Origin of the sequence: Aurantimonas litoralis (genome assembly GCF_026153195.1) — a bacterium.
Classification (GTDB): domain Bacteria; phylum Pseudomonadota; class Alphaproteobacteria; order Rhizobiales; family Rhizobiaceae; genus Aurantimonas; species Aurantimonas coralicida.
The window spans coordinates 226087-281344 of sequence record NZ_JAPFBM010000005.1 but is presented as its reverse complement, the minus strand read 5'-3'; the positions used below and the strand labels follow the sequence as shown (position 1 = coordinate 281344).

The 55258-nt window shown below is 67.8% G+C and carries 55 protein-coding genes (2 of these 55 running past the window's edge); 27 read left to right on the top strand and 28 right to left on the bottom strand.

Going from position 1 to position 55258, the window contains the following annotated elements:
• From olsB to N7I30_RS13245, 5 genes are all read right to left on the bottom strand, one after another.
• Positions 1–324 carry the beginning of a l-ornithine N(alpha)-acyltransferase gene (olsB, locus tag N7I30_RS13265; RefSeq protein ID WP_498639429.1) on the bottom strand. Its footprint begins 603 nt before the window's first position, so the window shows 324 of its 927 coding nt (coding positions 1–324); its start codon is at positions 322–324; the stop codon falls past the left edge of the window.
• Between the two features lie 220 nt (positions 325–544).
• Positions 545–1537, bottom strand: coding sequence for an acrylyl-CoA reductase (NADPH) (gene acuI / locus N7I30_RS13260; protein ID WP_498639426.1), 993 nt, complete (start codon positions 1535–1537; stop codon positions 545–547).
• A gap of 69 nt (positions 1538–1606) precedes the next feature.
• Entirely contained in the window at positions 1607–2113 is a 507-nt protein-coding gene (gene lspA, locus N7I30_RS13255) for a signal peptidase II (protein WP_024349488.1), read from the bottom strand.
• Complete coding sequence (locus N7I30_RS13250) at positions 2110–2985, bottom strand: TrmH family RNA methyltransferase (protein WP_491373437.1); 876 nt, start codon at positions 2983–2985, stop codon at positions 2110–2112. The genes lspA and N7I30_RS13250 overlap by 4 nt, the downstream gene beginning before the upstream one ends.
• Positions 2978–4063: an RsmD family RNA methyltransferase gene (locus N7I30_RS13245; protein ID WP_498639529.1), complete on the bottom strand. Its 1086-nt coding sequence runs from the start codon at positions 4061–4063 to the stop codon at positions 2978–2980. Before N7I30_RS13245 ends, N7I30_RS13250 begins: the two co-directional genes overlap by 8 nt.
• A gap of 162 nt (positions 4064–4225) precedes the next feature.
• Between N7I30_RS13245 and N7I30_RS13240 the strand changes: the two genes are divergently transcribed.
• A complete protein-coding gene (locus N7I30_RS13240; protein WP_009211061.1) occupies positions 4226–4702 on the top strand; it encodes an SRPBCC family protein in 477 nt (158 codons plus the stop codon).
• 83 nt (positions 4703–4785) lie between these two features.
• Here the strand turns inward: N7I30_RS13240 and N7I30_RS13235 are convergent, their stop codons facing one another.
• The 3 genes from N7I30_RS13235 to sppA all read right to left on the bottom strand — a co-directional run bounded on the left by N7I30_RS13235 (position 4786) and on the right by sppA (position 6772).
• Positions 4786–5154, bottom strand: a complete 369-nt coding sequence (locus N7I30_RS13235; RefSeq protein ID WP_050767583.1) for a lipopolysaccharide assembly protein LapA domain-containing protein — start codon at positions 5152–5154, stop codon at positions 4786–4788.
• 261 nt (positions 5155–5415) lie between these two features.
• Positions 5416–5697 carry an integration host factor subunit beta gene (locus tag N7I30_RS13230; protein ID WP_009211062.1) on the bottom strand — a complete coding sequence of 94 codons (282 nt, stop codon included), beginning with the start codon at positions 5695–5697 and terminating at the stop codon, positions 5416–5418.
• A 97-nt stretch (positions 5698–5794) separates the two neighbouring features.
• Positions 5795–6772, bottom strand: a complete 978-nt coding sequence (sppA, locus tag N7I30_RS13225; RefSeq protein ID WP_498639422.1) for a signal peptide peptidase SppA — start codon at positions 6770–6772, stop codon at positions 5795–5797.
• A gap of 112 nt (positions 6773–6884) precedes the next feature.
• Here sppA and lptC point away from each other — a divergent pair, with 112 nt between their 5' ends.
• From lptC to ptsN, 6 genes are all read left to right on the top strand, one after another.
• Positions 6885–7793 (top strand): LPS export ABC transporter periplasmic protein LptC, encoded by a 909-nt coding sequence (gene lptC / locus N7I30_RS13220; RefSeq protein WP_498639420.1) that lies wholly within the window; start codon positions 6885–6887, stop codon positions 7791–7793.
• A gap of 3 nt (positions 7794–7796) precedes the next feature.
• Complete coding sequence (locus N7I30_RS13215; protein WP_498639418.1) at positions 7797–8414, top strand: LptA/OstA family protein; 618 nt, start codon at positions 7797–7799, stop codon at positions 8412–8414.
• Between the two features lie 95 nt (positions 8415–8509).
• Entirely contained in the window at positions 8510–9268 is a 759-nt protein-coding gene (gene lptB, locus N7I30_RS13210) for an LPS export ABC transporter ATP-binding protein (RefSeq protein WP_024349481.1), read from the top strand.
• 262 nt (positions 9269–9530) lie between these two features.
• On the top strand, positions 9531–11042 hold the full coding sequence (gene rpoN / locus N7I30_RS13205; protein ID WP_498639416.1) for an RNA polymerase factor sigma-54: 1512 nt from the start codon (positions 9531–9533) through the stop codon (positions 11040–11042).
• 250 nt (positions 11043–11292) lie between these two features.
• The gene (gene hpf / locus N7I30_RS13200) at positions 11293–11868 is read left to right on the top strand and encodes a ribosome hibernation-promoting factor, HPF/YfiA family (protein WP_024349479.1); all 576 of its coding nucleotides are present in this window, start codon (positions 11293–11295) and stop codon (positions 11866–11868) included.
• A 59-nt stretch (positions 11869–11927) separates the two neighbouring features.
• A complete protein-coding gene (ptsN, locus tag N7I30_RS13195) occupies positions 11928–12392 on the top strand; it encodes a PTS IIA-like nitrogen regulatory protein PtsN (RefSeq protein ID WP_009211069.1) in 465 nt (154 codons plus the stop codon).
• A gap of 92 nt (positions 12393–12484) precedes the next feature.
• Here the strand turns inward: ptsN and N7I30_RS13190 are convergent, their stop codons facing one another.
• The 6 genes from N7I30_RS13190 to N7I30_RS13165 form a co-directional block, all read right to left on the bottom strand.
• Entirely contained in the window at positions 12485–12739 is a 255-nt protein-coding gene (locus N7I30_RS13190) for a BQ00720 family protein (protein WP_024349478.1), read from the bottom strand.
• Positions 12740–12777: 38 nt separating this feature from the next.
• Positions 12778–13212 carry an Hsp20 family protein gene (locus N7I30_RS13185; protein ID WP_024349477.1) on the bottom strand — a complete coding sequence of 145 codons (435 nt, stop codon included), beginning with the start codon at positions 13210–13212 and terminating at the stop codon, positions 12778–12780.
• A gap of 224 nt (positions 13213–13436) precedes the next feature.
• Positions 13437–13943 carry a peptide-methionine (R)-S-oxide reductase MsrB gene (gene msrB / locus N7I30_RS13180; protein ID WP_024349476.1) on the bottom strand — a complete coding sequence of 169 codons (507 nt, stop codon included), beginning with the start codon at positions 13941–13943 and terminating at the stop codon, positions 13437–13439.
• A gap of 226 nt (positions 13944–14169) precedes the next feature.
• The gene (locus tag N7I30_RS13175) at positions 14170–14742 is read right to left on the bottom strand and encodes a fasciclin domain-containing protein (protein WP_009211072.1); all 573 of its coding nucleotides are present in this window, start codon (positions 14740–14742) and stop codon (positions 14170–14172) included.
• A 172-nt stretch (positions 14743–14914) separates the two neighbouring features.
• The gene (arfB, locus tag N7I30_RS13170; protein ID WP_009211073.1) at positions 14915–15349 is read right to left on the bottom strand and encodes an alternative ribosome rescue aminoacyl-tRNA hydrolase ArfB; all 435 of its coding nucleotides are present in this window, start codon (positions 15347–15349) and stop codon (positions 14915–14917) included.
• A gap of 160 nt (positions 15350–15509) precedes the next feature.
• Positions 15510–17120 (bottom strand): phosphoenolpyruvate carboxykinase, encoded by a 1611-nt coding sequence (locus N7I30_RS13165; protein WP_498639412.1) that lies wholly within the window; start codon positions 17118–17120, stop codon positions 15510–15512.
• 363 nt (positions 17121–17483) lie between these two features.
• Here N7I30_RS13165 and N7I30_RS13160 point away from each other — a divergent pair, with 363 nt between their 5' ends.
• The 6 genes from N7I30_RS13160 (at position 17484) to N7I30_RS13135 (ending at position 22204) form a co-directional block, all read left to right on the top strand.
• Entirely contained in the window at positions 17484–17963 is a 480-nt protein-coding gene (locus tag N7I30_RS13160; RefSeq protein ID WP_498639410.1) for a pyridoxamine 5'-phosphate oxidase family protein, read from the top strand.
• A 296-nt stretch (positions 17964–18259) separates the two neighbouring features.
• Positions 18260–18961, top strand: coding sequence for a response regulator (locus N7I30_RS13155; protein WP_498639408.1), 702 nt, complete (start codon positions 18260–18262; stop codon positions 18959–18961).
• A gap of 19 nt (positions 18962–18980) precedes the next feature.
• The gene (locus tag N7I30_RS13150; protein WP_187389935.1) at positions 18981–20804 is read left to right on the top strand and encodes a sensor histidine kinase; all 1824 of its coding nucleotides are present in this window, start codon (positions 18981–18983) and stop codon (positions 20802–20804) included.
• Entirely contained in the window at positions 20801–21259 is a 459-nt protein-coding gene (locus tag N7I30_RS13145) for an HPr kinase/phosphorylase (RefSeq protein WP_498639406.1), read from the top strand. Before N7I30_RS13150 ends, N7I30_RS13145 begins: the two co-directional genes overlap by 4 nt.
• A 187-nt stretch (positions 21260–21446) precedes the next feature.
• The gene (locus N7I30_RS13140) at positions 21447–21848 is read left to right on the top strand and encodes a PTS sugar transporter subunit IIA (protein WP_009211079.1); all 402 of its coding nucleotides are present in this window, start codon (positions 21447–21449) and stop codon (positions 21846–21848) included.
• 68 nt (positions 21849–21916) lie between these two features.
• Positions 21917–22204 carry an HPr family phosphocarrier protein gene (locus N7I30_RS13135; protein ID WP_277022052.1) on the top strand — a complete coding sequence of 96 codons (288 nt, stop codon included), beginning with the start codon at positions 21917–21919 and terminating at the stop codon, positions 22202–22204.
• A 21-nt stretch (positions 22205–22225) separates the two neighbouring features.
• On the opposite strand, the gene N7I30_RS13130 is transcribed toward N7I30_RS13135, so the two are convergent.
• On the bottom strand, positions 22226–24049 hold the full coding sequence (locus N7I30_RS13130) for an aq_1923 C-terminal domain (protein WP_498639404.1): 1824 nt from the start codon (positions 24047–24049) through the stop codon (positions 22226–22228).
• A gap of 201 nt (positions 24050–24250) precedes the next feature.
• Here N7I30_RS13130 and ahcY point away from each other — a divergent pair, with 201 nt between their 5' ends.
• From ahcY to trxA, 8 genes are all read left to right on the top strand, one after another.
• Positions 24251–25651: an adenosylhomocysteinase gene (gene ahcY / locus N7I30_RS13125; protein WP_024349467.1), complete on the top strand. Its 1401-nt coding sequence runs from the start codon at positions 24251–24253 to the stop codon at positions 25649–25651.
• Positions 25652–26044: 393 nt separating this feature from the next.
• The gene (locus N7I30_RS13120) at positions 26045–28639 is read left to right on the top strand and encodes a PAS domain-containing sensor histidine kinase (RefSeq protein ID WP_498639401.1); all 2595 of its coding nucleotides are present in this window, start codon (positions 26045–26047) and stop codon (positions 28637–28639) included.
• Positions 28636–30204, top strand: a complete 1569-nt coding sequence (gene tsaE, locus N7I30_RS13115) for a tRNA (adenosine(37)-N6)-threonylcarbamoyltransferase complex ATPase subunit type 1 TsaE (protein WP_498639398.1) — start codon at positions 28636–28638, stop codon at positions 30202–30204. Before N7I30_RS13120 ends, tsaE begins: the two co-directional genes overlap by 4 nt.
• A 17-nt stretch (positions 30205–30221) precedes the next feature.
• Positions 30222–30965, top strand: coding sequence for a nucleotidyltransferase family protein (locus N7I30_RS13110; protein WP_230788885.1), 744 nt, complete (start codon positions 30222–30224; stop codon positions 30963–30965).
• Positions 30966–31118: 153 nt separating this feature from the next.
• A complete protein-coding gene (locus N7I30_RS13105) occupies positions 31119–32984 on the top strand; it encodes a putative bifunctional diguanylate cyclase/phosphodiesterase (protein WP_498639396.1) in 1866 nt (621 codons plus the stop codon).
• Positions 32985–33090: 106 nt separating this feature from the next.
• A complete protein-coding gene (addB, locus tag N7I30_RS13100) occupies positions 33091–36222 on the top strand; it encodes a double-strand break repair protein AddB (RefSeq protein WP_498639394.1) in 3132 nt (1043 codons plus the stop codon).
• Entirely contained in the window at positions 36219–39848 is a 3630-nt protein-coding gene (addA, locus tag N7I30_RS13095) for a double-strand break repair helicase AddA (protein ID WP_498639392.1), read from the top strand. Before addB ends, addA begins: the two co-directional genes overlap by 4 nt.
• A 54-nt stretch (positions 39849–39902) precedes the next feature.
• Positions 39903–40223, top strand: coding sequence for a thioredoxin (gene trxA, locus N7I30_RS13090; protein ID WP_483213939.1), 321 nt, complete (start codon positions 39903–39905; stop codon positions 40221–40223).
• A gap of 96 nt (positions 40224–40319) precedes the next feature.
• Here trxA and N7I30_RS13085 read toward each other — a convergent pair whose 3' ends face one another.
• The 8 genes from N7I30_RS13085 to N7I30_RS13050 form a co-directional block, all read right to left on the bottom strand.
• Positions 40320–41654: a bifunctional folylpolyglutamate synthase/dihydrofolate synthase gene (locus N7I30_RS13085; RefSeq protein WP_187389944.1), complete on the bottom strand. Its 1335-nt coding sequence runs from the start codon at positions 41652–41654 to the stop codon at positions 40320–40322.
• Positions 41655–41698: 44 nt separating this feature from the next.
• The gene (gene accD / locus N7I30_RS13080; protein ID WP_498639389.1) at positions 41699–42643 is read right to left on the bottom strand and encodes an acetyl-CoA carboxylase, carboxyltransferase subunit beta; all 945 of its coding nucleotides are present in this window, start codon (positions 42641–42643) and stop codon (positions 41699–41701) included.
• Between the two features lie 135 nt (positions 42644–42778).
• Entirely contained in the window at positions 42779–43612 is an 834-nt protein-coding gene (gene trpA / locus N7I30_RS13075) for a tryptophan synthase subunit alpha (RefSeq protein WP_498639387.1), read from the bottom strand.
• A 1-nt stretch (position 43613) separates the two neighbouring features.
• On the bottom strand, positions 43614–43934 hold the full coding sequence (cutA, locus tag N7I30_RS13070) for a divalent-cation tolerance protein CutA (RefSeq protein WP_498639385.1): 321 nt from the start codon (positions 43932–43934) through the stop codon (positions 43614–43616).
• Positions 43935–44032: 98 nt separating this feature from the next.
• The gene (gene trpB / locus N7I30_RS13065) at positions 44033–45253 is read right to left on the bottom strand and encodes a tryptophan synthase subunit beta (RefSeq protein WP_024349456.1); all 1221 of its coding nucleotides are present in this window, start codon (positions 45251–45253) and stop codon (positions 44033–44035) included.
• A complete protein-coding gene (locus N7I30_RS13060) occupies positions 45250–45936 on the bottom strand; it encodes a phosphoribosylanthranilate isomerase (RefSeq protein ID WP_498639382.1) in 687 nt (228 codons plus the stop codon). Before N7I30_RS13060 ends, trpB begins: the two co-directional genes overlap by 4 nt.
• An 89-nt stretch (positions 45937–46025) precedes the next feature.
• Positions 46026–46808, bottom strand: a complete 783-nt coding sequence (locus N7I30_RS13055; protein WP_498639380.1) for a M48 family metallopeptidase — start codon at positions 46806–46808, stop codon at positions 46026–46028.
• Positions 46809–46920: 112 nt separating this feature from the next.
• Entirely contained in the window at positions 46921–47352 is a 432-nt protein-coding gene (locus N7I30_RS13050) for a DUF2852 domain-containing protein (RefSeq protein WP_009211096.1), read from the bottom strand.
• 63 nt (positions 47353–47415) lie between these two features.
• On the opposite strand from N7I30_RS13050, the gene N7I30_RS13045 reads away from it, so the two are divergent.
• The 3 genes from N7I30_RS13045 (at position 47416) to N7I30_RS13035 (ending at position 49184) form a co-directional block, all read left to right on the top strand.
• On the top strand, positions 47416–47964 hold the full coding sequence (locus tag N7I30_RS13045; protein WP_498639378.1) for a YqaA family protein: 549 nt from the start codon (positions 47416–47418) through the stop codon (positions 47962–47964).
• Positions 47965–48076: 112 nt separating this feature from the next.
• Entirely contained in the window at positions 48077–48487 is a 411-nt protein-coding gene (locus tag N7I30_RS13040; RefSeq protein WP_498639376.1) for a VOC family protein, read from the top strand.
• Between the two features lie 22 nt (positions 48488–48509).
• Complete coding sequence (locus N7I30_RS13035) at positions 48510–49184, top strand: ceramidase domain-containing protein (RefSeq protein ID WP_498639374.1); 675 nt, start codon at positions 48510–48512, stop codon at positions 49182–49184.
• 140 nt (positions 49185–49324) lie between these two features.
• On the opposite strand, the gene N7I30_RS13030 is transcribed toward N7I30_RS13035, so the two are convergent.
• Positions 49325–50050 carry a L,D-transpeptidase gene (locus N7I30_RS13030; RefSeq protein ID WP_420804757.1) on the bottom strand — a complete coding sequence of 242 codons (726 nt, stop codon included), beginning with the start codon at positions 50048–50050 and terminating at the stop codon, positions 49325–49327.
• A gap of 246 nt (positions 50051–50296) precedes the next feature.
• Between N7I30_RS13030 and cueR the strand changes: the two genes are divergently transcribed.
• Positions 50297–50695 carry a Cu(I)-responsive transcriptional regulator gene (gene cueR / locus N7I30_RS13025; protein WP_009211101.1) on the top strand — a complete coding sequence of 133 codons (399 nt, stop codon included), beginning with the start codon at positions 50297–50299 and terminating at the stop codon, positions 50693–50695.
• A 122-nt stretch (positions 50696–50817) separates the two neighbouring features.
• Positions 50818–51327 (top strand): MmcB family DNA repair protein, encoded by a 510-nt coding sequence (locus N7I30_RS13020; RefSeq protein ID WP_009211102.1) that lies wholly within the window; start codon positions 50818–50820, stop codon positions 51325–51327.
• Positions 51328–51349: 22 nt separating this feature from the next.
• Here the strand turns inward: N7I30_RS13020 and N7I30_RS13015 are convergent, their stop codons facing one another.
• Together N7I30_RS13015 and N7I30_RS13010 are read right to left on the bottom strand one after the other, a co-directional pair.
• Positions 51350–51925 (bottom strand): ActR/PrrA/RegA family redox response regulator transcription factor, encoded by a 576-nt coding sequence (locus N7I30_RS13015; RefSeq protein ID WP_188075200.1) that lies wholly within the window; start codon positions 51923–51925, stop codon positions 51350–51352.
• A gap of 134 nt (positions 51926–52059) precedes the next feature.
• Positions 52060–53415 carry an ActS/PrrB/RegB family redox-sensitive histidine kinase gene (locus tag N7I30_RS13010; RefSeq protein ID WP_498639371.1) on the bottom strand — a complete coding sequence of 452 codons (1356 nt, stop codon included), beginning with the start codon at positions 53413–53415 and terminating at the stop codon, positions 52060–52062.
• A gap of 210 nt (positions 53416–53625) precedes the next feature.
• Between N7I30_RS13010 and N7I30_RS13005 the strand changes: the two genes are divergently transcribed.
• Positions 53626–54120, top strand: a complete 495-nt coding sequence (locus tag N7I30_RS13005; protein WP_498639368.1) for a YciE/YciF ferroxidase family protein — start codon at positions 53626–53628, stop codon at positions 54118–54120.
• Positions 54121–54192: 72 nt separating this feature from the next.
• Here the strand turns inward: N7I30_RS13005 and N7I30_RS13000 are convergent, their stop codons facing one another.
• Together N7I30_RS13000 and N7I30_RS12995 are read right to left on the bottom strand one after the other, a co-directional pair.
• Positions 54193–55194 (bottom strand): 4-hydroxyproline epimerase, encoded by a 1002-nt coding sequence (locus N7I30_RS13000; RefSeq protein ID WP_498639366.1) that lies wholly within the window; start codon positions 55192–55194, stop codon positions 54193–54195.
• A gap of 19 nt (positions 55195–55213) precedes the next feature.
• Positions 55214–55258 carry the 3' portion of an NAD(P)/FAD-dependent oxidoreductase gene (locus N7I30_RS12995; protein WP_498639364.1) on the bottom strand. The gene runs 1224 nt beyond the window's last position, so only the last 45 of its 1269 coding nucleotides appear in the window; its start codon lies off the right edge, out of view — the gene reads right to left on this strand; its stop codon occupies positions 55214–55216.

Here is a 55258-nt window from a genome sequence, read left to right as displayed (position 1 = left end):
ATCGATCACCAGGAGATGGTCGCAATAGCGATCGAAGCCGTCGCTGTCGCGGCGCGTCATCTTCTGGAATTTCGACGGCTGGGCGCTCATCTCCTCGTAGAAAACGCGATAGCGCAGCTGCTGGGCCGCCTTGACCTCGGCCGAGCTGCGCGCGAGCCGCACCTCGAGCTCGCCGATGCGGCCGAGGATCGGGGTCGCGGGGTCGAAGCTGATCGGCACCCGGCGCATCTTGGCGGGTACGAAGCGAAGGGCGACATTGCCGAAATCGAACGCCGCAGGACGCGGGGTCACGGCGGATACATGTCGGGTCCCGTCCACGGTCATCGCAACTCTCCCTCGATCCCCATGCCATCCACGCGGTACAAAGCTTCGGCGACGTTTTGATGACCGGCGCCCTCGCCCGTCACCTCTTTCGCGCCTGGAGAAGACACCCGAAGGCACCCTCCCGGGACAAACCGCGCGGGTTTTGACCACCCGTCGCCTCTGCCGTCGGACCGTCCAACGGCGCGGCGATCCGCGAAAATGGCGTCGCCGCGGCCCCTTATCAACTCATGTCGACGACGACACGCCCGCGGATCTGGCCGTCGACGATCTTTGCGGCGGCATCCACGATACCATCAAAGTCGATGTCGGTCGCGATCGCTCGCAGTTTGGCCGGATCGAGATCCTCGGCCAGCCGCTTCCAGGCCTGCATCCGCCGCGGTTTCGGCGCCATGACGGAATCGATGCCAAGCAGCGAAACCCCACGCAGGATGAAGGGCGCCACCGATGCCGGCAGATCCATTCCCTGGGCGAGGCCGCAACAGGTGACAACACCGCCGTAACGGGTCGCCGCCAGGACGTTGGCGAGGGTGTGGCTGCCGACCGCATCGACGCCGCCAGCCCAGCGCTCCTTGGCAAGCGGCTTGCCCGGCTCCGACAGTTCGGCGCGGTCGATGATCTCGCTCGCGCCCAGATCACGCAACCAGCCGGCTTCCGCGGGGCGACCGGTCGAGGCGATGACGGTCCAGCCGAGCTTCGACAGCAGCGCGACCGCGACCGAGCCGACACCCCCGGAGGCGCCGGTGACGACCACCGGCCCCGCCTCGGGGCGCGGGCCCGCATCCTCCAGCGCCATCACCGACAGCATGGCGGTGTAGCCGGCGGTGCCGATGGCCATGGCGTCCTTGGCCGAGAAGTTCTCCGGCAGCGGCACCAGCCAGTCGCCGTTCAGCCGTGCGCGCCCGGCAAAGGCGCCGTCATGGGTTTCGCCGACACCCCAGCCGTTGAGGACGACCTTGTCGCCCTCCTTCCAGTCGGCATGGGTGGAGCGCAGCACGGTCCCGGCGAGGTCGATCCCGGGGATCAGGGGCCAGCGGCGGACCACCGGGCCCCGGCCGGTGATTGCCAGCCCGTCCTTGTAGTTGACCGTCGTGGCCTCGACCGCGACGTCCACGTCGCCGTCCATCAGCTCGTCCATCGACATCTCGACGATATCGACCGACTGCTTCTTTGCCTCGTCCCGCGATACGCGGATCGCCCGGAATGTCTCGCTCATCCTGCGCTCTTTCCGTTCCCTGTGATCGCCCGCCTTGCCTTATCTGACAAAGGGCGCACGTCGGGGTTGTCAATCGGCGGCGCCATCCGTCCCGGCCTTCGCCCGATCGCGGCGCGGCTGCAGCACGAACTCGTCGAAGAGGATCACCATCGCCCCGACGGTGATGCAGGCATCGGCCAGGTTGAAGATGGCGAAGGCCCAAACCGGCGTGTGGAAATAGACGTAGTCGACCACATAGCCGAGCAGGACGCGGTCGATGAGATTGCCGATCGCGCCGCCGACGATGATGGCGAGGCCGAAATGGGTCAGCCGCCGGTCCGCCGGAGTCTTGATCCAGAGGATCATCACCACGACCAGAACCACGCCGGCCAGAGCGGCGAGCCCGACATCGCCCACCCCGGAGAACATCGAGAAGGCGATGCCGTCGTTGCGGGCGTGGTAGATCGCCAGGAAGGGCAGCAGCTCGATCGCCTCGCCGAGGGCCATATTGGCGACCACGAGCGCCTTGATCATCTGGTCCGCCATGACGGCCAGCACGACGATCAGGATGTTGAACAGAACGAGATTGCGGCTCACAGGGTCAGCGCTCCACGCCGTGCCTCGAACAGCATCACGCCCGTCGCGACCGCCAGATTGAGGCTGTCGGCGCGGCCGGACTGGGGAATGCGCACCAGCACGTCGCAGCTGCGCGCGAGCGACGGCGTCAGGCCGGCCTGCTCGTTGCCCATCAGCAGGATCGTCGGCTGGGCGCCGTATTCGGGTTTGCGGTAGTCGACGGCGCCCTCCATGTGGGTGCCGGCGACGAGGCCGGAAAAGCCCTTGCGCCATTCCAGGAACTCGGCCTCGCTCGCCCTGGCCAGCGGCACGGCGAAGATCGAGCCCATGGTCGCCCGCACGGTTTCCAGCGAGAACGGATCGACCGTCTCGCCGATCAGGACGACGCCCGACGCACCCGCGGCATCGGCGGTTCTGAGGACCGTGCCGAGATTGCCCGGATCGCGGACGCGGTCGAGCGCGACGATGACATTGCGGCCCGACACGTCGAGCTTGGCCAGCGGCGTCAGCCGGCGACGGAACACGCCGACGGCATTCTGCGGGTTGTCGCGCCGGGTGATCGCCTCCAGCACCTTGGCGTTGGCTTCGAGGACGTCGCCGCCCAGCGATACGGTCCGCGCGGCGGTCTTCTCCAGGAATTCGTGCCCGGCGGCGGCACGGGCGATGACCAGCGTCTGGATCTCCCAGCCCGCGTCGAGCGCGTCGCCGACGAGCTTCAGCCCTTCGGCGAGGAACAGGCCGGTCTCGTCGCGATGGCGCTTCTGGGCCAGCGCTCGGATGTCCTTGACGATGGGGTTGGAGACGCTGGACACCTCCTTGACCCGGCCGGGGGCGCGGGTCGGGGCAAAATGCCGGCCGGCACCGGTCTCGGGCGGGCGCGAGCGGTCAGACATCGGGGGCACTCCAGCGGGAAAACAGGGATGTGGACAGGACCCGCGGCTCGGCGCCGTCCTCGCGAATGACGAGTTCGCCGGATGCGAGGTCGCCGCCGAGACCGCGCATGGTCTCCCCCATCAACGCCGACAGGGAATAGAACGAGGCGCGGATGGAATAAGCGGTGAGGATCACGAAGAGCGGCTTGTCGGACAGCAGCGCCCGGGTCAGCGACAACAGATACGGCAGATCCTCGAAGAGCTGCCAGACCTCGCCCTTGGGACCGCGGCCGAATTTCGGCGGATCGAGCAGGATCGCGTCGTACTGGCTGCCGCGCTTGATCTCGCGCTCGGCATAGCGGACGGCGTCCTCGCAGATCCAGCGGACCGGCTTGTCGCCGAGCCCGGCCATCTCCTGGTTCTCGCGCGCCCAGCCGATCGCCTTCTTGGAGGCGTCGACATGGGTCACATCGGCTCCGGCCCGGGCCGCCACCAGCGAGGCGACGCCGGTATAACCGAACATGTTGAGCAGCCGGACGGGGGTCTGGCGCGCGCGATTGGCCTTGCGGATCGCGTCCTCGGCGAAGGACCAGTGGGCCGCCTGCTCGGGAAACACGCCGACATGGCGGAACGAGGTGAAGCGACCCTGATAGGACAGCCCGTCATAGGTCAGCGGCCATGTCTCGCCGAGCGGCTCCTTGGGGAAACGCCAGCGGCCGGTGCCTTCCTCGTCCGTGTCGCCGGTGAACTCGGCGTCGGCATCCTGCCAGCGGGCCGGGTCGCGCGGCTCCCAGATCGCCTGGTTCTCCGGACGGCGCACCAGCAGCGGCCCGTAGCGCTCAAGCTTCTCGCCGCGCCCCGAATCCAGCAGCGCATAGTCCGGCGTCGCCGCCACCGTCAGGATCAGCGGGCCGGATTCCGGCGGCCGTTCGCCCGTCGGTGCCGGCAGGTCCAGCCGGGTCACCGCAGGCGGCTCGACGCGCGGGGCCTTCGTCTCGGCTGTCTGACCGGCGGGCGATGGCGCGCGCGTGCGCTGCCGTCCGGCGCCGGTGTCCTTGACCTGCGCGGAGCCCGATTTTGCCGCGGCCTTGCGGCCCATCCGCCGTGCTCGCGCCAAGACGAGCCTCCCTGCCTGTTTGTGTAAACGCGCTCCTTAGCGGTTCCGCCCCATCTTGGCAAAGCGATGCAAAACGTGGTCGTTAAGGACGGCATCAAGCTGACGGGGCCTTCGCACGCCCCACCCACCAGGGAGGAACTGTCGATGGATCTCAAGGGCGAATACCGGCTCCCGGCCCGGCGCGAAGCGGTGTGGGCGGCGCTGAACGACACCGACGTTCTGCGCGACTGCATTCCCGGCTGCCAGAGCCTGGAGATGACCGGCGAGAACGAAATGGCCGCGACGGTGGTGACCAAGATCGGCCCGGTGAAGGCGAAGTTCGAGGGTCAAGTCCGGCTGGAGAACATCGAGGCCCCGCAAAGCTATTCGATCGTCGGCGAAGGCAAGGGCGGGATCGCCGGCTTCGCCAAGGGGGGCGCCGACGTACATCTTGCCGAAGACGGCGACGAGACGATCCTGACCTACGACGTCAAGGCGCAGGTGGGCGGCAAGATCGCCCAGCTCGGTGGCCGGCTGATCGATTCCACCGCCAAGAAGCTGGCCGGGCAGTTCTTCGACTGCTTCGCCGAGAAGGTGTCAGGTGGCGCCAGTTCCGCGGAAGGCACGACCGAGGCCGTCTGAGGGCGGACCGGGCCCGTCTTCGCACGGGACAATGGCGAGGCTGATCTCGATCGGCCTCGCAAGCGCTGGCGGTCGCCGCCCGATCAGGCGGCGCGGGAGGTGACCAGCGAGGTCGACGTGCCGGAGGCCTTGGCGCGCTCTTCCTGAAGATGACGCAGCTTGGCCTCGTTCTCGCTCGCCTCGCGGCGCAGCCGCTCGACCTCGTATTTCCGCTTCCAAGATTTGCGCCGGTAATGGGACTGGGTCAGCCAGGTGCCGATGCCGCCGAGCACCACGCCGAGGATCACCGCGCCCAGAAGCAGGATGAAGAGCGGCGCCGAGAAGGCGAGCTGCGGCAGCGTGCCGATGGGGTCGAGCGAGACCGGGACAGCCTGCCGGTTGGCCACGCAGAAGACGATCAGCACGATCGCGATCGGCACGAGAATGATGAAGGACAGGATTTTCGAGATCATCAGACGTCGCCCCAGATGCTGTTTTGTCGTGCGCCCGGATCGAACGGAATCGCTGTCCCGTCCGACGCAGGCCATTGCCAGTGACTGAAGATGGGCCACCGCCGGTTCGCGTCAATCACCGGGAGGCTCGGCCCATGCCGACAGGGGCCCTGCTCGGCCAGTCGCAGCAGCGAGACACGGATCGCCCCGGCCTGACCTCCAACGGTTTCGGCCCGGCGGATCGCCCTCGCCCCCACGAGGCTCCGCCGGCCGAACGCCGCATCAGTCGGCGTTGAGGCGCTCGCGCAGTTCCTTGCCGGCCTTGAAGAACGGCACCCATTTCTCTTCGACGGCGACCGCCTCGCCGGTGCGCGGATTGCGGCCCGAGCGCGGCGGGCGATGCTTGACCGAGAAGGCGCCGAAGCCGCGCAGCTCGACCCGGTTGGATTCGCACAGCGCGCCGGTGATCTCGTCGAAGATCGCGTTGACGATCGTTTCCACGTCGCGCTGGTAGAGATGTGGATTACGCGTGGCGATGGCCTGCACGAGTTCCGACTTGATCAAGCGACTGCTCCCCCTGAGCACGGTTTGAGATGCCCGTCTCCGCTCGACCCCAATCGGAACGGTGGGCAGTGCGCGACAATCCAGTTGTTTCCGCCACTTAACGCAGCGAGGACGCACCGCCCAAAGGCTGCCAGAGCGACACGAGACCGTCAAGGTGACCGGCCTTGCGAAGCACGGCGGTGGTCAGCGAGCCCGACCGGGGATCGAGGCCGAAAACGCCGTAGATCGCCGCCCGGGCACCGGCGAACATCGAGAAGTCGAAACCGTCATCCTTGGGCTCGCGGTCGACGATCACCAGATCCTTGGCAATGCCGCGATCCTCTTCGAACCAGCGGCGCACCTCGTTCTCGCCGCCCAGCGCGTCGACCAGCCGGTTCTTCAGGCCCTGCTGGCCGCTGAAGATCGAACCGTCGGCAAGGGCCTTCGCCTCCGCCATGCTCATGTCGCGACGTTCGGCGACCAGCGCGACGAACCACTCATAGGTGTCCATCACCAGCCGATTGATCATCTCCTTGGCCGCCTCCGGGGCAGGTGCGAAGGGCGACGGCTCCGCCTTCAGTGGCGCCGACTTGATGGCGTTGACCTCGACCCCGACCGTCTCGAGCAGCTGCGAGGCATCGACATACTGGAAGATGACGCCGATCGAGCCGACGATGGAGGTGCGACGGGCCACGATGTGATCGGCACCCGACGCGATCATATAGCCCGCCGAGGCCGCCAGCGTGCCGACTTCGGCCGCCACGGGCTTCACCTCGGCAATGGCCCGCACCGCCTCGTAGATGGATTCGCCGCCGACCGTCGTGCCGCCCGGGGAATCGATGCGCAGGACCACCGCCTTCACGGCGTCCTCGTCCTTCAGCCGATCGAGAAGGTCGAGCAGCTTCTGGTCCTCGAGGATCATTCCCTCGATCGAGACGCGGGCAATCTGGTCCTTGGAAGTCGCCATGCGGTCGGCCGACAGGGCGTAGGCGCCCACAGCGATGGCAATGGCGACGATCACGATGGCGGCGACGCGCCAGAAACTGAGCTTGCGGCGCAGCCGGCGACGGTCGATCAGATCCTCGATCGCGGACATGGTGCTCTCCGTGCGAGCGGACGCCCAGTCGCCCGCGCCGCGAGGGTTACAGCATCACTTGTGAAGATGGAATCGGTTTTCCGGGCGCAAAGCCGCCGTCCGGCGGCCAGGTATGCCTCGACGGCCCGCCGGACCGTCCCCATATGACGGCGACCGGCGTCCCGGCATACGAACAATTCACATTTTACGGATACTGCTGGACGCGTATCTCGGCCGGACGCAAAAACCCCGTATTGCTGTGCAGGATGCGCGAACCGCCCTTGCGGCGCCGCAACGGCAGGCAGGGAGCGATGGCACGCAGAGGACGAAATCGATGGTAGACAGCGACCATCCCCAGTTGCGTGCGGCCCAGATCGGGGATCGCGCCCGCACACCTCCCGCGTCACGGGCCTCGCACGAATTCGCGCGGGCCCGGCGGCATTCGCGGCTCGTGCGCATTCTGAAGATCGGTTTGCCGGCCCTCGCCGCGATCATCGTCGTCGGCGGCATTGCCGTGACCTGGGTGGCGCGCAGCCTGCCGGAGGATTTCTCCGTCACCGGCACCTCCATCGAGGACGGTCGCATCGTCATGCAGGATCCCCGCATGTCCGGAATCGACGGCAAGAACCGCCCCTATGAACTGGTCGCAGAACGGGCGATCCAGGCACTGGGTGGCGGCGGCGTCGACCTGGAGACGATCGCGGCCAATATCGCCATCGACGACGAGACGTCGGCCAATATCGAGGCCGCCTCCGGCAAATACGATCCGAACGCGGAAACCCTCGCCCTCGACGGCGGTGTGCGGGTCGAGACCACCAACGGGATCACCATCAGCCTGGCGGCGGCCGACATCGACATTGCCAGCGGTGCCTTGCAAGGCAAGGGCCCGGTCCGGATCGAAACCCCGGAACAGACCATCGAGGCGAGTTCCCTGAACCTGACAAATGGCGGCGACGTCATTACCTTCGGCGGACGGGTGAAGATGTTGCTGCGCCCGGACAAGTCGTCGCAAGCCCTGCAACAAGCGTCAACCAGCGAGTAGTTCATGCCAAGCATCATTCCCCGCAGCGCGAACATCGCCGGCGCCGTCCTCCTCGTCGGGCTTGCGCTCGGTGCGCTGGCGCCTGCCCAGGCGCAGCAGACCGAACCCGGCCTCGGCAAGAGTTTCGGTGGCCTGCAGGTCGACGGCGACCAGCCGATCTCCATCGAATCCAACCAGCTGGTCGTCGACGACGCGAAGGCGGTCGCAACCTTCACCGGCAATGTCCAGGTCGAACAGGGCGAGACGGAGCTGCGCACCGGCCGCCTCGTCGTCACCTACAAGAAGGACGAGACCGGCGGCAGCCAGCCGGCCGGTGGCGGCGGCCTGCCGGGCGGCTCGAACCAGATCGAGCGGCTGGAAGCCAGCGAGAAGGTCTATGTGAAGTCGGCCGATCAGGTCGCCACGGCCGACCAGGCCGATTTCGACATGGGAACCCAGGTCGTGGTGATGCGCGGCAATGTCGTCCTCACCCAGGGCCAGAACGTCGCCGAGGGTTGCCGGCTCACCATCCAGATGGACACCGGGCTCGCCCGGCTGGAAAGCGCCTGCGACGGCAGTGCCGAGACCGGCGGCCGCGTGCGGCTGATGCTGACGCCCGGCGCCGGGCAGGCAACGAATTGAGGCTGGCGTTGAAACGTCAGCCCGCCACCGCGGCCATGGCCCATGCCGAGCCGGGCCCGCACCCGGCCGCGCCGACCTATGGCCTGCCGCACGGGATGGGCGACCTTGAAGGTCTCCATCCGGATGCGGCCGAGGGCACGCTGGCGGCCGCCGGCCTGACCAAGAGCTATCGCGGCCGACGGGTCGTCGACGATGTCGGCCTGCTGGTCCGGCGCGGCGAGGCGGTCGGCCTGCTCGGCCCGAACGGCGCGGGCAAGACCACCTGCTTCTACATGATCACCGGGCTCGTGCCCGTCGATCAGGGCCGCATCATGCTCGACGGCCACGACATCACGACCGTGCCGATGTATCGGCGCTCGCGGCTCGGCATCGGCTATCTGCCCCAGGAAGCGTCGATCTTTCGCGGCCTGTCGGTCGAGGACAACATCCGCGCCGTGCTCGAGGTGGTGGAGCCGGATCGCGACGTGCGCGAAGAGGAACTGACGGCGCTGCTCAGCGAGTTCCACATCGACCATCTGCGCAAGCAGGCCTCGACCTCGCTGTCGGGCGGCGAGCGGCGGCGCTGCGAGATTGCCCGGGCCCTCGCCTCGAAACCCACCTTCATGCTGCTGGACGAGCCTTTCGCCGGCGTCGATCCGATCGCCGTCTCCGACATTCAGCAACTGGTCCGGCATCTGACCAAACGCGGCATCGGCGTGCTGGTCACCGACCACAATGTACGCGAAACGCTGGGCCTGATCGACCGCGCCTACATCATGCATGCCGGCGCGGTGCTGACCCATGGCAAGCCGCAGGAAATCGTCGACAATCCGGATGTACGCCGGTTCTATCTCGGCGACGAATTCAGCTTCTAGCCGGTCCCTGCACAATCTCTGCGCAACCGCCTCCCGGCGATTGCGCCGGTTGGCGGGCCGTCGATTCCGGAACCACCGGGACGCGCGCAATCGCAGGCCGCAACCGCGCCGCGCGACGCCGTGGCGCGATCGAACTCACATTGACAACGAATGCGGCAAGCCGCTTTGATGGCCGGTAACGGGCCGCGTGATCGATGCGGTCCCGACCGGGGATGGCAATCGTCCCCACCAGCAGTCCGCACTGGGGAGTGTCTCGGCGTCCATGGCTCTTTCCGCCAAACTGCAGATGCGGCAATCGCAATCGCTGGTGATGACGCCCCAGCTGCTGCAATCGATTCGGCTGCTGCAGTACTCCAATGTCGAGCTGGCGGCCTATGTCGACGGCGAGATGGAGCGCAATCCGCTGCTCGCCGCGGGCACTTCGGAGGCTACCGGGCGCCCGGCGGCGGAGATGGACGCACCGGCCGATTCGCCCGTGCTGCTTCAGCCCCGCGAGGAAGCGGCCGCCGGCACGCAGATCACCGGTTCGGAAAGCGACAGCGCGGCCTTCGAGAGCGGCTTTGCCGGGCGCGAGGACGCCGGCGACCGGCCGGAGCGAACCGCCCCGATTGCCCGCGGCGAAGGCCGCATCGCGGCCTCCGATCATGATTTCAGCGTCGAGGATCTGGCCGAGCGGCGGCCGTCGCTCAACGCCCATGCCCTTTCGGAGGTGCGCGACGCGGTGTCGGCCGGCCCCGCCCAGAAGATCGGCGAGGCGATGGTCGAGCATCTCGACGAGAGCGGCTATCTGTGCCTGTCCTGCGACCAGCTTGCCGCCGATCTCGGCGTGACGGTCGCCGAGGTCGAGGCGGTGCTGACGACCATCCAGAGCGAGGCGACGCCGGCGGGCCTGTTCGCCCGCGACCTTGCCGAATGCCTTGCCATCCAGCTGCGTCGCCGCAACCGCTTCGATCCGGTCATCGCCGCCGTGATCGACAATCTCGACCTTCTCGCGCGGCGGGACTTCGCGGCGCTGAGGCGGCTGACCGGCGAGGACGAATCCGGCCTGATGGACATCCTGGCCGAAATCCGGGAGCTCGACCCCAAGCCCGGCCACGCCTTCGACCATGAGGGCTTCGAGGCGATCGTGCCAGACGTCCTCGTCACCGAAGCGCCGGATGGCGGCTGGCAGGTGGAGCTCAATCCCGACGCCCTGCCCCGGGTGCTCGTCGACAACAATTATCTGCGCACGGTGCGCAGCGGTGGCCTGTCCGACGACGACCGCGCCTTCATCGGCGAATGCCAGCAATCGGCCAACTGGCTGGTGCGGGCGCTCGACCAGCGGGCCAAGACCATCGTCAAGGTCGCCAGCGAGATCGTGCGGCGGCAGGACGGCTTCCTGACCCACGGCATCGGCGGATTGAAGCCGATGACGCTGATGGCCGTCGCCGAGGCGATCGGCATGCACGAATCGACCGTCAGCCGGGTGACGGCGACCAAGTTCATCGCCACGCCCCGCGGCACCTTCGAGATGCGCTTCTTCTTCACGGTGGCGATCGCCTCGGCCAATGGCGGCGACGCCCATTCGGCCGAAAGCGTGAAGCACCGCATCAAGCTGCTGATCGATGCCGAGAGCCAGGGCAAGGTGATGTCCGACGACGACATCGCCGCCATCCTGAAGAAGGAAGGCATCGATCTGGCACGCCGCACCGTGGCGAAGTATCGCGAGGCGCTCGGCATTCCCTCTTCGATCCAGCGTCGACGCGAGATGAACGCACGGCGGCTGGCCTCCTGATGGCGGTTCGCCCCCCGGACTCACCGGCCCGACGAGACCCCTGCGCAGGTGCCTGCGACGGGGCCATCGAGGCTGCGTTGACACTCCAGGCGATCCTCCCTAGAAGGCGCCACTTCTCGAGCCCGGAGGGCAAGATGCCCGCTCATCCCGCAATTGCGACGACCGGACGGCATCCAACTCCGGCCCGGCGCGTTTCTGTCGACCGGTTCACGAAACCGGGTCAACTGTCATTGCAAGGGAGTTTCCAGCCATGACACTGCGTATTTCGGGAAAGCACATGGACATCGGCGACGCGTTCCGCACGCGGATCGGTGATCGTCTGAACGAAGCGGTCGACAAATATTTCGACGGAAATTTTTCCGGCACGGTCGTCGTGTCGAAGAACGGTTCGCGTTTCTCGACCGACTGCGTGGTGCATCTCGATACCGGTGTCGTCTTCCAGGCGGCGGGCCAGGCCCACGAGCCGGATGTGAGCTTCGCCGAGGCCGCCGAGCGGATCGAGAAGCGGCTGCGCCGCTACAAGCGGCGCCTGAAGGACCACAAGGCGTCCTCGACCGAGCATCGCGACATGGCCTATTCGGTCATGGCGGCGATCCCGGAAGAGGAAGAGGAACTTCCCGAGGATTTCTCCCCGGCGATCATCGCCGAAACCACGCTGAAGGTCGGCACCCTGTCGGTCGCCGGCGCGGTGATGGAACTCGACCGCCAGGACAGCCCGGTGGTGGTGTTCCGCAATGCCAAGTCCGGCGACCTGAATCTCGTGTTCAGGCGTGCGGACGGCAATTACGGCTGGGTTGATCCGTCGACCTACGCAGAGCGGGCGTGAGCGCCACACAAGGTTCGGCGCTCACATTCACGCGCTACGCAGGATAAGGCATCGCAGCGATGGACTTCGAAACGCTCATCGAACCGGCGGCGATTCTGCCCGGCTTGCGAGCCAATTCCAAGAAGCAGGTGCTTCAGGAATTGGCCGAGAAGGCCGCGGAGATCACCGGACTCACCGAGCGCGAGATCTTCGAGACGATCCTGCAGCGCGAGAAGCTGGGCTCGACGGGCGTCGGCAACGGCATCGCCATCCCGCATGGCAAGCTGCCGACGCTCGACCGGATCGTGGGGGTGTTCGCGCGCCTCAGCCGTCCGGTGGAGTTCGATGCTCTCGACGATCAGCCGGTGGACCTCGTCTTCCTGCTTCTGGCGCCCGAAGGTTCGGGCGCCGACCATCTGAAGGCCCTGTCCAAGGTGGCCCGGCTGCTGCGCAATCCGGACACCGTGGCCAATATCCGCGGCTCGCGGGACGCCGGATCGATCTATTCGCTGATGACGGCGGCCGCCACCCAGAACGCCGCCTGAACCGGACAGGCCCGGCTTTCATCCTCAACAACGAAAAGGCGGGCCTGCATATGCAGACCCGCCTTTTTGGTTTTCAGCGTGACGCGCTGCTGTCAGTGGGTGCTGACGGTCTGCAGCTCGTTCTCGTCGGCGCTCGCCAGGATGCTGCCGCGGTCGTCGGAGACTGCCAGCGGCGTGCCGTCGGCGGAGAACAGCGCCCACAGGTTCAGGCCCGGCTCGATCGACTTGGCAGCCGGGAAACGGGCGCGCATGTCGTCGGAGGACATGCGGCGCAGATAGGCGAGGTGTCCCTCGCCAACGGCCGCGAGGTCGGTCTCGCTCATGGTCGAAGCGATGTCATGGGTCATGGGACGTCTCCTTTCTAGGCAAACGTAGGCAGTTCGGGTCAGTCGGCGACCGCGATCTGGATCTTCTTGACGACTCGCTCGGGTTCCGGCTTGGCCAGATCCACGAGCAGGAGGCCGTTCTTCAGGGTTGCGCCGGTGATCCGCATGCCGTCCGCGAGCAGGAAGCATTTCTGGAACTGCCGCGCCGCAATGCCGCGATGCAGATATTCACGCTCCGCATCGTCGGTCTGGCGACCGCGGATCATCAACTGGTTCTCTTCCGTCGTGACCTCCAGATCCTCGGGACTGAACCCCGCCACCGCCAGGGTGATACGGATCAGGTCCTCGCTCTTGGCGTCGGTCGGCTTCGGACGGATGCGTTCGATGTTGTAGGGCGGATATCCGTCGCCGCCCTTGGCGATCCTCTCCAGCGTCTTTTCGACACTGTCGAAGCCAAGCAGCAACGGGCTGGAAAACGGCGTCATTCGGCTCATCGGTCGTGAAGTCCTTCGGAAAGCGACTTTCGGTGGCAGCGGCCCTGACAGGCACCGCTCCGGCCAATGCACTCCATATGGCGTCGCCCCCCGCTCCATTCAATCGTTCGCCGTTCCGCATCCGGTTCGCCGGTTGATCCGCATCGTCGCACCGCTTCCTTGCCAAACGAAAAACGGCGGCCCGCTCGCGCGAACCGCCGTTCCATCAATCCGCCACGAACCGGTCAGGAGGCCGTGGTCGGACCGGGTCGGAAGTTCAGCGCCACTCCGTTCAGGCAATGGCGCTTGCCGGTCGGTGCGGGGCCATCGTCGAAGATATGGCCGAAATGGCCGCCGCAGGTGGCGCAATGGACTTCGGTCCGGGTGTAGATCAGCCGGAAATCCTCGCGGGTGCCGATCACGTCGTCCGACAGCGGGGCCCAGAAACTCGGCCAGCCGGTACCGGAATCGAACTTGGTCTCGGACGAATAGGCCGGCGTGTCGCAGCCGGCGCAGGCGTAGAGACCGGATTTCTTGTTGTCGTTGAGCTGGCTGGAGAAGGGCCGCTCGGTCGCCTCCTCGCGCAGCACCGCGAACTGGTCCGGGGTCAGGAGCTTGCGCCACTCCTCCTCGGTCCTGGTAACCGGGAAGGTTTCGTCCTTGGCGTGGGCGCCGGCGCGAAAGAACAGGCTTCCGCCGATCGCCGTCACTGCCAGGGCGGCCGTGCTTGCCAGGAAGTTTCGTCTGCGCATGGGACATCTCCTTCTGTGGGGCCGGCTGATGTGATCCGCGCGGCTGGCGCGCCGCAGCGATCCCTTGCCGATCGCCGCCATTCACCGGATATGGCTTGCTTCGCTGCCGCATGCCAGCTTGTTACGCAGAAGTGACAAACGACGTATCCCGCGCCGGTGACGGCGCGGGAGATCGGTTGGCGGGACCGCCGCAATCGGGGGAAGGTCGGCGGCCCGCCGGAGCCGATTACATGGACGGCATCAGGACCGTGTCGATGACGTGCACGACACCGTTCGACTGCATGACGTCGGCCTGGATCACCGTTGCGGTGTTGCCGGCGGCGTCCATGACGACGATGTTATCGCCGTCCATGCCGAGGGTGATGTTCTCGCCGGCGACGGTCGGTGCCGGGTGCTTGCCGCCATCATCCTCGATCATCTTCATCGCCGCTTCCGACGACGCCTTGGCCGGGACCACGTGATAGGTCAGGATCTTGGCCAGCTTTTCCTTGTTCTCCGGCTTCAGGAGATCGTCGACGGTGCCGTCGGGCAGCTTCTCGAAAGCCTCGTTGGTCGGCGCGAAGACGGTGAACGGGCCTTCGCCGGAGAGCGTCTCGGCCAGACCGGCGGCCTTCACGGCGGCGACCAGCGTCGTCAGGTTGGAGGCGGCGGAAGCGTTCTCGACGATGGTCTTTTCCGGGCTCATCTCGGCGCCGCCGACCATCGGCATGTCCTGCGCGAAGCTGCCGGCGCTGAAGCCGACGGTGCCTGCTGCAACGAGCGAAGCGATGGCGGCCGAACGGATAAGGGTCTTGATCATATCAATAGTCTCCCAGTGAAACTTTGGATTTCCGTGGAAATCTCGGTTCCTCCCGGTCAGGAGGATACGGGAGATACGAAGGGTCGGGCCGCGCGGCTTCGAAAGATGCGATCACGGCTGCGTCAGTCGAACTTGACCGGCAAAGCGCCGGCCCGCCCCGGGTTTCGCCGGTTCAGTCGTCGACCCGTCCGCGCAGGTTCTTGATCTGGGAGCGGCCCTTCTTGGCCTTCAGACGCCGCTCGACCGAGCCCTTGGTGGGGCGGGTCTTGCGCCGCGGCGGCAGGGGCGGCTTCAGCGCTTCGCGGATGAGGGCGGCCAGACGCTCGCGCGCATCCTCGCGGTTGCGCTCCTGGCTGCGGAAGCGTGACGCCTCGATCAAAACGTCGCCGTCCTTGGTCGCCCGTTGTCCGGCAAGCCGCAGCAACCGGCGCAACGTATCGGGATAGAGCGCGGCCGACTGGGCGGCGGCAAAGCGCAGCTGGACCGCGGTCGAGACCTTGTTGACGTTCTGTCCGCCCGGTCCGCCGGCACGGATGAACTGCTCCTGCAGGTCCCCGCCGGAGATCGTCACGCGCTCGTTGATGATCAGATCGTGATCGCCGGCCATGCCCTGCCCCGTCTGCGACCGGCGGCCGCGTCCCGATGGGCATCGATAGCGCTGCCGGCTCCGGGCGGCAATGCGGCGGCGCGCGAATGGGTTCCGGAAGGTCGCCGGAGACCCCGCCGGCACCGCGCAGTCTGGCGGCGCCGGCGGGAGAACTACGGTGCTATTCGGCAGCGAGCGCCTGAGCCGGGGCCGCCTGCATCACCTCGACATCGACGTGATCCTCGAACTTGGCGAAGTTCGACCGGAACATCGACACCAGCCGTGCGGCCTGCGCGTCGTAGGCGGCCTTGTCCGTCCAGGTGGCGCGCGGATCGAGAATGGTCGTGTCGACCCCCTCCACCGCGACCGGCACCTGGAAGCCGAAATTCGGATCGGCGCGGAACTCGGCATCCTTCAGGCTGCCGTCGAGCGCAGCCGAGAGCAGTGCGCGGGTCACCTTGATCGGCATGCGGTGGCCGGTGCCGTAGGCGCCGCCGGTCCAGCCGGTGTTGACCAGCCAGCAATCGACCTGATGCTGGGCGATGAGGTCGCGAAGCAAATTGCCGTATTCGGCCGGATGGCGCGGCATGAACGGCGCACCGAAGCATGTCGAGAAGGTCGCCTCCGGCTCGGTCACACCCTTTTCGGTGCCCGCCACCTTGGCGGTGTAGCCCGACAGGAAGTGGTACATGGCCTCGGCCGGGGTCAGCCGGGCGATCGGCGGCAGCACGCCGAAGGCATCGGCCGTCAGCATGATGATGTTGCGCGGATGGCCGTCGACGCCGGTGTCGCTGGCATTGGGGATGAAGTGCAGCGGATAGGCGGCGCGGGTGTTCTCGGTCAGCGATCCGTCGTCGAAATCGGGTACGCGGTTCTCGTCGAGAACGACGTTCTCCAGGACGGTGCCGAAGCGACGGGTGGTCGCGAAGATTTCCGGCTCGGCCTCGGGCGACAGGCGGATGGTCTTGGCGTAGCAGCCGCCCTCGAAGTTGAAGATGCCGTTTTCGCCCCAGCCATGCTCGTCGTCGCCGATCAGCGTGCGACGCGGGTCGGCGGAGAGCGTGGTCTTGCCCGTGCCCGACAGGCCGAAGAACACGGCGCCGTCGCCGTCCGGCCCGACATTGGCCGAGCAGTGCATCGGCATCACGCCCTTCTCGGGCAGGATGAAGTTCAGCGCGGTGAACACCGACTTCTTCATCTCGCCGGCATAGGAGGTGCCGCCGATCAACACGATCTTGCGGGACAGGTCGACGCCGATGACGGTCTCGGTGCGGCAGCCGTGGCGCTCGGGATCGGCGCGGAAGGACGGCAGGTCGATGATCGTCATCTCCGGCACGAAGTCGCGCAGCTCGTCCTGCGACGGCCGGATCAGGAGATTGCGGATGAACAGCGAGTGCCAGGCATATTCCGTGACGACGCGCACGCGGATGGCGTTCTCAGGGTCCGCGCCGCCGATCAGATCCTGCACGAAGAGATCACGGCCGGCGGCCGCGGCCTGAAAATCCTCGCGCAGCCGTTCGAAGGCCTCGGGCTCCATGGCGGCATTGTTGTCCCACCAGACGGCCGGGTCGGTCGTCTCGTCGCGGACGATGAACTTGTCCTTGGCCGAGCGGCCCGTGTGCTTGCCAGTGGTCGCCACGAAGGCGCCATGCGCCGTAAGCCGGCCTTCGCCCCGGCGGATGGCGGTTTCGATCAGTTCCGCTTCGCCGAGGTTCCAGCGCACAGAGGACAGGCCATCGAGGCCGGTCGTCTCGATTCCGCAATCAGGATTTCTCGTGCCGATCTCGTCCACTGTCGTCTCCTTGTCGGAAGCCCGCGTCTGCCAGGCCAGCGCCCACCATGTTTGCCGCGCGTCCACTAACTACCCAGCGACTTCCAACAAGCAAGCCCTCCGGGCGGAAAATCGACAATCAGAACAGTCACTTAATCGATTAAATCCCGACGCCTCCCGATATGATCGATTTAAATCGCGGCGGGAGAGCGGCGAGATGGCGCGGTCGCGGCGGCATGGCGGACCTGTCCGTCCGGACGCCTCTTCCGGGCTCGCATGATCAGCGCGACAGCCGCGATCGCGCTGGCACCTTTCCCGGTCCGCTGCATTGTCCCATTCGAGAGCACCGGTTCCGGTGCAGGACGAATGCGACAGGAGAACCCCATGACCACCAGCGACATCGACAAGTTCTGGGAGACGATCGGCAATTTCGACACCTGCATGGTGGTGACCCGCGACGGCGGCCGGATGCGGGCGCGCCCCATGGCGCTGCGCCTGCGCGGCGACGACCGGAAGCTCTACTTCCTCACCGAGCGCATGACCCACAAGGTCGAGGAGATCGCTCTCGACGACGACGTCGCCTGCACCTTCTCCAAGCACGGCCAGTACATGTCGCTGTCGGGACGCGCGGAAGTGGTGGGCGACCGGTCGCTCGTCGCCGATCTCTGGGATGCCTCGGCCGAAGCATGGCTGCCGGAGGGCAAGGACGATCCCGACGTGGTCGTTCTCGTCGTCGATCCGGACTCGGCGGAAATCTGGGACGTGAAAGCCAGCAAGATCACCCAGGCCTGGGAGTTCGCCCGCGCCTATGTCGGCGGCAAGGAGCGGCCGCAGATCGGCGAGCAGCGCAAGGTCGATCTCTAGAGCCGCCGAGCCACCACCCCGCGACCCGCAGGTCCGCGGGGTGGTGCCGGACACAGGACAAAGCCGCCGCGCGGGATGCCGGCCGGCCGAAAACTTCCGCTACGTCTTTGTAATTTTCCAATCCCGCCACATTTATCGCTGATTGGCGCTGCCGATGGCGCGTTCCCTGTTGCGGAACGCATCAGCAGAAGGGACATCTGCCTCGACGGCCGCGACCAGTGATCCTGCCGGGCGCGGCCGAGCCCCTCTCGCGACACGCACGTCGCTGCGAGGGACGGAAACTGGAGAAGATCGCAATGCCAACCATCGCCCTTGTCGACGACGACAGGAACATTCTCGCGTCGGTCTCGATCGCGCTGGAGAATGAGGGCTACCGGGTCGAGACCTACACCGACGGCGCGTCCGCGCTGGAGGGCCTGCAGTCCCGACCGCCGAATCTCGCCATCTTCGACATCAAGATGCCGCGCATGGACGGGATGGAGCTGCTGCGGCGCCTGCGCCAGAAATCCGATATCCCGGTCATCTTCCTCACCTCCAAGGACGAGGAAATTGACGAATTGTTCGGCCTGAAGATGGGCGCCGACGATTATATCCGCAAACCGTTCTCGCAACGCCTGCTGGTCGAGCGCGTGCGGGCCATCCTGCGGCGCGGCGCGCCGCGCGAGGCGGCCAAGCCCGGCGGCTCGGTGCCCGAATCCTCGCTGGAGCGGGGCCAGCTGGTGATGGACCAGGAACGCCACACCTGCACCTGGACCGGCCATCCGGTGACGCTGACCGTCACCGAGTTCCTCATCCTGCACTCCCTCGCCCAGCGGCCCGGCGTTGTGAAGAGCCGCGACGCCCTGATGGACGCGGCCTATGACGAGCAGGTCTATGTCGACGACCGCACCATCGACAGCCACATCAAGCGGCTCCGCAAAAAGTTCAAGGCGATCGACGACGACTTCGACATGATCGAGACCCTCTACGGGGTCGGCTACCGCTTCCGGGAAGCGTGAGCGGGCCCTAGAAAGGTCGATGGTGTCCATCAGCGAAACAGAAGCCGGCGATGGCGGTTCGGAGCGGCGCAACCGACGGCGGCGCGAGGCGATCGTGCGCGGCCGCCTGCGGCGGCTGCCGTTCATCCGCCGGGTGCTCTACCGCACGCGCTGGCTGCTCGGGCACACGATCTTCTCGTCGCTGACGCGGCGCATCGTCTTCCTCAATCTCGTCGCGCTAATCGTCCTCGTTTCGGGCATCCTGTATCTCAACCAGTTCCGCGCCGGGCTGATCGACGCCCGGGTCGAGAGCCTCCTGACCCAGGGCGAGATCATCGCCAGCGCCATCGCCTCGTCGGCGACGGTGGAGACCAACTCGATCACCCTCGATCCCGAGCGTCTCCTGGAGCTCCAGGCCGGCGACACGCTGGCGCCGAGTGCCGATTCCACCGACAGCCTCGACTTTCCGATCAATCCGGAGCGGGTCGCGCCGCTGCTCAGACGGCTGATCTCGCCGACCCGCACCCGGGCGCGTCTCTACGACCGCGACGCCAATCTGATCCTCGATTCCCGGCATCTGTATTCGCGCGGGCAGATCCTGCGCTACGACCTGCCGCCGGTCGCGGTGGACGAGGAGCCCGGCTTCGGCGAGATGCTGGCCGACTGGTTCCAGCAATTGTTCCAGCGCCGCGACCTGCCGGTCTATCGCGAGACGCCGGGCGGCTCGGGCGCCGCCTATCCGGAGGTGATGAACGCCCTGACCGGCGGCCCGGCCACGGTGGTGCGGGCGACCGAGGGCGGCGAGCTCATCGTCTCCGTCGCCGTGCCGATCCAGCGCTTCCGGGCGGTGCTCGGCGTTCTGATGCTGTCCACCCAGGGCGGCGACATCGACAAGATCGTGCAGGCCGAGCGGACCGCCATCGTGCGGACCTTCGCCGTCGCCTCGCTGGTGACCATCGTCCTGTCGATCCTGCTCGCCTCGACCATCGCGACACCATTGCGGCGTCTTTCGGCGGCCGCGATCCGGGTGCGGCGGGGTGTCAACGAACGCACCGCGATCCCCGATTTCGGCGACCGTGCCGACGAGGTCGGCAATCTGGCCACCGCGCTGCGCGACATGACCAATTCGCTCTATGCCCGGATGGACGCGATCGAGACCTTCGCCGCCGACGTCAGCCACGAGCTCAAGAACCCGCTGACCTCTCTGCGCAGCGCCGTCGAGACGCTGCCGCTGGCGCGCACCGACGCCTCGCGCGAGCGCCTGCTCGACATCATCCAGCACGATGTGCGTCGGCTCGACCGGCTGATCACCGACATTTCGGACGCCTCGCGTCTCGATGCGGAGCTGGCCCGCCAGATCGCCAGCAAGGTCGATCTCGCCCAGCTCCTGCGCGCCGTGGTGGAGGGCGCACGCAGCCAGTCCAAGCCCGACCGGCAGGTCTCGATCACATTCGACAAGCAGGCGCTGCCCGGCTCGATCAAGGACGGCTACGTGGTCACCGGCCACGATCTGCGGCTGAGCCAGGTCTTTACCAACCTGATCGAGAACGCCCGCTCCTTCGTGCCCGAAGCCAACGGCCGCATCGACGTCCTCCTGCGCCGTCGCAACAGCCGCGTCGTCATCGTGGTCGAGGACAACGGTCCCGGCATCCAGGCCGAGATCATCGACCGGATCTTCGAGCGCTTCTACACGGACCGGCCCTCGGCCGAGGCCTTCGGCCAGAATTCCGGCCTCGGCCTGTCGATCAGCCGGCAGATCGTCGAAGCCCATGGCGGCACGATCCGGGCGGAGAACATCGCCGACAGCGACGCGCCGAACGGCGTTGCGGGCGCGCGGTTCATCGTGTCCTTCCCGGCCGAATGAGCGAGCCGGCCAATCTCCACGGCTGCGCCATCCGGATCGGCGATCTCGGCATTCTGATCCGCGGCCCGGCGCGCAGCGGGAAATCCTCCCTGGCGCTGTCGACGCTGCGTCGCTGCAGTGCGTTGAACCTCGAAGCACTGCTGGTGGCCGACGACCGCGTCGTCGTCGCCCAGGATGGCGGCAACGCCGTCTCGATGTCGGCGCCGGCAACGCTGGCCGGGCTGATCGAGGTCTCCGGCATCGGTATCCTGCGGGAGCCCTTCGCGGCCTCCGCCCGCCTCGGCCTCGTCGTCGATCTGGTCGATCCGGCCGGCATCGAACGGTTGCCGGAGCCCCGGACGGCGGAGATTCTCGGGCGGGTGATCCGGCGGGTGGAACTGCCCGCACGCGAGGCCGGCTTCGGCGCCGACATCCTTGCCTCGCTGGTGCTTTCACCGCCCGTCAACGACGTCTGAGACAATGGTGACCGGCAAGTACGCAGCGCGTGATCATTTAACTTGCGTATCCGCCGAAGGATGGCGAGGATGCGCGCCCGTGGAGGTCGGCTTTGCCGCATCTCCCGCAGCAGATATGCGGCCGAACGGCCCAGCAGTTCAGGGAGGCCGCCGCGATGCCGGGCCAGACTAGCGTGAGGGACGGCGTATGATCGGTCTGGTACTCGTGACCCATGGCCGGCTTGCCGATGAATTCCGTCACGCGGTCGAGCATGTCGTCGGCCCGCAGGACGCCTTCGAGACGATCTCGATCGGCCCCGAGGACGACATGGAGCAGCGACGCGTCGATATCGTCGAGGCCGTCGCCCGGGCGGAACGCGGCGCCGGCGTGATCATTCTTACCGACATGTTCGGCGGAACGCCCTCCAACCTCGCCATCTCCGTCATGGACGGCAATCGCGTCGACGTCCTGGCCGGCGTCAACCTGCCGATGCTGATCAAGCTGGCCAGCGTGCGCGAGGAAAAACCGCTGGCGGTCGCCCTCGTCGAGGCGCAGGAAGCCGGCCGCAAATACATCAACGTCGCCAGCCGGGTCCTGAGCGGCAAGTGAGCACCAATGCCGGCACTCCGAGCGATACCAATTGCCCTGCCCCGGCCGATGCCGGCAGTCCCAGCCCGATGACCCGGCTTGACAGCCCACCGCCCCGCACCCTGACCATCGTCAACAAGCGCGGCCTGCATGCCCGCGCTTCGGCGCGCTTCGTGCAGACGGCTGAGGCATTCGATGCCGAGCTGACGATCTCGCGGGACGGCATGACCGTCGGCGGACAGTCGATCATGGGGCTGATGATGCTGGCCGCCAGCAAGGGCACGACCATCGAGGTCGCCGCCACCGGCAATGACGCGGACGCGGCGCTCGATGCGATCGAGAACCTCGTTGCCAACCGTTTCGGCGAGGACAGCTAGCCGCGCTGCCCCTACGCCCGGTCAGTCGGCAGGCGGCACCGCGTCGCCGGGCTCGCTTGCGGCTGCGTCTTCCTCGCGGGTGTCCGGTGCCGGTACGGCCTGCGTGCGCTCTTCGCCAAAGCTGCCTTCTCCAGCGTCTTCGTTTCCGGCCTGACCCGCCTCCGAGGGAGCATCTGGCATGTCCGCGCCCTCCGTCGCGGTCGCCTCGTCGCCGTCCGGTTCCGGTTCGGCGCCGGGGGCATCCGGCGCCTCGGCGATCAGCAGCTTCCACAGATCGGCGGTGGCGGCCTTGGCCCGCTCCATCGGCAGGATGAAGCGGCCGCTATTCACCGCCGCCACCAGATCGTCGCGCAGGCCCGCGGCAATGCGGTCGCCGCCGGCCGCCGCAATCGCCGCCCAGCCATAGGCACGCATGCCGTTGCGTGGCGTCTCGATGCCTTCGTAATAGCCGAAGGCCAGCCGCCGGATCGCCGCCCAGTCGCGCTGGCCGAAGGCGGCGACTTCCGCCGCGTGACGGGCTTCGCCGGCGGGCGTCCTGCGCCAGCGCAGCTGCGCATCGTCCTCGGCGGCCGCCACCTCTTCCGGGCTGAGACGCCCCTGGACCGCCGCGAGACTGTCGTCGGCGATGGCGATCCCGTCGGCCCGCGCCAGCAGCAGCGCCACATAGGCGCCGCGCAGTCCGTCCTGCGGGATCGCGACGCGCGGGTTCAGCGCCAGCGCACGGGCCAGTAGCCCGATGGCCGCCCGGTTGTCCTTTTCCACCGCCGGCAGGAGGATCGTCACCGCCCGCACGATGTCCTGCGGCACGCCGCGGCCGGCGATCAGGGCGTCAGCCGTCGTCAGCACCGCGGCAAGGTCCGCGTCCGGACCCGACACGAGGGTATCGGGATCGAGGAGCGCGATGGCCGGCGCCGGCCCGGCGGCAACCGACGGAGCGAGCGCCACGATCTCGGCGGCGCCCACCGGTGCATCCGCGGTCAGGCGGGCGAGATCGAAGGGTGCGGCGGGCTGCAGCCGCAGGCTCAGCCGGTCCGGCTTTGCCAGGAACGCCTGCACGCTTGCCGACCACTCGCGGGCCATGGCCTGCAATCGCGGATCGGGCCCGCCCGGCATGTCGGCAAACACCGCCGCGACGCCGATGCCGGCCATCATGCCGGCGGTGCCGCGGGCCTGATCGGCGGTCATGCCCTGCATCGCGCCGACGACATGGTAGAGCGCCTCCACCAGCCCGGCGTCGGTAAAGCTCGCCTCCGCCGATTGCAGCCGGCCTGCCAGCATCGGATCGTCGCTTCCCGCGCCACCCTCGAACTCGTCCAGCGGTAGAAGGATGTGGAAGCCGCGAAGGTCGGCAGACAGGTCGAGGGTTCCCACGCCATCGATCGCGACCGAGGCCTGCAGGTCGTAGTCGGCTGCCGCGACGTCGGTGCGGCCGGCCATGACGATGTCGCCGGTCAGGACTTCCCGGTCGAGCTGCTTAAGGACGGCCCGCACGGGCGGGTCGAGGGGCAGCGCGCGTGTGTCCACGGCGACGGATTCATAGACCGCCTGCTCGGCGGACAGGCGCATCTGGCCGATCTCCGCGGTGAAATCGTCACGGCGGATCTTCAGACCGGTCACGATCAGCGCCTGTGTCACATCGTCGTAACGGCGCGCGTCGTAGGTGATCTCGGCGACACCACGGCCCGCATAGAGGGCGAGGTCGAACAGATAGGGCGAATAGGGCAGCGCGAACTCGAACAGGCTGCCCGCAAGCGCGCCCTCGCTGCCGCCGGCCGCCTCGGCGGGGCCGTTCGCGACAAGGAGCCCGCACAGGCCCGCAGCCAGCATGCCAGACCTCAGGCCCATCACCGTCTCCTCCTCCCGCGCATTGCCGCGGCAGGCTATCCCCAAAACCGGCGCGGGCAAAGCGCGGCGCATCCAATCAAGACATAAGCAAATGTTTATGTCCCCTTGTCCGGAAGGCTCAAGACTGGTAGATCGCTGCCAATGCGACCGGGGGAGACCCCGGCCGACCACCCGATTTCCCACCGTACGAATGGATTGCACATGGCCAACGCACAGGATTACGTCGTCAAGGATATCTCCCTCGCCGCCTACGGCCGCAAGGAACTCGACATCGCCGAGACCGAGATGCCGGGCCTGATGGCCTGCCGCGAGGAGTTCGGCAACGACAAGCCGCTCAAGGGCGCGCGCATCACCGGCTCGCTCCACATGACGATCCAGACCGCCGTCCTCATCGAGACGCTGCGCGATCTCGGCGCCGACCTGCGCTGGGCCTCCTGCAACATCTTCTCGACCCAGGACCATGCCGCCGCGGCGATCGCCGAGGCCGGCATTCCGGTCTTCGCCATCAAGGGCGAGAGCCTCGAGGAATACTGGACCTACACGGACGCCATCTTCCAGTGGCCGGATGGTGAGCCGTCCAACATGATCCTCGACGATGGCGGCGACGCCACGATGTACATCCTGCTCGGCGCCCGCGCCGAAGCCGGCGAGGACGTGCTGTCCAACCCGGGCAACGAGGAGGAGCAGATCCTCTTCGCGCAGATCAAGAAGCGCATGGCCGCCACCCCGGGCTTCTTCACCAAGCAGCGCGACGCCATCAAGGGCGTGACCGAAGAGACCACCACGGGCGTCAACCGCCTGTACCAGCTGCAGAAGAAGGGCCTGCTGCCCTTCCCGGCGATCAACGTCAACGACTCGGTCACCAAGTCGAAGTTCGACAACAAGTATGGCTGCAAGGAATCGCTGGTCGACGGCATCCGTCGCGCCACCGACGTGATGATGGCTGGCAAGGTCGCCGTCGTCTGCGGTTACGGTGACGTCGGCAAGGGCTCGGCCGCCTCGCTGCAGGGCGCCGGCGCCCGCGTGAAGGTCACGGAAGTCGACCCGATCTGCGCGCTGCAGGCCGCTATGGACGGCTTCGAGGTCGTTCAGCTCGAGGACGTCGTCTCCAGCGCCGACATCTTCATCACGACGACCGGCAACAAGGACGTCATCCGCATCGAGCACATGCGCGAGATGAAGGACATGGCGATCGTCGGCAACATCGGCCACTTCGACAACGAGATTCAGATCGACGCGCTGAAGAATCTCAAGTGGACGAACATCAAGCCGCAGGTCGACATGATCGAGTTCGCCAAGGGCAACCGCATGCTGCTGCTGTCGGAAGGCCGTCTGCTGAACCTCGGCAACGCCACCGGCCACCCGTCCTTCGTAATGTCGGCGTCCTTCACCAACCAGGTGCTGGCGCAGATCGAGCTGTTCACCAAGGGCGAGAAGTACGGCAACGAGGTCTATGTCCTGCCGAAGCATCTCGACGAGCGTGTTGCCCGTCTGCATCTCGCCAAGCTTGGCGCAAGGCTGAGCGAGCTGTCCGCCGAGCAGGCCTCCTACATCGGCGTGGAACAGCAGGGCCCATACAAGCCCGAGCATTACCGCTACTGATCCCACCCGGACACCGGGCCCGAATCAGACGAACCGCCGGGGCGCAAGCCGTCCCGGCGGTTTTTTCTTTTCCGCCGGCCGCGTTGTTGTGGATTGCGCAGGATTCCGCAGTGGCTACTATGTCCGAATCGCGGCTGCCGGTGGGTGGACCGGTCGCTGCGTCAGCGTTTCTTTGCGTCTCGTCAGGGCACTTCCGGTGTTCTGGCTTCGGCCCCGGCTGACTGCGAATCCGACATTCGCATCGCCATTCCGGGCCTCCGGCAGCGGCGGTGCGTGCGGTATGGCGCCTGCGGCCGGGACAAGGACGCCGGGATACGCTGGCTGACACGAACGGGGACTGACGGAATGAACGAGGGGTGTGGATCCGGGCGCGGCGGCGCTTTCCGGACACGAATGGATTCTTGCGACGGGCGCCGTACCGCAACGGCAGACCGGCACGCGCACACACCCGCATCGCCAGCCCGGCGACGGGCCATCGGCTCCGGCCTCGCGATCCTGGCACTGGCTCCCACACCGGTCTCGGCCCAGCTCCTGTCGCTGGCGGGCGGCGTCGATACCATGCTGGGACCGGCCGACATTCTCTATTTGGCCCTCGTCGCCATGCTGATCGGCGCCTCGATGCTGAGCGTGGTCTTCCTCATCCGCCAGCGCGCCGCGACCGCCACCGAGAACGACATGCTGCGCGCCAGCCTCGCGGAAAGCCGGGCCGAGGCCGAAGCCCGCACCATGCTCCTGACCGCCGGCGAAGAGCGGCTGCTGGTCTATTCCGGCCCCGGCGCGCCGGAAATCCTCGGTGCCCTGCCCGGTCCTGCCGGCGCCCCGGTCGAGGAAAAGCGCTTCCTGTCCTTCGGCGACTGGATGGCCGCCGACGTCGCGCTGCGGCTGCAGACCGCCATCACCGCGCTGCGCCATGACGCAGAGCCCTTCAGCATCGAGATCGACCTGCCCCATGGGCGCCTGATCGAAGCCTCCGGCAAGACCATCGGCGGCCTCGCCGTCGTCCGCTTCGTCGCCCTGGAAGGCCTGCGCGAGCGCGTCCGCGAGGCCGAGATCGCCAGCGCCGATGCGCTCGCGATGATCGAGACGATGCAGAACCTGTTCAACGCCGCGCCGATCCCGGTCTGGCTGCGCGACCGCAACGGCCGCCTCGGCTGGGTGAACAACGCCTATGCCGCCTCGGTCGACGCAAAGGAAGCTGCCGACACGCTGGAGCGGCAGGTGGAGTTCCTGTCGGAGCAGGATCGCCTGACGATCGCCGCGCGCCTGTCCGAACAGGCCGTCTTCTCCGACAAGCTCTCGACCGTGGTCGCGGCCGACCGCCGCAATTTCGCGGTGGTGGAAGCCACCGGCCCGCTCGGCTCGGCCGGCCTTGCCATCGACGTGTCGGAAACCGAGCAGGTCCGCATGGAGCTGCGCCAGACCATCAACAGCCAGTCCGAGACCCTCGACCAGCTCACCACGGCGGTCGCCCGCTTCGACGACAAGACGCGCCTGACCTATCACAACGCCGCCTTCCAGCGCCTGTTCGACCTGACCAATTCCTATCTGGAATCGGAGCCCGACCATCTGGCGCTGCTCGACCATCTGCGCACCCGCGGCATCCTGCCGGTGGAGAAGCTGTTCCGCAGCGAGATCCAGGACCAGGACCTCGCCGCCTACCGGGCGACCGAGCCGACCGAGACGATGTGGCACCTCGCCGATGCGCGCACGCTGCGCGTCATCGCCACGCCGCAGCCCCAGGGCGGCGCTACCTGGATCTTCGAGGATATCACCGAGAAGCTCGACCTGGAAAGCCAGGTGAAGGCCACGGTTCAGCTGCAGCGCGAGACCATCGACTATCTGTCGGAGGCCGTCGCCGTGTTCGGCAGCGACGGCCGCCTGCGGCTGTCCAACCCGTCCTTCGCCGAGCTGTTCGGGCTCAAGCCGGACTACCTCCTGTCGCGGCCGCGCATCCACACCCTGTCCGATCTCGCCAGCGTCGCGATCCGCCGCACGATCTCCTCCGCCGACACCGATGGCGCGGCGTCCGCCGTCGGCGGCTGGCCGCTGTTCTGCCAGTCGGTCACCGCTTTCGACGAAACCCGCCGCGACACCGAGACCGGCGAGATGACCCTGTCCTCCGGCCGCACCATCGCCTTCGCCATCGTGCCGCTGCCGAATGGCCAGACCATGCTGACCTTCTCCGACATCTCCGACGCGCGTCAGGCCGAACGGATGCTGCGCGAGAAGAACGAGGCCCTGGAACAGGCCAACCAGATCAAGAACGACTTCGTCCAGCACGTGAACTACGAGCTGCGTTCGCCGCTGACCAACATCATCGGCTTCTCGGCGCTGCTGCGCTCCACCGAGACCGGACCGCTCAACGAACGCCAGAGCGAGTATCTCGACTACATCGCCGTCTCCACCAGCTCGCTCCTGACCATCGTCAACGACATTCTGGACCTCGCGACGGTCGATGCCGGCATCATGGAGCTCGACCTGTCCGAAGTGGACATCGTCAGCACCGTCGAACATGCGGCCGACGGCATCAGGGAGCGGCTGGAGGAAGCCGAGGTCACGCTGCGGATCGATCTAGACAAGGCTGGCGATACCTTCATGGCCGACAGCCACCGGCTCACCCAGATCCTCTTCAACCTCCTCTCGAACGCGGCGAATTTTGCGCCGGCCGGCACCGCCGTCGACGTCGTCGCCACACGCGGCCCGCGGGCCATCTCCTTTGCCGTCACCGATCGCGGCCCCGGCATTCCGGCGGACCAGATCGACCGGGTCTTCGAGCGCTTCGAATCCAATCCGGCCGGCGGGCGCCATTCCGGCGCCGGGCTGGGCCTGTCCATCGTCAAGAGCTTCGTCGAACTGCATCGCGGCACGATCTGCATCCAGTCCGCGCCGGACGAGGGAACGACGGTGATCTGCGACTTCCCGCTCGACCCGGCCGCCCCGCTGCGCCACGATGGCGACGATCACGCCTTCGAGGACGCCGCCGAATGAGCGCCACACGCCCGGCAACGATTGCGAGCGACGCGCCGGACGCGCTCGTCGAGATCGCCCGCATCCCGCTCGCCGACGAAGCCGCCACGCTGCGGCTCGGCGGCGACATGGCGCTGGCCCTGACGGCAGGCGACGTCGTCGCGCTGATCGGCGATCTGGGCGCCGGCAAGTCGACGCTGGCACGTGCCGCGATCCGCACCCTGGCCGACGACCCGGAGCTTGAGGTGCCGTCGCCGACCTACACGCTGGTGCAGCCCTACGAGACGGTCCCGCCGGCGGCGCATCTCGATCTCTACCGCCTGTCGGGCGACGACGAGCTGGACGAGCTCGGCTTCGAGGAGATGGCGCGCGACGGCATCGCCTTCGTCGAATGGCCGCAGAACGCGCCGTCGGCGCTGGCCGCGGCCTCGGTGACGGTCACGCTGGGCAATGCCCCCGGCGGCGGCCGGACCGCCCATGTGAGCGCCGACGCCGAGGCGGCGCCCCGCATCCTGCGTTCGCTGGCAATCCGCAGCTTCCTCGCCGAAGCCGGCTGCGCCGAACAGCCCCGCCGCCGCTTCAGCGGCGATGCCTCCAGCCGCCGCTACGAGACGGTGGTCAAGGACGGCGAGACGCTGGTGGTCATGGACGCTCCGCGCCAGCCCGACGGCCCGCCCATCCGCGACGGCCTGCCCTACAGCCGCATCGCCCATCTCGCCGAGGATGTGGCGCCCTTCGTGGCCGTCGCGAATGCGCTGTCCGCTGGGGGCTTCGCGGCGCCGCGGATCCACCGTGCCGATCTGGACGCCGGCCTCCTGCTGATCGAGCATCTGGGTAGCGAGACCCTGCTCGACGCGGATGGTCGTCCGGTCCCCGAACGCTACGAGGCTGCGGCAGAGGCGCTCGCCGCTCTGCACGGGACCCGCTGGGACCCGGTCATGCCGGTGGCTGATGGCATTTCGCACACAGTGCCTCCCTATGATCGCCGCGCCATGCGGATGGAAGTCGATCTCCTGCCCGACTGGTATCTGCCCCATGCCCGGCAGCGATCGGCCAGTCCCGACGAGACGGCGCGTTTCGCACAGATCTGGAACGGCCTCTTCGATGCGCTGGACAGCGCCGAGACCAGCCTGGTGCTGCGCGACTTCCATTCGCCCAACATCATCTGGCGCCCGGCTGAAGAGGGGCTCGCCCGGATCGGGCTCATCGATTTCCAGGACGCGCTGATCGGCCCGGCCGCCTACGATCTCGCTTCGCTGGCGCAGGATGCCCGCGTCAACGTGTCGGCCGAACTCGAGGCGCGGCTCACCGCGCACTACGTCTCGCTGCGCGCCAGGGATGCCGGTTTCGACGCCGCCGGTTTCGAGCGCGCCTATGCCATCATGGCGGCCCAGCGGGGATCCAAGATCCTCGGTATTTTCGTGCGATTGCTGGAACGCGACGGCAAGCCGCAATATCTCCGTCACATCCCACGGATTAAAGCCTATCTGGCGCGCACGCTCGACCACCCGTCCCTGACAGCCCTGCGCGATCTGTACCAAGACTGGGGCGTCCTCGACGAGGCACCGACGCAGCGCCCCCTTTGAGCCCGGACAAGAGCCGCATGACCCTGTCGACCACCCCGTCCTTCAAGCCCAAGACCGCCATGGTTCTGGCCGCCGGCCTCGGCAAGCGCATGCGGCCGATCACCTCGACCATTCCAAAGCCCCTCGTCGAGATCCGGGGCAAGGCGCTGATCGATTACGGGCTCGACGCGCTGGCCCGCAACGGCGTCGAGCGCGTCGTCGTCAACGTGCATTACATGGCCGATCTGATGCGGGCGCATCTGCGCAAGCGCAAGGACATGGAGATCATCGTCTCCGACGAGCAGGACGAGTTGCTGGATTCGGGCGGCGGCATCGTCAAGGCGCTGCCGGAGCTCGGGTCCGAGCCCTTCTACGTGATCAATTCCGACACGTTCTGGATCGACGGCTACCGCGACAATCTCGACCTGATGGCGCATCTGTGGAACCCGGCGCGCATGGACATGTCGCTGCTGATCGCCGACATGCAGCAGGCCACCGGCTACGACGGCAAGGGTGATTTCGTCATGGATGTCGAGGGCCGGCTGACCCGCGTCGAGGAGCGCGACATGTCGCCCTTCATCTATGCCGGCGTGGCGATCATGAAGCCCGAGATCTTCGCCGGTATGAAGCCGGAGAAATTCTCGCTGAACCGCGTTTTCGACAATCTGATCGACGCTGACCGTCTCTATGGCGTGCGGCTTGGCGGCCTGTGGATCACGGTCGGAACGCCCGGCGCCATCCCGCTTGCGGAGGCCGCCTTCATCGCCAGCGCCGCCGCCTGACGAATTGCGCAGTCATCAACGGTTTACCGTTGCAAAACAAACAGATCGTCTCGCTGAACACTTATTTGTGTTTGCATTCCGAAGGCTGCCGTTGAGCCTTTTCTAACGCACCGGCCCGCAGGGTGCTGTCTGAGCACAGGACGGGTGGACTCGATGCGGACAGACGGTCATTTCGCGCTGCAGCAGCTGCAGACCGAAATCCTCGAGGCGATTGCCCTGGGTTCGCAATTCGACGTCATCGCCAACCTGCTGTGCACGCGCGTCGAGAGTCTGGCTCCCGGCGTGACCTGCTCCATTCTCCTCGTCGATGAGAACCGCCGGCTGCACTCGCTGGCCGCCCCGTCGCTGCCGGCGCATTACTGCGAGGCGCTGAACGGCCTGGAGATCGGGCCCGGCGTCGGCTCCTGCGGCAGCGCGGCGTTCAGGGGCGAGCCGGTCGAGGTCACCGACATCGCCACCGATCCGCTCTGGTCCAGCTTTGCCCGGCTTGCCCTGCCGCTGGGCCTGAGGGCCTGCTGGTCGAGTCCGATCTCCGATTCCTCCGGCCGCGTGGCCGCGACCTTCGCCTTCTATTATCCGGTCCAGCGCGGACCGAGCGCGTTCGAGCGCCAGATCGTCGATGCCTGCGTGCATTTGTGCACGATCTCCATCGCGCACACGCAGATGCAGCAGCACAACCATCACCTTGCCTATTTCGACCAGCTGACGAACCTGCCCAATCGCCGCTGTTTCGACGAGGCGATCACCACGCTGGCGCTCGGCGCCGCGCCGAGCTTCGCGCTGATCCTCGTCGATATCGACCATCTGAAGTCGATCAACGATTCCATGGGCCACATGGTCGGCGACCGGCTGATCCGCGAGGTCGCCCAGCGCCTGCGCGACAGCGACTCCGCGGGCGTCAGTGCCGCCTACCGGCTGAGCGGCGACGAGTTCGCGGTGGTCTGCGATCGCTGCCGAGACCATGACGAACTCGCGCAGATCGCCCACACGATCCGCCAGCGCATGAGCGCGCCCTTCGAATGCAACGGCAACATGATGGTGCCGCAGGTGACGCTCGGCGGCGTCGTCTATGGTCCGGACGGAAGCGACGCCGAAACGCTGCGGCAGAACGCCGATTTTGCGCTCTATCATGCCAAAGAGACCAATCGCGGCAGCTACGTCGCCTTCGACGCCGGCCTGCGGACGACGATCATGCAGCGGGTCGAGACCATCCGCGAGGTGGACCAGGCGCTGTCGGAAGACCGGATCCTGACCTACTATCAACCCGTCGTCCGGCTCGACACGGCCGAGATCGTCGGGCTCGAAGCGCTGGCGCGCATGGTCATGCCCGATGGGCAGATCGTCGCCGCGGGCGCCTTCTCGGCGGCCTTCTCCGACAACAAGGTCGCCTCGCGCATCAGCGAGCGCATGTTCGCGCAGATCGCCCGCGATCTCGCGACGTGGATCGCCCGCGGCCTGCCGATCCAGCATGTCGGCATCAACCTCGCCCCGGCCGATTTCGAATCCGGCGATCTGGAAGCGCGGTTCCTCGCGCCCTTCAAGGCGGCCGGCGTGCCCTATCATCACCTCGTCGTCGAGGTGACCGAGAACGTCTTCCTCAACGGGCTCGGCGAGGATGTCGCCGAGAGCCTGGCGCGGCTTCGCAACCTCGGCATCCTCGTCTCGCTGGACGATTTCGGCACCGGCTTCGCCTCCCTCACCCACCTGCTCAAGCTGCCCGTCGACATCATCAAGATCGACCGCTCCTTCGTGGACCAGATGCTCACCGATGCGCCGAGCAGCGCGATCGTCGAGGGGCTGATGGGCATCGCCGACAAGCTGGGGATGCGGGTCGTGGCCGAGGGGATCGAGAATGCCGGGCAGGCCGAACGGCTGAACGAGCTCGGCTATGTTCTCGGCCAGGGCTACCATTTCGCCCGCCCCGCCGATTTCAACAGCACCACCGACCTCCTGCAGCTCTTCGCCCAGCGCCAGTCGCAATCGCCGGTCGTCGCGAAGGGCTGGGCCGAGGCGTCCTGAAGCCGGCACCACGCGCCGCTAGACCCCCTGCGAACCCCCACGCGCAATCGCGCCGCGCCGGCAACTGGCCCGTGCGAATCGTCAGGGCTTGGCCTAGACTCGGTCCATGACCGCCAACCTGTTTTCGATCCCGCCGGGACGGCCCTTCCTTGCCACGCTTGCCGAAGGCCTGCTCGAGGGTCGCATCGTGCCGTCCTTCCGCTACACGGGAGATCCAATGGCCTTGGCCGGCGCGACGATCTACGTGCCGACCCGACGCGCCGCGCGCGCGCTGGCCGGCGAATTCGCCCGGCTTCTGGGCACCGGCAGCGCCATTCTTCCGGCCATTCGGCCGATTGGCGAAAGCGACGAGGCCAGCCAGTTCGCACCCGAGGGCGAGCGGCCGTCGCTGGAACCGACCATGGGCGAACTGGAACGGCGTCTGCAGCTCGCGCGCCTCGCCCGGCAATGGCGCTCGGTGACGCGCGGTCGCGAATTCGAGGCACTGATCGGCGAAGAGGCCGTCTTGCCGGCCTCCGCCGCCGACGCCCTGTGGCTGGCGGCCGATCTCGGCGCGCTGCTCGACGAGGTCGAGACCGAAGGCACCAGCCTCGGCAAGCTCGCCGGCCTCGCCCCCGATGCCCTGTCCGACTGGTGGCAGCTCACCGTCACCTTCCTGTCGATCGTTACCGAAACCTGGCCAAAGGCGCTGGCCGAGGCCGGCCGGGTCAGCGAGGCGACGGCCAAGAATGTCTGGCTGCGGGCCGAGGCCGAGCGGCTGCGGCGCGATCCCGGCACCGGCCCGGTGATCCTCGCCGGTTCCACCGCCACCGCCCCCGCAACCATCGAACTGATGCACGCCATCGCCCATCTCGAGCAGGGCGCCCTGGTGCTGCCCGGTCTCGACCGGCATCTCGATCCGGAGGCCTTCGCCGCGATCTCTCGCGAGGGGGCGATCTCGGCGCCCGGCCATCCGCAATACGGCCTGAAGACCATCCTTGCCCGCTTCGCCCTGCCACCGGAGGCGGTGACGCATCTGGCCCCGAACGAAGAGCCTGCCCTGACCGCCCGCGAGGCCTTCGTTGCCGATGCGCTGCGCCCCGCCGAAACCACCCATCGCTGGCGCGAGACGGCGCGCGATCATGGCGCGGAGGCCCTGGACGGTCTCGCTCTCGTCGAGGCGAACGATGAGCGCGAGGAGGCGCTCGCGATCGCCTGCGCGATGCGCGCGGCGCTGGCCGATCCGGATGCGACGACGGCGCTGATCACCCCGGATCGCAATCTCGCCCGCCGGGTCGTCTCGGAGCTTGCCCGCTTCGGCATCGCCGCCAATGATTCCGGCGGTCGGCCGCTGGCGGCCACGCCGCCCGGTACGCTGCTGACCACCCTCGCCGCCGTTGCCCTGCAGCCGGGCGACCCGATCGCGCTGATCGCCCTGCTTAAACATCCGCTGACCCGGCTCGGTATGCCGGCTGCCGAGGCCCGCCGCGCCGCCCGCGCCATCGAGATGCTGGCGCTGCGCGGTTCGGTCGGCATTCCCGACGGCGCCGGCCTCGGGACCATCGTCGCGGAGCGGCGCAGGATGCTGGAGACGGCGACCCACATGCCGCGGCCTGTCCGCATCCTTCCCGAGGCCGAGCGCGAATTGGCCCAGACCATGGCCGACCGTCTGGAGGTCGCATTGGAGCCGCTGTCCGCGCTGCGCGACGGGACCGAACGCGAGATCGCGGCCTATGCGACCGCGCTGACACGCTGTCTCGAAGCCGTGGCGGCGGATGCCGATGGTGACGCCTCCGAGGTCTATGCCGAGGAGGCTGGCCGGGCGATGGTCGAGTTCCTGAGCGACATCGTGCGGGCGCCCGACACCGGCTTTGGCTTCGCGTCCCGCGAACTCGGCGACGTCATCGACGCGCTGATCGCCGGCGTCACGGTCAAGCCGCGCGGCGGCCTCTCCGCCCGGGCCTTCGTCTGGGGCACGCTGGAGGCGCGGCTGCAGAGCGTCGACATGGCGATCCTCGGCGGCCTCAACGAAGGCACCTGGCCCGGCGGCACCAAGAGCGGCGCCTTCCTGTCGCGGCTGATGCGCCGCGAGATCGCCCTCGACCCGCCAGAGCGGCGCATCGGCCTGGCCGCCCACGATTTCTGGATGGCGATGGGCGCCCGCAAGGTCGTCATCACCCGTTCGCGGCGTGCCGGCGGCGCCCCGGCCATCGCCTCGCGCTGGCTGCAGCGGCTGACGACGCTGGCCGGCGAGGACGGCACCGCGCGCCTACGGGCCGCCGGTCAGACCTATCTCGATCATGCCCGCCGGCTCGACGATGCGCCGGCCGATGCCGGACCGGACATCCGCGCGACCCGCCCCGAGCCGCGCCCGCCGCTGGAGCGCCGGCCGACCTCCTATTCGATCACCGACGTCGAGACGCTGATCCGCGATCCCTACGCGATCCATGCCCGCAAGATCATGAATCTCGAACCGCTGCCCGAGCTGATGCGCGATCCGCACGCCGCCGAACGCGGCAATCTCTTCCACGACATTCTCGGCCGCTTCGTCCAGCGTGGCCACGATCCCGACGGGGGCGATGCCGAAGCGGAAATCCTCGCCATCGCCCGCGAGCGCTTCGACGAGGAAATGCTGCCGCCGGACATCGAGGCGGTGTGGTGGCCCCGCGCCGAAGCGCTGTGCGCCAACTTCATCGCCTGGGAACGCGAGCGCGGGCCCCGTGTGGCCGCGCGCCATGCCGAAATCGGCGGCGCTTACGACTTCACCGACCTGGCGACGACCCTGCGCGGGCGGGCCGACCGCGTCGATGTCATGACCGACGGCTCGACCGAGATCCTCGACTTCAAGACCGGCACGACGCCCTCGGTCTCGCAGGCCCGCGCGCTGCTCGCCCCGCAGCTGCCGCTGGAAGGCGCCATGGCCAAGCTCGGCGCCTTCGCCGACGCCGGCACCGCCTCGGCGATTTCCGACCTCGTCTATGTCCGCCTGCGCGAACGCACGCTCTACGAGGACCATCTCGCCAGCGATGGCGGTCGCAAGGGCGAGCCGATCGATCCCGACGCGCTCAGCGACGAGGCCCTGGCCAAGTTCCGCGGCCTGGTGGCGAATTTTCGCAACGCGGCGACCCCGTTCCGCTCGCGCACACGGCCCTTCGTCGCCGGCGATTTCTCCGGCGCCTACGATCATCTGGCCCGGGCGCAGGAATGGTCGATCGGCGCCGACGAGGGCGGCGACGGCGGCGAAGGGAGCCCGGCATGAGCGGCTTTACCGGCATTGCCGAAACGACGCGGCTGCAGGCCATCGCCGCGGACCCCGAACGCTCGGTCTTCGTGTCGGCCAATGCCGGCTCCGGCAAGACCCATGTCCTGACCGAACGCGTCGTGCGGCTTCTCCTGTCGAAGGTCGAGCCGTCGAAGATCCTCTGCCTGACCTACACCAAGGCGGCGGCGGCCGAGATGTCGGGCCGCGTCTTTGCACGGCTGGCGAAATGGGCGACAGCCGAGGATGCCGATCTCGCCGCGGAGATCGCCCGGCTCGACGGCAGGCCGCCCACACCGGAAAGGATGATCGTCGCGCGCCGTCTCTTCGCAGAAGCGCTGGAGACGCCGGGCGGGCTGAAGATCCAGACCATCCACGCCTTCTGCGAGGCGATCCTCCACCAGTTTCCGCTGGAAGCGAACGTTCCGGGGCATTTCGAGGTTCTGGACGACGCCGAGAGCATGGCGCTGCTGGCTGAAGCCCGGCGGCTGCTAATTACCGGTGCGGCGCGGAAGGCACCGGGCGAAGCCGCCTCGGCGCTGGCGGACGCCTTTGCCTCGGCACTGACGCTGGCCGGCGAATGGGGCCTCGATCAGCTCATCGGCGAGATCGTCAACCGGCGCGACGCCATCCGGCGGCATCTCGACGAGGCCGGTGGGATCGATGCGGCGATCGCGCTCCTGCGCCATGCCCTCGGGCTGGAGCCCGGTGAGGACGAGGCCGCGATCCTCGCGGCGGCAGACGATGCGCCCGGCTTCGACGCGGCCTTCTGCGACAGCGCCATGAGCCTTGCCGCCGCCAGCTCCAAGCCGACCGACGCCAAGTTCCACGACCGCCTGCAGGCGCTCCGGGACGCCGGCACGCCGGACGCGCGGCTCGCCGCGTTGAAGGCGCTGTGCCTGACGGCCAAGGGCACGCCCTACAAGCCGTCGAGCGTTGCCACCAAGGCGGTGGCCGACGCCCTGCCCGACTTCCCCGAGCGGCTGCAGCAGCTGGCCGACCACGTCCAGGCGATCGACGAGCGCCTCGCCAGCCTGCGGCTGTTTCGCGCCAGCGCCGCGGCGCTGGTGATCGCCGACGCCTTCGAGCGCGACTACGCCATCCTCAAGCGCCGGCGCGGGCGGCTGGATTTCGAGGATCTGATCGTGCGGACCGCCGAGCTCCTGACCCGCTCGGCCGCCTCCGCCTGGGTCCATTACAAGCTCGACCAGGGCATCGATCATGTGCTGATCGACGAGGCGCAGGACACCAGTCCGCGCCAGTGGCAGGTGATGCGCCAGCTGGTGGAGGAGTTCTTCGCCGGCGCCGGGGCCCGCGAGGTTACTCGCACGGTCTTCGCCGTCGGCGACGAGAAGCAGTCGATCTACTCCTTCCAGGGCGCCTCGCCGCGCATGTTCGCCGATGAACAGCGGGCCATGCGGCAGCGTGCCGAGGCCGCCGAGGCCCGCTTCGAAGAGGTGCGGCTGACCCAGTCCTTCCGCACCGCCGCCGACGTCCTGCGGGCGGTGGACACCGTCTTTGCCGACGCCGAGAACCGCAAGGGCCTGTCGTCGGGGGACGAACCGCCGGCGCACCAGACCGCGCGGGGAGAGGCGCCGGGCCTCGTCGAGATCTGGCCGGTCTACCAGGCCGAGGAACAGCCGCAGTCGCGCGACTGGCTGCAGGCGATCGACTACGAGCCGGCCAATTCCCCGGCCAACCGGCTGGCGCGGCGGATCGCCGCCCAGATCGGTGACTGGATCGGCGACCCCATCGCCCACAAGGGCGTGGTGCGCCCGCTGGCGGCGGGCGACGTCATCGTCCTGGTGCGCAAGCGCTCCGGCTTCGTCGCCGCCATGGCCAAGGCGCTGCGCGACGCCGGCATTCCTGTCGCCGGCGCCGACCGGCTGGTCATCACCGACCATATCGCGGTGAAGGATCTGATGGCGCTCGGCCGGACCGTGGCCAATTTCGAGGATGATCTGTCCTTCGCCGCCGTCCTGAAGTCGCCCTTCTTCGATTTCACCGACGACGACCTGATGGGGCTGGCCCTATCCCGCGAGCGCCACGAGCCGCTGTCGCTTGGCCTGCGGCGGATCTGCGGACCGGAGGGACTTGCACGCGTGCCGGAGTTCGTGCCGGACGAAACGACCGAGGCGTTTCTGGCCAAATGCCGCTACGCGCTGACGCGGCTCGACGAACTGCGTGCCCGTTCGGGCTTCGAGACCATCTTCGCCTTCTATGCCCGCATTCTCGGCCCCGAGGGTGGCCGGGCCCGGCTGACGCGCCGGCTGGGCTCGGATTCCGGCGAGGTGATCGATGCCTTCCTCGATCTGGCGCTGGCCGACGAGGAAGCGGGCGAGCCCGGCCTCGACGCCTTCCTCGCGCGGCTGGCCGCCGCCCCGCCCTCGATCAAACGCGAGATGGAGCAGGGCCGCGGCGAGGTGCGGATCATGACCACCCACGCCTCCAAGGGGCTGGAGGCGCCCGTCGTCTTCCTCGTCGATCCCGGTTCGGCCCCGTTCAGCCACGCCCATGGCGCCCGACTGATGGAATGGCCCGACATGCCCGGTCTCGTGCCCGGCATGTCGCCGGGCTTCCTGTGGCGCGCCGCCAAGGATCTGGAGAACGACGCCATCGCCGCCCTCAAGGAGGCGGAGAAGGCGCGGGCCGAGGAGGAATATCGCCGGCTGCTCTATGTCGGCATGACCCGTGCCGCCGACCGGCTGGTCGTCTGCGGCGTCTCGGGCGTGCGCGGCCCGAACGAGAATTCGTGGCTGCAGCGGGCCCAACTCGCCCTGTCGGCGGAGTGCGAGCCGGTGACCGACGCCGACGGCGCGACCATTGCCTGGCGCTTCGGCGCGGCCGGGACGGGCGACAAGCTGGCCGCCACGATGGCCGCACAGCCAGCGGCGCCCGCGCCGCTCGACCTGTCGCCGCTGCCGCCCGAAATCCTGCCACCGCGGCCGCTGTCGCCGTCCTCCGCCGGCGAGGGCACCGAGATCGCCGAGGACGATGCAATCCCGCCCGAGGCTGCGCCGGCCGTCGTGTCGCCGGTGCTCAGCCAGACGGGCGATCCGTCCTTCGCCATCCGGCGCGGCCTTGCGGTCCACAAGCTCCTGCAGGTGTTGCCGGAGATGCCCGCGGACGCACGAGAGGCGGCCGCACGGCGCTATCTGGCGACGGCCGCGCCGGAGATGCGTCCGGGCGATCACGACGCGCTGGTGGCCTCGGCGCTGGCCGTCATGGACGATCCGGCCTTCGCCCCGATCTTCGCCGCCGGCAGCCGGGCCGAGGTGCCGGTCGCCGGCGAGATCACGCTTGCGGGCCGCAGCTACCGCGTCAACGGCACGATCGACCGTCTCGCGGTCACCGCAACGCGGGTGCTGATCGTCGACTACAAGACCAACCGGCCGCCGCCCGCCTCGCTGGCGGAGGTGTCGCCGGCCTACATCATGCAGCTGGCACTCTACCGCGAGATGCTGAAGCCGCTCTATCCGGACCGGCCGATCGAGGCGGCGCTGCTGTTCACCGAAGCGCCGCGGCTGATCGCCCTGTCGGAAGCGGTGATGGAGCAGGCGGTCGCGCGCCGCCGGGCGTCCACCCAATCGGCAACGGAGCGTCAAGAGAACGGCGCCGTCGCTTGATTTGGCGCCAAGCGACTTCTACGTAACGAGACGAACAGGATTTAGGAGCCGACCATGGCCACGACAAAGATCGACACCAGCAATTTCCAGACCGACGTCCTCGGCAGCGACAAGCCCGTCGTCGTCGATTTCTGGGCCGAGTGGTGCGGGCCCTGCAAGATGATCGCGCCGAGCCTCGAGGAAATCTCCAGCGAGATGGACAATGTCCGGATCGCCAAGGTGAACATCGACGAGAACCCGGATATCGCCGCCCAGTACGGCGTGCGTTCGATCCCGACGCTGATGATCTTCAAGAATGGCGAGCATGCCGACACGATGGTCGGCGCGCAGTCCAAGTCGAAGCTCGTCGACTGGATCAACAAGGGCGCTGCCTGAACGGCTCAGCGTCCAGCGCCATCGCGATGAATTGAAAAAGGCCCGGGTCGATCGCCCGGGCCTTTTTTGTGTGATGGGCTCACAGACCGCAGGAGTTCAGCGCGGGGCGAGACCGCTGCTGGAGAGGACGTCGCCGACCAGATAGAGCGAACCGCAGATCAGGAAGCGCGGCGCGCGGCTGTCGTCCCAGCTGCTGGAGACCAGCCGGATCGCCTCCTCGACACTGTCGCAGGGCTCGGCGTCGAGACCCGCGTCGATCGCCGCCTCGGCCAGATCATCGGGGTCGATGCCCGCGTCCGACGAGCCGACGGGCACGGTGAAGACATGCCGCGCGATGCCGGCAAAGGACGCGAAAAAGCCGGTCGGGTCCTTGGTGTTGATCATCCCGACGATGAGGAACAGCGGCCGCGAGACCCGCTCCTCCAGATCGGCGAGGGTCTCGGCGATGGCCGCGCCCGCGCCGGGATTGTGGCCGCCGTCGAGCCACAGCTCCGAGCCCGGAAAGGCCGCCCGGTAGAGCGGCCCCGAAGCGATCTGCTGCATCCGTCCCGGCCATTCGACATGGGAAAGCCCCGCCTCGATCGCCTTGTCGGCCGGTGCGAAACCGCCATGGCGCAACGCGGCGATGGCGGTCGCGGCATTGGTCAGCTGATGGCGTCCCGGCAGTCGTGGCATCGGCAGGTCGAGCAGGCCGGATTCGTCCTGATAGACCAGCCGTCCGTGTTCCTCATAGGCGAAGAAGTCCTGGCCGTAGACGAGCAGCGGCGCCCCGGCGCGGTCGGCCATGGAGGTCAGCACTTCCAGCGCGATCGACTCGTTCTGCTGGCCCAGCACCACCGGCACGCCGCGCTTGATGATGCCGCCCTTCTCCGCCGCGATCAGTTCGACGCGGTCGCCGAGATAGGACTGGTGATCGAGCGAGATCGCGGTGATGACCGTGACGGCCGGCTTCTCGATGACGTTGGTGGCGTCGAAGCGGCCGCCGAGCCCGACTTCCAAAAGCACCGCGTCGGCGGGATTTTCCGAGAACAGCAGGAACGTCACCGCGGTGAGGATCTCGAAGACGGTGATCGGCGCGCCGGCATTGGCCTTCGCCGCGCGGGCCACGGCCTCGGCCAGCATCGCGTCGTCGACCAGGGCCCCGGGCTCGCCCTTGCGGCCGATGCGGTAGCGCTCGTGCCAGTTGACGAGATGCGGCGAGGTGTGGGCGTGCACCGCCTGGCCGTCGGCCTCGAGGATGGCCCGGCAGAACGCCGTGACGGAGCCCTTGCCGTTGGTGCCGGCGATGTGGATCTGCGGCGGCAGCTTGCGCTGCGGCTCACCGAGTTCGGTCAGCAGCCGGCGGATGCGGTCGAGCGACAGGTCGAAGCCCTTCGGATGCTTCAGCATCAGGGCGTCGATTTCGGCGGCGGCCAGCGAGGTCGTTGTCATCGGAAAGAATTACGCCAGTGCGGGGAGCGATGCAAAAAGGTCGCTCAGCCCGCGGCCTGCGATTCCGGCGTCTGGACTGGCTCGGACCCCATCGCCTCGACGGGCTCGGCCACGACCGCTTCCTCCTCGACGGCTTCGGCTGGCTGCCGGGTCAGCAGCTTCAGGAGATTGGCGATGGTCGGCCGCAATTCGTGGCGATGCACGACCATGTCGACCATGCCGTGGGCCATCAGATACTCGGCGCGCTGGAAGCCCTCGGGCAGTTTCTCGCGGATCGTCTGTTCGATGACGCGGGCGCCGGCAAAGCCGATCACCGCGCCCGGCTCCGCGATGTGGACGTCGCCGAGCATCGCGTAAGAGGCCGACACGCCGCCGGCCGTCGGATTGGTCAGGACGACCATGTAGGGCAGTCCCGCCTCCTTCAGCATCTCAACCGCGACCGTGGTGCGCGGCAGCTGCATCAGCGACAGGATGCCCTCCTGCATGCGCGCGCCGCCGGAGGCGGCGAACAGCACCACCGGGCGCCGCTCGGCGATGGCGGTCTCGAAGCCCTTGATGATCGCCTCGCCGGCGGCCATGCCGAGCGAGCCGCCCATGAAGGCGAAGTCCTGGACGATGGCCATCACTGGCACGCCCTCGAGGCTGCCGCGCGCCGCCAGCACGGCGTCGTCCATCTCGGCCTTCCCCTTGTATTCCTTCAGCCGATCGACATAGCGCTTGGAGTCGCGGAACTTCAGCGGGTCGACTGCCACCTTCGGCAGTTCGATGGTCTCGAAGGCGCCGTCGTCGAAAAACGCCTTCAGCCGGTCGCGTGCCCGGATGCGCATGTGGAAGCCGGAGGACGGCACCACCCACTGATTGGCTTCCAGATCCTTGTGGAAGACCATCTCGCCTGTCTCGGGACATTTGATCCAGAGGTTTTCGGGCACTTCGCGCGTGGCGAGGAGGCTCGAGATCTTCGGGCGAACGTAGTTGGTGATCCAGTTCAAGGCACTTGTCCCGTGGCAAAATCGGTCCGGCAGCCGGTGCCGGCAAGGGGCGGCAGCGCAATCGCTGCCGCAGGAATTAGGCGGTCATGCGTCCCTGTCGACAGGGCGCGTCACGCCCCGGACATGGTCGCCCGCTCAGGACTTGGCAAGATGGGCGGCACGCACGCCGCCGGCGATCTCGCCGACGAGGTCGCGCACGTCGCTGACCGTGCGGGCGGTGGCGCGGCCGTTCTCCAGCGACTGCTCGATCGCCTTGACGATCGCCGAGCCGACGACGACGCCGTCGGCGCCCTTGCCGATCTCGCGCGCCTGGTCGGCGGAGGTGACGCCGAAACCGACGCAGACCGGCAGGTCGGTGTGCTTCTTGATGCGACCGACCGCGGCAGCGACCTTGTCCGCATCGGGGGCGGCCGAGCCGGTGATGCCGGTGATCGAGACGTAATAGACGAAGCCGGAGGTGTTCTTCAGCACCGCCGGCAGGCGCTTGTCGTCGGTCGTCGGGGTCGCGAGACGGATGAAGTTGAGCCCACTCTGCAGAGCCGGCAGGCAGAGCTCGTCGTCCATCTCCGGCGGCAGATCGACCACGATCAGCCCGTCGACGCCGGCCTCCAGCGCGTCGGGAACGAAGCGCTCGACGCCGTAGATGTAGATCGGGTTGAAGTAGCCCATCAGGATGATCGGCGTGGTCTGGTCGCCCTCGCGGAAGGCTCGCACCAGCGACAGCGTCTTCTTCAGGCTCTCGCCAGCTTGGAGCGCCCGCAGACCGGCCTTCTGGATCGCCGGGCCGTCGGCCATGGGATCGGAGAAGGGCATGCCGAGCTCGATGATGTCGGCGCCGGCCGCCGGCAGTGCCCGGGCGATCTCCAGCGCCGTCTCGTGGTCGGGATCGCCGGCCATGACGAAGGTCACGAAGGCGGGGCGACCCTCTTCCTTCAGTGCGCGGAACCGGTCTTCGATGCGTGTCGTCATGTCAGGCTTTCGTCACCTCGGCGACCCATTGGGCGGTCGCCGCGTCCACGTAGTCGACCTTGAAGCCGAAGATCGCGGGCGTGTCATAGGGATGGTGTTCGCGGATCGCCGCCGCGCAGGCGTCGAACCGGTCCGCCGTGGTCTTGATCGTCAGCGGCCACTCGTCGTGGCGCTCCTTGCTGCCCTGCCAGACATAGCGGCTGTCGATTTCCTTGCCGATATTGACGCAGGCCGCGAAGCGGCCGTCGATCAGGACATGCGACAGTTCCCGCGCTTCCTCAAGCGAGGGGCAGGTGACGTGGATTTCGACGATGTCGGTCATGCAGGCTCGCTTCGCTCGCTGGCTCGTCCAGCGTTGTCAGCTTGGTTTGAGGACAATCCGATTACCGGGCCGCCGATCGCGGCGGCCCGTCCGGCAGTCTAGAGCTCGACCCCGAGATGCTTGGCGGCGGTGAAGACGTCCTTGTCGCCGCGCCCGCAGAGATTCATCACGATGATCTGGTCCTTGCCCATGGTCGGGGCGCGCTTGACCACTTCGGCCAGCGCGTGGGCCGGCTCCAGCGCCGGGATGATGCCCTCGGTGCGGGTCAGGAGCTGGAAGGCCTCGAGCGCTTCGGTGTCCATGATCGGCACATATTCCACCCGGCCGGAATCCTTCAGCCAGGAATGCTCCGGCCCGATGCCCGGATAGTCGAGGCCGGCCGAAATCGAATGACCTTCCTTGATCTGGCCGTCGTCGTCCTGCAGCAGATAGGTGCGGTTGCCGTGGAGAACGCCGGGGGAGCCGGCGGTCAGCGAGGCGCAGTGCTCCTCGCCCTCCAGACCCTTGCCGCCCGCCTCGACGCCGACGATGGCGACATCCTTGTCGTCGAGGAAGGGATGGAACAGGCCAATGGCGTTGGAGCCGCCGCCGACGGCGGCCACCAGCATGTCCGGCAGGCGCCCTTCGGCGGCCATCATCTGCTCGCGGGTCTCCTTGCCGATCACCGACTGGAACTCGCGCACCAGCTCCGGATAGGGATGCGGGCCGGCGGCGGTGCCGATCAGGTAATAGGTGGAATCGACATTCGTCACCCAGTCGCGCAGCGCCTCGTTCATGGCGTCCTTCAGCGTGCCGTGGCCGGCGGTGACCGGCACGATCTCGGCGCCCAGGAGCTTCATGCGGAAGACGTTGGGCGACTGCCGCTCGACGTCGGTCGCGCCCATGTAGATGACGCAGGGCAGGCCGAAGCGGGCGCAGACCGTGGCGGTCGCCACGCCATGCTGGCCGGCGCCGGTCTCGGCGATGATCCGGGTCTTGCCCATCTTGCGGGCGAGCAGGATCTGGCCGAGGCAGTTGTTGATCTTGTGCGAGCCGGTGTGGTTCAGCTCGTCGCGCTTGAAATAGATCTTGGCGCCGCCGAGCTTCTCGGTCAGCCGCTCGGCGAAATAGAGCGGCGACGGCCGGCCGGTGTAATGGGTGTTCAGCCCGTCGAGCTCGGCCTTGAACGCCGGATCGACGCGGGCCGTCTCCCAGGCTTCCTGCAGATCGAGGATCAGCGGCATCAGCGTTTCGGCGACGAAACGGCCGCCGAAGATGCCGAAGCGGCCTTCCTCGTCGGGTCCGGCGCGGAAGGAATTCGGGGTCAGCGGCTGGTTCACGAGACTCGTGCCTTTCTCGCCGGCTCGCCAAGGCGATCCAGCGCATCGAAGAAGCTGTGCATGCGGCCGGCATCCTTGACGCCGGGGGCGCTCTCGACGCCGGACGAGACGTCGATGCCGGACGGATCGGCGATCCTGACGGCCTCGGCGACGTTGTCGGCGTCGATCCCTCCGGAGAGCATATAGGCCATTTGCGGGTCAAGGCCCGACCCGGCGGCCGAAAGCAACGTCCAGTCGAAGGAAACGCCGTTGCCGCCCGGCAAGTCGGAGCCCTTGGGGCGCTTGGAATCGAGCAGGATACGGTCAGCGACGCCGGCATAGGGCGCGACCGCGGCGAGATCCTCGGCGGCGGCCACCGGCAGCGCCTTCATCACTTTCAGCCCGGTGCGCGCCTTGATCTCGCGCACCCGTTCCGGCGTCTCGCGGCCATGCAGCTGAAGCCAGTCCGGCTTCACGTCACGGGCGAAACGCTCGAGCAGCGCATCGTCGGGATCGACCGTGACGATCACGGTCTCGGCGCGGCCGTCGACCTTGGCGACGAGTTCGGCCATCGGCCCCACGTCCATATGCCGCGGGCTTTTCGCGAAATGCACGAAGCCGACATGGCTTGCGCCACGCTCCAGCGCCACCGCGAGGGTCTCGGGCGTGGACAGTCCGCAGATCTTGACGTCGAAGGCTCGCAAAAGCCGTACTCCCGAAGGTCGGATCGCACTCTCGGCGCCCTTATCGCGCCTCTCGCCCCGGCCTGTAAAGGATGCGGCAAAACCGCGGGTCAGGCGCCGGAACAATCGATGGCGTGCAGGCCCGCCCCGTGGCGCTTCAGCCAGTCGCGGCCGTGGTCCATGCCCGGGCAAAGCTCGCGGCAGAGCGCCCAGAACGACGCGCCGTGGTTCATCTCGCGAAAATGCGCCACCTCGTGGGCGGCGAGATAGTCGAGAACCTCCGGCGGGGCCATGACGATGCGCCAGGAAAAGGCCAGCCGCCGGTCGATGGTGCAGGAGCCCCAGCGGCTGCGGGTGTCCTTCAACGCCATCGAACGTGGTCGCAGGCCGACGGTCGCCGCGTGGCGATCCACCGCCGCCTGCAGGTCCTGCCGCGCCTCGCGCTTCAGCGTATCGACGACGCGGCGCACGAAGTGCTCCGGCGCGCCGCCGACCATAAGACACGCCTCCCCGTCGACCGTCTCGAAGCGCGACGCCCGGCGCTCCGGCGCCGACACGAGGCGCAGCGTACCGCCGCGAAACGGAATCGTCGCGCCGTCGGCAACGACCACCTGCCCCGGCGCCCGCGCGACGCGCTCCTCGACCCAGCCGCGATGCCGCTCCAGGAATTCGGCGATCGCCCGGCCCGAGACCTGGCGCGGCGCGGTCACGACAACGCCGGACGCGCCGGGAGCAAGCCGCAGGATCATCCGCTTGGCGCGGGGATTGCGCCGGACCGTCACGGCGACCGGGCCGCCGGCGAGATCGAGCCGTTCGGGGATCGCGGAGACGCGTGGCTTGGCACGGGGAAAGAGGAAGGACATCGGCAGCCGAACAGGGATGGGCAGCAGCACGCCGCCGTTCGAATCGCAGTCTACACCGTCACGATACGAAAAACGGCGGCGCCCAGGGGACGCCGCCGTCTTTTTCATGAGCGCACGGCCAGCCCGGGCGCCATCGTCACGGTCAGGCCGGCTGGCCGTCGACCACCGGGCCCTCGTCGCGGCGCTTGCCGCGTTCGGCCATGAAGCGGTCGAACTCCTGCTGGTCCTTGGCCCGGCGCAGTTCGCGCGCATAGGCGGCGAATTCGGCCTCGGCCTCGTGCAGGCGGCGGCGCTCCTCGTCGAGGCGGCTGAGTTCCTTCTCCCGCCAGTCGTCGAAGGCGACATTGCCGGTCCGCGGGGCGCCGAAGGGGCTGCCCCCGCCGGCGCGCTTCAGGCCGCCGAACAGGCGGTCCGTCGTCTCATTGACGTCCCGCTTGAAGCCGTCCAAACGGTCACCCCAGAGGATGTAGGCCAGCATCGCCAGGCCGAGAGGCCAGAAGATCATGAAACCGCCAACCATCAGGGCAATCGTGGCCGGCGTCCATGCCGGACGAATCAAAGCTCGCGAAGTCATCGCAGTCACGTTCCTTTCGAAAATGGCCGCGACGCTGAGGCATCGCGGGGGCTTCGACATGTCTTGCTGCAGTATCCTCAACATGGTGACTGGCGAAACGGCGTTCAATCTCCTATCCGCGAAAAACCGCTGGTGCGCGCGTTTTTCGGATCGCCCGGCGGTCTCGGGATGACGCTGTTCGCCGCCTGCGCGGGCCTGTTCTGGAGTGCTTTCCTCGCCGCGACGCTCCTGCCCGGCGCCTCGGAGATCGTGCTCGTCGCGCTGCTTGCCGAAGGTGTCGGCGAGCCCTGGCTGCTGGTCGTCGTCGCCGGCGTCGGCAACACGTTCGGCTCGGTGGTCAACTGGGTCTGCGGCCGCTTCCTCTTGCACTATGCCGACCGCCGATGGTTTCCGGTGCCACCGCGCCATCTCGACAGGGCCACGGGGTTCTTCAACCGCTACGGCGTCTGGACCCTGCTGCTTGCGTGGTGGCCGCTCGGCGGCGATGCGCTGACGGTGATCGCCGGCGTGCTGCGGGTGCCGCTGCTGCGGTTCACGATCCTTGTCGCGATCGGCAAGTTCGCCCGCTACGCGGCGGTCGCCGGCGCGACGCTCGCCTGGCCGGGCCTCTGACGCCGACGTCCGCTTACGGCCCGCGGGATCGCGTCGACGGGTATGAAATTTTGATGACCCGGACGCCGGAACGCGGCTACGATGCTATCCTCGTCGCAAGGGAGGAGCCGCGATGCCATCGACCGTCATTCCCACCATCCGTTACGAGAATTGCCGCAAGATGATCACCTGGCTTTGCGACACACTCGGCTTCAGCCGCCACGCCGTCCACGAGGATACCGACGGCAGCATCCTGCACGCCGAACTCGTCCACGGCGACGGCATGGTGATGGTCGGCGATGTCCGGGACGACGATTTCGGTGCGTTGCAGGTGCCCGCCCGGCCCGACGCGGCGGTCACCCAGAGCCCCTATCTCGTCGTCAGGGACATCGATCATCTCTACGAGGCGGTCCAGGCGGCCGGCGCGACCATCGTCGCGGATCTGCAGGAGAAGAGCTACGGCTCGAAGGAATTCGCCTGCCGCGATCCCGAGGGCCAACTCTGGAACTTCGGCACCTACGATCCCTGGCGCACCGGACAATAGGGCCTGGCGCGACGGCGCGGCCATGGACTGGACGCAACCGATCGATGCCTATTGCGAGCGGCTGGAAGCCGGCTTCTGGGGCGAGCCGCTGAACGCGGTCTCCAACCTGGCCTTCCTCGTCGCAGCCGCCGCCGGCATTGCACTGTGGCGCTGGGCCGGCGGATCGGACCGGCCCGTGCTTCTGCTGGCCGGCCTCGTGGCCATCATCGGCATCGGCTCGTTCCTGTTCCACACCTTCGCCAACCGCTGGTCGAGCCTTGCCGACGTCCTGCCGATCGCGCTGTTCATCTACGCCTATTTCTTCCTGGCGCTGCACCGCCTCGTCGGGCTCGGCCGCTGGGCGGCCGGCCTCGGCACCGCTGGCTTTCTGGGCGCCTCGATCCTCTCGGAGCCGCTCTTCGCAGGAATGGTCGGTTCCTCGGCGGGCTACGTGCCGGCGCTTCTCGCCATGCTTGGGATCGGCAGCTATCTGGCCGCAACCCGGCATCGCGCGGGGCCGGCCGTCCTTGCGGCGGGAACGGTCTTTGCAGTCTCGCTCGCCCTGCGCATGGCCGACGCGCCGCTCTGTGCGGACTGGCCCCTCGGCACGCACTTCCTCTGGCACGTCCTCAACGCGGTGACGCTGGGGCTGCTGCTGGCCGCCGCCGTGGCGGGCCGCCGATCCGTCAGCGATGCGGCCAGAGCGACCGGACGCTGAGACGCGGCACGGTCTCTCCCAAAGCCGGGCAGCGCAGGACAAAAAAAGGCCGGACGCCTCCCCCGAAGCATCCGGCCCTGGCGGTCCCCCGCCCTGTAAACTGGTGTCCGGCGACGGATCGCCGGAGACAGCGCCTCCGCTCAGCGAGCGGCGAGGCGCTCCTTGCCCTGCTTGACCACGACGCGCGCATCCATCGGAACGCGCTCGTACAGGTCGATGATGTCCTGGTTCATCAGACGGATGCAGCCCGACGAGGCGGCGGTGCCGATCGTCCACCATTCCGGCGTGCCATGCAGGCGGAACAGCGTGTCCTTGCCGTTCTGGTAGAGATACAGCGCGCGGGCGCCCAGCGGGTTGGTCAGGCCGGGATCCATGCCGTCGCGATAGGGCTCGAGATCCGGCTTGCGGTCGATCATCTCGGCCGGCGGAAACCACTTCGGCCAGGAGCGCTTGGCGCGGATGTTGGCGTCGCCAGCCCAGGAGAATCCGGCGCGGCCGACACCGATGCCGTAGCGCATGGCCATGCCGTCGGCCTCGACCACGTAGAGGAAGCGGTTCGGCGTATCGACCACGACCGTGCCCAGTTCGTATTCACGGCCTTCCGGGAAGGACACGCGCTGGCGCAGATACTCGGGATCGATCTTGTCGGTCGGGATCGCCGGCAGTGCGTAGCCATCATCGACGACGGCCGAATAGCCCAGCGCCGAAGTGGCGCCGAGGCTGCCTTCGTTCGGCAGGCTGGTCGGCGCGGTGTAGGCGGAGACCCCGGACGGCGCCAACGATGCGCGCTGGTTGCTCGCGCAACCGGCAGCCACGGCCAGCGAGAGGACCGCGGCACCAAGGAGAAGGGAACGTTTGCTCGTCATCGAAAATGCCATGTTCGGGGTGGGATGGGATCAGTTCGCCGAACGAACCGCGCACCGGAGGAGCGCCGACCATCTGTAGCCGTCTCCTCGTTAGTCCGCGTCCATCCGTCAGGCAATACGCGATGGAAGCACGACGTTGGTTAACGAAGGCTTTGTTGCCGCTTGGTGACAGTTGACGGCAGCGGCCGCCGCGACATCTCAGGCGCACTCTGGGACGTTCGCAACCTGAGCTACGAGGGCTTTTTGATGAACATCGGAGAGGCGGCCCGGCTGTCCGGCCTCCCCCCCAAGACGATCCGCTATTACGAGGAAGTCGGGCTGGTCAAACCGTCCCGGGCCATCAACGGCTATCGCAATTACGGCGATCGCGATGTGCATCTCCTGCGGTTCCTCCAGCGCTCGCGCTCGCTCGGCTTCACCATCGAGGAAGCGCGACGGCTGATCTCGCTCTACGAGGACGAGGGACGGCGCAGCGAAGACGTCAAGTCGATGGCCAGTTCCCGCATGGCCGAGATCGACCGCAAGATCGCCGAGCTGCAATCGCTGAAACGCGCCCTTGCCGACCTCAGCGAACGCTGCCACGGCGACGACGGCCCGGACTGCCCGATCCTCGAGGAGATCTCCGGGGACCGCACCGGCCGCTGAGCCACGCCTTCGCATCGTCGGCGTATCAGTACCGCGGGGCGTGGCTGCGACGTCCCGCCGCGTTTCTGGTTTGTTCGCGTTTCTGCTTGCCGAGAGCGTCGCGGCTCGGCTAGGTCTCGATCATGCCGATCGTATCCCCCTTCCGCGTCGACCCGCTGGTCGACGGTCGCCAGTCCGAGCGTGCGATGATGGTGCGCCGGGGCGTGCAGCGCCTGATGCTGGCGCGCAAGGTGTCGCTGCTGCCGGAAATGGCGCTGGCGTCCGGCCGCCGGGCCGACCTCGTCTGCCTGTCGGAAAAGGGCGAGATCACCATCGTCGAGATCAAGACCTCGATCGAAGATTTCCGGGTGGACCGGAAATGGCCGGATTATCTGCAGCATTGCGACCGGCTGTTCTTCGCGACCCATCCGGGTGTGCCGGCGGACATCTTTCCCGAAAGCTGCGGGCTGATCGTGTCGGATGGCTACGGCGCGGAAATCCTGCGCGAGGCGCCGGAAGACCGGATTGCGCCGGCCACACGCAAGGCGATGACGCTGCGTTTCGCACGGCTGGCTGCCGACCGCCTGGTACAGGCGGAATGGGCGGCCAATCCGTTCATGACCGGCATGGCCGGAGAGACGGAGGCGGACTGACCGCCGCCGCTGGGTGCCGTGCTCAGCGCGGCGCGCGCTTGGCGAGGATCCGCTGCAGGGTCCGGCGGTGCATCGACAGCCGGCGGGCAGTCTCGGAGACATTGCGGTCGCACAATTCGTAGACGCGCTGGATATGCTCCCAGCGCACCCGGTCGGCCGACATCGGGTTCTCAGGCGGCGCGGCGCGGTCGCCGGCCTTGCGGCTGAGCGCGGCGATCACTTCGTCGGCATCGGCGGGCTTGGCGAGATAGTCGATGGCGCCGAGCTTCACGGCGGTGACGGCGGTGGCGATGTTGCCGTAGCCGGTCAGCACCACGACCCGCGCATCTTCACGGGCCCGCTGCAGCGCCTCGATCACGTCGAGCCCGTTGCCGTCGGCCAGCCGCATGTCGACGACGGCGCAGGCCGGTGCCGAGCGTTTCAGGGCGGCAAGCCCTTCCTCGACGCTTTCGGCGGTCACCACATCAAAGCCGCGCTGCTCGAGCGCCCGGCTCATACGCTGCAGGAACGGGCGGTCGTCATCGACCAGAAGCAGCGATCGGTCACCCTGCGGCAGAAACGACCGCTCAGGAGCAGTCCCTACAGTTTCGGTCAACATCGGCGTTCCTTTCCTTTGTCCGGGAAATGGAGCGCCGGGCACACGCCTTCAACGGCTTGCACCCGCCGGAACCGGTAATCGGCATGCGACCGAAGTACGCATCCGGCGCTCGCCACCCCCGTTCTGCCGCTGCGTCAATCGCGATTGGCCGGCCGGTTGGACAGGAAGATGTCCCGCGGCCAAGAGATCACCACGACGGCGCCGTTGGCGACGCGGCCGCGGCTTGCCCGGTTGGCGAAGGTGATCGAGGCGCCGGAGCGTTCGAGCAGCGTCTTGGCGATGAACACGCCGAGGCCGAGACCGCCGCCGGTGTTGCGCTCCGTGGAATCACGGTCCGACATGTAGGGGTCGCCGATCCGGTCGAGGATTTCCGGGGCAAAGCCCGGCCCGTCGTCCAGCACCTCGATATAGACATGGCTCTCGCTCCAGCCGGCGCGGATGACCACCTCGCCATCGGCAAAGTCCACCGCGTTCTCGACGATGTTGCCGAGGCCGTAGACGATACCGGCATTGCGGCGGGCGACTGGCTCGGCGCCGTCGCGCTCGACCGTCTCGACCTTCAGCGCGACGCCGAAATTGCGGTGCGGCTCGGCCACTTCGTCGATCAGCGACATCACCGACAGACGCGCCAGATGGGTCTCGCTCGACGAGGACAGGGAGCTGAGCTGTCGCAGGATCGTGCGGCAGCGCTCCGATTGCTCGACCAGCAGATCCACGTCCTCGCGCTGCGGATCGTCGGCCGGCACCGAACGACCCATTTCCTTGGCGACGAGGGCGATGGTGGCGAGCGGGGTGCCGAGCTCGTGGGCGGCGGCGGCGGCCAGACCGTCGAGCGCCGACAGATGCTGCTCGCGCTGCAGGACGAGTTCGGTGGCGCTCAGCGCATCGGCGAGCGCCCGCGATTCCGCCGCCACGCGGTAGATGTAGATCGAGGAGAAGACGAGGGTCGTGACGATCGCGAACCACAGGCCGCCGACATAGGAGATCGGCAGTTCCAGCGACATGCCGTGGGGCCAGGGCACCGGCATGTGGAAGAAGGCCAGCGCCGTCGTGCAGACCACCGCCAGGAGCCCCACCCCCACCGTCGTCAGCGGCGGCTGCGTCGCCGAGGCGATGATCGAGGGCACCACGAGGAACACCGTGAACGGGTTCTCGATGCCGCCGGTGAGAAACAGGAGGCCCGACGGCTGCAGGATGTCGAAGGTCAGCACGCCGGCCGCCGCCGTCGAGGACAGTCGCCGGCTCGCCGGGAAGCTGATCGACAGATAGATGTTCAACGCCACAGAGGCGGCGATCAGCGCAAGGCAGGTGCCGATCGGAAACGGCCACCACAGCCCCCAGGCCACGAAGACGCAGGCCGCGGTCTGTCCGGCGACGGAAAGCCAGCGCAGCCGCACCAGCGTCGCCAGGCGCAGCCGCTGGCTCTCGCGCATCATGGTCACGAAGGCCGGCAGGCGGAGGTCGAAACTGGAACGGGTCGCCTGGTCCATGATCGGCTTCAACTATTCTTGAAAGGAAATCGGAGACTTACCGTCTAGCCCGTCATCCGCATCGCCGAAAGTGGTCAAAGCCGCGCGGGGTGTCCGGGCAGCCGGGACCAAGTGCCGCGCCGGCTCCCATCATGGAACACCCGGCCGTCCTTTACCCTTTACCGTCCCGAAGCGCCAAGGCGCACAGGATCAAGACGGAAGGGACGCATCATGGCTCTCGCCAATCTCAAGGACATCTATATCGACCAGCTGCAGGACATTCACAGCGCCTGCAACCAGTCCGCCAAGGTCACCCGCGAGCTCGCCGGCGTGGCCACCGACCGCGACCTGAAGAGCGCGCTGGACGCCGGCGTCGCCGGCATCGAGGACGGCATCGCCACGCTGAAGGAGATCATCACCGCCCATGGCGCCGATCCCTCGGGCGAATTCTGCAAGGGCATGGAAGGCCTCGTCAAGGAAGCCCGCTCGCACGGCATCGAGGAGGAAATCACCGATCCCGACGCCCGCGACGCGATGATCATCACCCAGTATCAGCGCATGGCCCATTACGCGATCGCCGGCTATGGCTGCCTGGAAGCCTTCGCCAAGCGTCTCGACCTGAAGGATGACGCCCAGAAGCTGCAAAAGTGCCTGGACGCCACCTATCACGGCGACAAGACGATGACGCAGATCGCCACCGGCGGCATCAACAAGGCCGCCGCGTAAGCATCGCGACAGAGCCGGTATCAGGGCCGTCGGCGCATTCGCGCCGGCGGCCTTCTTCGTCTGGTCGACGGCCTACAGGACCTGGAAACCGTGCCGGAACGGGTCGCGGTCGTCGATGAAGATCGTGTTGATGCCGGTCAGCCGCGCCCAGCCGGCGATGGACGGCACGATCGCCGGCTTGCCGCCGATCTCGGCCGCGGCCTCGACCCGGCCGTGGAACAGCGAGCCGATGATGCTCTCGTGGACGAAATCGTCGCCCGACGCGAGGCGGCCCTTGGCCGCCCATTGCGCCATGCGCGCCGAGGTGCCGGTGCCGCAGGGGCTGCGGTCGATCGCCTTGTCGCCGTAAAACACCGCGTTGCGGGCCGTGGCACCCTCCATCGTCGGCTCGCCGGCCCACAGCACATGGCGCAGGCCGCGGATCGCCGGGGTCTCCGGGTGCACGAACTCATGGGCGTCGTTCAGCGCCGCGCGCAGCGGGCCGGACAGGGCGACAAGCTGGGAAGCGGTGAAGTCGGCCATGTCGCGGAAATTCGGCTGCGGATCGACGATGGCGTAGAAATTGCCGCCATAGGCGATGTCGACCGTCAGCGCGCCGAGACCGGGGCAGTCCACCGCGATGCCTTCGGCGTGCAGGAAGGCCGGCACATTGGTCAACCGGACCTCCTCGACGAAGCCGTTCTCTTCGCGGTAGCGGCAGGTGACCACGCCGGCCGGCGTGTCGAGCCGCAGGATCCCGGGCTCCTTCGGTCGGACCAGCCCGTGCTCCAGCGCCATGGTCACCGTGCCGATGGTGCCGTGGCCGCACATGGGCAGGCAGCCGGAGGTCTCGATGTAGAGCACGGCCACGTCGCAATCGTCGCGGGTCGGCGGATAGAGGATCGCGCCGGACATCATGTCGTGGCCGCGCGGCTCGAACATCAGCCCGGTGCGGATCCAGTCGTATTCGGCCATGAAATGCGCCCGCTTCTCGATCATCGTCGCCCCGTCGAGGAACGGGCCGCCGCCGGCGACGAGGCGGACGGGATTTCCGCAGGTGTGACCGTCGAGGCAGAAGAAGCTGTGGCGTGCCATGAGGATCTCCGGTGGCAGGTCAGGCGAAGCGGCGCGGCGAGAAGGCCGCAAGGTTGATCGGCGC

What these genes read in the sequence shown, in the direction of transcription:
- acuI (WP_498639426.1), bottom strand. Translation starts at nt 1,537, where the DNA reads ATGAGCGAGACATTCCGGGCGATCCGCGTATCGCGGGACGAGGCAAAG.
- N7I30_RS13250 (WP_491373437.1), bottom strand. Translation starts at nt 2,985, where the DNA reads ATGTCTGACCGCTCGCGCCCGCCCGAGACCGGTGCCGGCCGGCATTTT.
- N7I30_RS13245 (WP_498639529.1), bottom strand. Translation starts at nt 4,063, where the DNA reads ATGGGCCGCAAGGCCGCGGCAAAATCGGGCTCCGCGCAGGTCAAGGAC.
- N7I30_RS13240 (WP_009211061.1), top strand. Translation starts at nt 4,226, where the DNA reads ATGGATCTCAAGGGCGAATACCGGCTCCCGGCCCGGCGCGAAGCGGTG.
- N7I30_RS13235 (WP_050767583.1), bottom strand. Translation starts at nt 5,154, where the DNA reads ATGATCTCGAAAATCCTGTCCTTCATCATTCTCGTGCCGATCGCGATC.
- sppA (WP_498639422.1), bottom strand. Translation starts at nt 6,772, where the DNA reads ATGTCCGCGATCGAGGATCTGATCGACCGTCGCCGGCTGCGCCGCAAG.
- lptC (WP_498639420.1), top strand. Translation starts at nt 6,885, where the DNA reads ATGCCTCGACGGCCCGCCGGACCGTCCCCATATGACGGCGACCGGCGT.
- N7I30_RS13215 (WP_498639418.1), top strand. Translation starts at nt 7,797, where the DNA reads ATGCCAAGCATCATTCCCCGCAGCGCGAACATCGCCGGCGCCGTCCTC.
- lptB (WP_024349481.1), top strand. Translation starts at nt 8,510, where the DNA reads ATGGGCGACCTTGAAGGTCTCCATCCGGATGCGGCCGAGGGCACGCTG.
- rpoN (WP_498639416.1), top strand. Translation starts at nt 9,531, where the DNA reads ATGGCTCTTTCCGCCAAACTGCAGATGCGGCAATCGCAATCGCTGGTG.
- hpf (WP_024349479.1), top strand. Translation starts at nt 11,293, where the DNA reads ATGACACTGCGTATTTCGGGAAAGCACATGGACATCGGCGACGCGTTC.
- ptsN (WP_009211069.1), top strand. Translation starts at nt 11,928, where the DNA reads ATGGACTTCGAAACGCTCATCGAACCGGCGGCGATTCTGCCCGGCTTG.
- N7I30_RS13190 (WP_024349478.1), bottom strand. Translation starts at nt 12,739, where the DNA reads ATGACCCATGACATCGCTTCGACCATGAGCGAGACCGACCTCGCGGCC.
- N7I30_RS13185 (WP_024349477.1), bottom strand. Translation starts at nt 13,212, where the DNA reads ATGAGCCGAATGACGCCGTTTTCCAGCCCGTTGCTGCTTGGCTTCGAC.
- msrB (WP_024349476.1), bottom strand. Translation starts at nt 13,943, where the DNA reads ATGCGCAGACGAAACTTCCTGGCAAGCACGGCCGCCCTGGCAGTGACG.
- N7I30_RS13175 (WP_009211072.1), bottom strand. Translation starts at nt 14,742, where the DNA reads ATGATCAAGACCCTTATCCGTTCGGCCGCCATCGCTTCGCTCGTTGCA.
- arfB (WP_009211073.1), bottom strand. Translation starts at nt 15,349, where the DNA reads ATGGCCGGCGATCACGATCTGATCATCAACGAGCGCGTGACGATCTCC.
- N7I30_RS13160 (WP_498639410.1), top strand. Translation starts at nt 17,484, where the DNA reads ATGACCACCAGCGACATCGACAAGTTCTGGGAGACGATCGGCAATTTC.
- N7I30_RS13155 (WP_498639408.1), top strand. Translation starts at nt 18,260, where the DNA reads ATGCCAACCATCGCCCTTGTCGACGACGACAGGAACATTCTCGCGTCG.
- N7I30_RS13150 (WP_187389935.1), top strand. Translation starts at nt 18,981, where the DNA reads ATGGTGTCCATCAGCGAAACAGAAGCCGGCGATGGCGGTTCGGAGCGG.
- N7I30_RS13145 (WP_498639406.1), top strand. Translation starts at nt 20,801, where the DNA reads ATGAGCGAGCCGGCCAATCTCCACGGCTGCGCCATCCGGATCGGCGAT.
- N7I30_RS13140 (WP_009211079.1), top strand. Translation starts at nt 21,447, where the DNA reads ATGATCGGTCTGGTACTCGTGACCCATGGCCGGCTTGCCGATGAATTC.
- N7I30_RS13135 (WP_277022052.1), top strand. Translation starts at nt 21,917, where the DNA reads ATGACCCGGCTTGACAGCCCACCGCCCCGCACCCTGACCATCGTCAAC.
- N7I30_RS13130 (WP_498639404.1), bottom strand. Translation starts at nt 24,049, where the DNA reads ATGGGCCTGAGGTCTGGCATGCTGGCTGCGGGCCTGTGCGGGCTCCTT.
- ahcY (WP_024349467.1), top strand. Translation starts at nt 24,251, where the DNA reads ATGGCCAACGCACAGGATTACGTCGTCAAGGATATCTCCCTCGCCGCC.
- N7I30_RS13120 (WP_498639401.1), top strand. Translation starts at nt 26,045, where the DNA reads ATGGATTCTTGCGACGGGCGCCGTACCGCAACGGCAGACCGGCACGCG.
- tsaE (WP_498639398.1), top strand. Translation starts at nt 28,636, where the DNA reads ATGAGCGCCACACGCCCGGCAACGATTGCGAGCGACGCGCCGGACGCG.
- N7I30_RS13110 (WP_230788885.1), top strand. Translation starts at nt 30,222, where the DNA reads ATGACCCTGTCGACCACCCCGTCCTTCAAGCCCAAGACCGCCATGGTT.
- N7I30_RS13105 (WP_498639396.1), top strand. Translation starts at nt 31,119, where the DNA reads ATGCGGACAGACGGTCATTTCGCGCTGCAGCAGCTGCAGACCGAAATC.
- addB (WP_498639394.1), top strand. Translation starts at nt 33,091, where the DNA reads ATGACCGCCAACCTGTTTTCGATCCCGCCGGGACGGCCCTTCCTTGCC.
- addA (WP_498639392.1), top strand. Translation starts at nt 36,219, where the DNA reads ATGAGCGGCTTTACCGGCATTGCCGAAACGACGCGGCTGCAGGCCATC.
- trxA (WP_483213939.1), top strand. Translation starts at nt 39,903, where the DNA reads ATGGCCACGACAAAGATCGACACCAGCAATTTCCAGACCGACGTCCTC.
- N7I30_RS13085 (WP_187389944.1), bottom strand. Translation starts at nt 41,654, where the DNA reads ATGACAACGACCTCGCTGGCCGCCGCCGAAATCGACGCCCTGATGCTG.
- trpA (WP_498639387.1), bottom strand. Translation starts at nt 43,612, where the DNA reads ATGACGACACGCATCGAAGACCGGTTCCGCGCACTGAAGGAAGAGGGT.
- cutA (WP_498639385.1), bottom strand. Translation starts at nt 43,934, where the DNA reads ATGACCGACATCGTCGAAATCCACGTCACCTGCCCCTCGCTTGAGGAA.
- N7I30_RS13050 (WP_009211096.1), bottom strand. Translation starts at nt 47,352, where the DNA reads ATGACTTCGCGAGCTTTGATTCGTCCGGCATGGACGCCGGCCACGATT.
- N7I30_RS13040 (WP_498639376.1), top strand. Translation starts at nt 48,077, where the DNA reads ATGCCATCGACCGTCATTCCCACCATCCGTTACGAGAATTGCCGCAAG.
- N7I30_RS13035 (WP_498639374.1), top strand. Translation starts at nt 48,510, where the DNA reads ATGGACTGGACGCAACCGATCGATGCCTATTGCGAGCGGCTGGAAGCC.
- N7I30_RS13030 (WP_420804757.1), bottom strand. Translation starts at nt 50,050, where the DNA reads ATGACGAGCAAACGTTCCCTTCTCCTTGGTGCCGCGGTCCTCTCGCTG.
- cueR (WP_009211101.1), top strand. Translation starts at nt 50,297, where the DNA reads ATGAACATCGGAGAGGCGGCCCGGCTGTCCGGCCTCCCCCCCAAGACG.
- N7I30_RS13020 (WP_009211102.1), top strand. Translation starts at nt 50,818, where the DNA reads ATGCCGATCGTATCCCCCTTCCGCGTCGACCCGCTGGTCGACGGTCGC.
- N7I30_RS13015 (WP_188075200.1), bottom strand. Translation starts at nt 51,925, where the DNA reads ATGTTGACCGAAACTGTAGGGACTGCTCCTGAGCGGTCGTTTCTGCCG.
- N7I30_RS13010 (WP_498639371.1), bottom strand. Translation starts at nt 53,415, where the DNA reads ATGGACCAGGCGACCCGTTCCAGTTTCGACCTCCGCCTGCCGGCCTTC.
- N7I30_RS13005 (WP_498639368.1), top strand. Translation starts at nt 53,626, where the DNA reads ATGGCTCTCGCCAATCTCAAGGACATCTATATCGACCAGCTGCAGGAC.
- N7I30_RS13000 (WP_498639366.1), bottom strand. Translation starts at nt 55,194, where the DNA reads ATGGCACGCCACAGCTTCTTCTGCCTCGACGGTCACACCTGCGGAAAT.